Genomic DNA, 55,413 nt, shown 5'->3' with positions numbered 1-55,413 from the left:
TGTTGTTTGTATGCTTTTATTGATCTCCTGCGTCTGCGCGCGGCGTTAATAGACCTTCTTTAAATCCATCTCTTCCTGGATCCGCTCGCTCCATGCCAGATGGGTGCGGATGGCCTCTTCGATACCGGCGTTGTAAAACAGCGGCCCCAGCTCCTGGGCGATAAAGTCGACAAAAAATTCAGCGTCAAACTGCTCCAGTTCGAGGTTAAACGTCTCTTCGCAGTACTTGCTGAGCCTGTCGCGCAGCAGGTCGCGCTGCGCCGGGCTGAGTTCAATCTCACTCATGATAGGGCTTTCTCCGTAAAAGGGGTCACGACTGCCGGGCTTCAATGACCGCTTGCGCACACTGGCGCTGGTGGCGTAACAGTCCGGCGAGGCAGCAGGCGGCGGCGAGCCCCGCGACCACCGCCAACAGGTGGAAGGGCAGTCTCCCGCCATGGAACCACAGCCAGCGCGCGCCTTCAATCGATAAGGCGCTGACGCTGAGGATCACGATATTCAGCGAGGCGGAGACCGTGCCTTTCGGCAGGTCGTTGGAAAAGAGGGTAAAGCGGAACAGCGTCGGGAAAATCAGCCCGATGCCGAAGGCGTAGAAGCAAGTGCCGAGCACCGACCACAGCCAGACGTGCGGCCAGGCCAGATTTCCCACGATCAGGATGGCCAGGCCGAGCATCTGTACCGGCACCGCGCTCAGCACAAAGCGCGGACGGGTGGGATCTTTTACCCAGCGCGCCACCGACAGGTTGGCAATGATGACGGCGCTGAAGACCGGCACCTGGCTCCAGGCGAACTCGCTGGTGGTCAGCCCGCCGGCGTCCATTAAAATCACCGGCGATACCGCCACCCAGCTCATCAGCGGAATATAGCTCAGCGACAGCGTGGCGGCGCCGAGCAAAAAGATGCGGTTGCGAAAGACGTTGCGAAAATCGCGCAGCACGCCCAGGGGGCTGAACGGCACATCGCCGCGGCGCACCGTCTCCGGCATGGTCAACAGCAGCCCCAGCCAGGCCACCAGCCCCATGGCGGCGATAATGCCGAACAGCGCTTTCCAGTGGATAAAATGCATCAGCGCCGCGCCGGAGAGCGGGCCGACGATCGGCGCCACCAGCACGACGGAGGTGATCACCGCCATCAGCCTGATCGACCTTTTTTCCTCAAAGGCTTCCTGTACGGTGACGTAGCCGACGGTGGCGATAAAGCAGATGCTGGTGCCCTGCACGAAGCGGGCGATCAGGAACTGGGTCATGGAGGTGGTGAACAGCGTCGCCAGGCAGGCAAGGGTGAAAATCAGCGCGCCGGTGAGCAGTACCGGACGCCGTCCGATCCGGTCAGAGAGCGGCCCCAGCAGCCACTGCAGCGCCATGCCGCCGGCCATATACAGGCTCACCGAGGCTGGAGCCAGCGCCAGATCGGCGTTGAAATCCCGCACCACGTGCAGGATCCCCGGCTGGATCAGGTCGGTGGTGAGATAGGCGGAAAAATCATACAGAATGAGCGCCGCCGGGAAGAACAGCGCGGCGGCGTGCCGGGTTAGCCAGCGGGTCATCCGGTGCATCATCTCGCCCTCCCTGTGGAATATTTTTCAGCGCGATTGTTCAGATAGTATCATTGCTAACCAATATGCAGATGCAGCAGCGACGGGATCTGCGAGAGCAGCCACAACAACAGGCCGATGGTTCCCCCCACCAGGGTGCCGTTGATGCGGATGAACTGCAGATCTTTACCGATATTAAGCTCGATCTGCCGCGACATATCGCGGGCGTCCCAGCTCTTCACCGTGTCGCTGATATGCCGAGTGAGGAAGGCGGCGAACTCCGGCGCCACCCGGTGCGCCGCCTGCTCCAGGTGTTCGTTAAGCGATTCGCGCAGCGCGTCGTCGCGGAGTAAGGTTTCACCGAACCACTGGCCAGCCTCGGCGATGCGCTGCTTGATACGCGAGTCGTCGCTGCTGATATCGTTTTTTACCCAACCGCGCAGGTCGCCCCACACTTCGCCAAGATAGCGGTTGAAGGTCTCATCATTTTTCAGCCAGGCTTTAATGTTATCGGCCTTCTGCGCCAGTTCCGGGTCGGATTTCAGGTTATCGATTAGCTTTTGCGTCGCGCGGTCAAAGGTCTGGCGGATCTGGTGGGTGCGATCGTGAGTGACCTCGTCCAGCAGGGTATTCACGGCGTCGGTGACCATCTCGGCGCTGTGCTCGCCGAGCCACTCGGTGGGTAATAGCCTGGCCTTCAGCGGGTGTTCGGTCTCCAGCCAGCGCACGATGCCGCGGGCGATAAAGGCGCGGGAGCTGTCGCGCTGCAGCAGGGCGATCAGCTGATTTATCAGCGAATCCAGCAGCTTTTGATGGCGGTTGTCGCGGGTCAGCCCCTCCAGCATCATGGCGCTGGTCTGCGTCAGGTCGACCTTATCGATCGCCTTATGCACCGCGCGCCGCAGCAGGCGCTGAATGCGGGCGTCATCGGTCAGTTCGAGAAAACCGCTCATCACCTGCAGCAGGTGCTGGCCGACCCGCCGGGCGTTCTCCGGCTGGCTGAACCAGTTGCCGAGCATCAGAGCTGGTTGATAGCGGCGGATCAGCGCCACCAGCGACGGGGTATCGAGGAACTTCTCTTCCACAAAGCGGCCGAGGTTGTCGGCGATGCGATCTTTGTTGCGCGGGATAATCGCGGTATGGCGGGCGACAAAGGGCAGCGGAATACGACGAAACAGGGCCACCACCGCAAACCAGTCGGCCAGCGCCCCGACCATCGCCGCTTCGGAAATGGCCTTCAGCGCGCTGACCCATGGCGTCGGCGGCAGCAGCAGGGTGGTGATAAATAGCGCGGCGGCGATCAGCAGCAGCGACAGCGCCAGCAGTTTGGCGCGTTTCAGTTCAGCGAGTTTTTCCATAAACTTAAGCATATAACCTGACGGCGAGGTCGTGCAAAAATCGCCAGATAATCCACAGACCGAACATCATCAGGATCGCCCCCGCCGCCCGCTCGACCCGCCAGACGATGGCGCTCAGGCGGTGCTGTACCTGCGGCAGCGCAATCGCGCTCACCAGCAGTAAATCCCAGAAGAACACCACGCTGACCATCCACAGGCCACTTACCGTTTGCTGCAGCAAGGTAACCGCCGGCCCCAGCAGGGAGGTCATCAGCGCCAGATAAAACAGCGCGTTCTTCGGGTTGAGCAGCGATGACCCCAGCCCCAGCAGCAGCTGCTTGCCGAACCCCGGACATGATGCGCGAACGTTCTCCACCGCCAGCGCCGCGGGACGGCTGCGAATCAGCAGGCTGCCAATCCACAGTAAATAGCCTGCGCCCAACAGCTCGATGAGCAAAAACAGCAGCGGCGCCTGGCGCAGAAGCCCCCAGCCAACGATGGCCAGGACTATATACAACGCATTCCCGGCGGCGATGCCGAGACACAGTCCGAGGCTGCCGCGGATCCGGTAGCGTACAGCGTAACCGACCAGCAGAAAAAAATCGGGGCCCGGGCTGAGCAGAGCGACAAAGTGGGACAGGGCTAACGCCGGAAAGGCGGCGGGGAAGAGAGTCGATAAGGTATTCATAGTGGCCTCGATAATGGTGCTGAGGCCACCCTACGCCAGGTGGAAAATTACTTATTGTCGGAAATTGATCGGCTTTGCGCATACTGCCGCGGCGTGGCGGCGGTATAGCTGACGAAGGTTTTATGGAAATGGCTCTGATCGGCAAAGCCGGCCTGATAGCCGACGTCGGCAATAGGGTCCCCGGCACGTAAGCGCGTTTTCGCATATTCAATGCGCGCCATATTGATCAAACTGGCGGGCGTCAGGCCGGTATCCTGTTTCACGGCGCGGATAACGGTCTCTTTACGTAGCGCGCTGTCGTGGGCCAGCTTATCCAGCGATGGCGGCGCCGGCAGATCTGTCGCCAGGCGCTGAAACAGCAGGGCGCTGGCGTGATGTGGCGCCTGCGGCGCGGCGGCGCACAGCGGCAGCGCGTGCAGGAGCTGCGCCAGCCGGGCGGGCAGTTGCTCAATGCGGCCGCGGCTCATCAGGGCGACAATCTGCTGGAAGCAGGCAAAGAGAGGGCTGTCGCGCAGCAGCGGCTGCGGCGAGGTGATACTGGCGCCAGGGGGAATATCTGGACGCTGCGCATGGCACCATGCCGCCTCCAGGTACAGCATATGATAGCTGCGCGGCCGGTCACGCAGCGGATTACAGCTATGCGGCGCGTGCGGCGGGATCACGATCAGATCCCCGGGCTGCAGGAGATATTCCTGACCATTGCACAGGCAGCGCGTTTCACCGTCGATAATCGCCCCCACCGAGAGCTGCGGGTGGCTGTGGCGCTTATAGGCCTGACGGCTGCGCCAGGTGCTGCGCAGCTCCAGCCACGGCAGGCGATCGTCTCGCCAGAAGGTTTGGGGAATATCTCGGGTATGGTTCACCGCATCGACCTTTGCTGAGGGGATAAATCGTTTATAGCATGCTGCGCCGAGGCTGTCGCCCGCCGGGATTTGCGTACCGCGTCGAAAAAGTATGTCACGCTTGCAGTCCGGGGAAATATGTTTTCGTCGCGGAATGTAAAATCCCGGTTTCCGGGGTGTCAGCGACATTCATGGGAGGTAGAGTCCCTGCAGGATAAGCAGGCAGGGATGAGTCGATGGCAAAGGGCACCACCTCGACGCCGCATGATGCGGTGTTTAAACAGTTTCTCACTCAGGCCGACATCGCGCGTGATTTCCTGGCGATCCATCTACCGCCTGCGCTGCGTCAGCGCTGCGACCTCGATACCTTACAGCTGGAGTCGGCAAGCTTTATCGAGGAGAGCCTGCGGGCCTGGTACTCCGATGTGCTGTGGTCACTCAAAACCGCGTCTGGCAAGGGATACATTTATGTGGTTATCGAACATCAGAGCTCACCGGACGTGCAAATGGCTTTTCGCCTGATGCGCTACGCCATCGCCGCGATGCAGCGCCATCTGGATAACGGTCATACCAGACTGCCGCTGGTGGTGCCGATGCTGTTCTATCACGGAGCGACCACGCCATACCCGTGGTCGCTCAGCTGGCTGGACTGCTTTGCCGATCCACAGCTGGCGAGGGAGCTTTATGCCTCGCCCTTTCCGCTGGTGGATATCACGGTGATCCCCGACGATGAGATCGTTCGTCACCGGCGGGTGGCATTACTCGAGCTGATACAGAAGCATATTCGCCAGCGCGATTTAATGGCGATTGTTGAGCAGCTGACGACGATTTTACTTAGCGGTGACGCTAATGACAGGCAGATAAAAACGCTGTTTAATTATCTACTGCAGACTGGCAACGCGCGTCGCTTTGGCCGGTTTATCCAGGAAGTGGCGCAACGGGTTCCTCAGCACAGGGAGAGATTGATGACCATCGCCGAACGATTACAGGAAGTGTGGCGCAGAAAAGGCAAGCGTGAAGGACAGCATGCCGAGGCGCTGCGCATTGCCCAGAGGATGCTGGCCGACGGCATTGCCCGCGAGACGGTGGTGAAAATCACCGGCCTGACCGCCGACGAGATCGCCGCGCTGGCGCATTGATAACGCCGGGACGGCCTGACGGTCGCCCCGGTTAGCCACCGTTATGGAATATTCCGGATATACCTAACTTTACCCGCATCGCCAGCCATCTCGACTACCCTTAATATCCTTAACGGCATTTTTGACTGCCTTAATAGCGATAACAAGGAGACATGCGATATGGCCTATCAGACGGTGAATCCTGCGAACAATCAGCTTATTAAAACGTACCCGGCGCACAGCGATGCGGACGTGGAGGCGGCGCTGCGGCAGGCGGATGCGCTCTATCATTCTGCCTGGGCGAAAGGCGATATTGAACCGCGTCTGGCGGTGCTGCATAAGCTGGCGGATCTGATCGACAGCCGGGCGGAAGATCTGGCGAAAATCGCCAGCGAGGAGATGGGGAAACTCATTAAGCAGAGCCGCGGCGAAGTAAAACTGTGCGCGCAAATCGCCCGCTATTACGCCGATAACGCCAAATCGATGCTGGCGCCGGTGAAATACCCCACCGAACTCGGCGACGCCTGGGTTGAACACCATCCCATCGGCGTATTAGTGGCGGTGGAACCGTGGAACTTCCCCTATTACCAGCTGATGCGCGTCCTGGCGCCAAACCTGGCGGCCGGGAACCCGGTTATCGCCAAACACGCCAGCATTGTGCCGCACTGCGCGGAGACCTTTGCTCATCTGGTGCGCGAGGCCGGCGCACCAGATGGGGCGTGGACCAATCTGTTTATCTCCCAGGAGCAGGTGGCGAAGATTATCGCCGACGATCGTGTGCAGGGCGCGGCGCTGACCGGGTCGGAAAAAGCTGGCAGCGTGGTGGCGGCGCAGGCGGCGAAGCATATTAAAAAATCGACCCTGGAACTCGGCGGCAACGATGTGTTTGTGGTGCTCGACGATGCCGACCTCGATCGCGCGGTGAAAATCGGCGTCCAGGCGCGGCTGAACAACGCCGGCCAGGTGTGTACTGCCGCCAAGCGGTTTATCCTGCATGAGAACATCGCTGAGTCGTTTCTGACGAAATTTAGCGAGGCGTTTCGCCAGGTAAAAATAGGCGATCCGCTGGATGAAAGCACCACGCTGGGGCCGCTCTCCTCTAAAGATGCGCTGGAAACCTTAAGCAAGCAGGTTGACGAGGCGGTCAAAAACGGCGCCACGCTGCATCTGGGCGGCAAACCCGTGGCGCGAGACGGCAACTTCTTTGAACCCACTATCCTGACCGGTATCACCCGCGACAACCCGGCGTACTTCGAAGAGTTCTTTGGCCCGGTGGCGCAGATCTACGTGGTGAAAAACGATGAGGAGGCGATTGCGCTTGCCAACGATTCTCACTATGGCCTGGGCGGCGCGGTGTTCAGTCAGGATATCGAACGCGCTAAACGGATGGCATCCGCCATTGAAACCGGGATGGTCTATATCAACTGGCTGACCGATACCGCGCCTGAACTGCCGTTTGGCGGCGTGAAGCGTTCCGGTTATGGCCGGGAGCTCTCCGATCTCGGCATCAAAGAGTTTGTGAACCAAAAGCTGGTGGTGGTTCGCCGCTAAGCCCGACCATAAAAAAACCTGCCATCCGGCAGGTTTTTTTATAATAGATTTATTGCACTTCGACTTTATCCCAGCCGCTTTTGAACATACAGCTGTCGACTAAGGTCTCCCGCTGATATTCATTCGCGTCTTCTACCGTATAACTTGTTTCAACATCCTGTTTCTTATGCTTTTTGTCGGTTTTTTCTGAACTGGACCCGGTCACCACGTTATCCGGAGGGAGATCGACCAGGGCCTGCGCTTCACATTCGGTGAGCTTTTTATGCATGTCGGCATCGCTTAAACCCGGCTTCACCCAGGTATACTGAGTGCAGCCGGTGAGCAGCAACGCCAGGCTCAGCGCAGAGAGCGCGGCGAGACGTGATTTCATCAGAAGGTAATCCCGCCGCCCACGTAGGCGCCATCAATCAGGGTGTGGTTTGGGCGGCCCTCTTTGCCGTCAACGCTCACGTGACGGTAACCGACCTTCAGGGTCAGTGGACCAACCGGGGACCAGCTCACGCCGCCGTTCGCCTCAACATAGTTTTTCACGCTGTTGTTCAGGCCGTCGGGGGCGACATACCCTTCGCCAAACACGTGGATGCTGTCGGTCAGGGCCACGTTCACTCCGCCGCCGACCGGAAACGCGACGCCGTTATCGCCTTTTTTCGGCCCGAGGTAGATAGCTTTCGCGCCAGCGTTGAGCATCACCGGGCCAACTTCCAGATTGTAACCCGCGCCAACGCCGCCGGTCTGGCTACCATCATCGGTATTCTTCAGCCAGTGGCTTTCGGCATACAGGCCGGAAGAGGATTTACCCATTTCCATATTCAGGTTGGTAAAATTCTTACCTTGTTCAACGGTAAACCCCATTGCCATGGCGGAACCAGAGACCGCGGTCAGGGCAGCAACAATCAGGATGTTAAGCTTTTTCATGGTTTGCTCCTCGTCATTAAATTTGTCTGAGGGCACCTTAACAATCGATGTTTACCTCTGCAAATGTGACTTACGTCGATTTTTTATGCTGTGTTTGTCAGGGAAGTGTTTTGAAAATGTTGTAATGACGTTGGGTTATGGCGAGGTCAATCATCAAATTTGGTCTGTTTAGCCACAGTTTAATGGGGGGGCTAAACAGAAACTGAACAGGGCGGGCATTAATTATTAAGCGTCCTATTCATTGAATTTATTATTATTTCCAAAAGTGTTTCTGCTGTTACTTATAAAAACGTTGATTTACATTTTTCGACGCGATGACGACGTTTTAACCCTGTCTTTGACGATGTACGGGGAGAGAAGGGGGCCTGCGCCTTAGCGCGCAGGCGGGCAGATTAGCGTCGTAGCCCGGCAAATGCCGCGCGAATCTCCTCTTCCGGCAACTGAATGCCGATAAACACCAGCGTGCTGTGCGGCGTTTCATCGCCCCACGGGCGATCCCAGTCGGCGCTGTAGAGGCGCTGCACGCCCTGGAACAGCAGGCGATTTGGCTCGCCGTCGATCCACAGCATCCCTTTATAGCGCATCAATTGCTCGGCGAAGGAGAGCAGCAGATTTTCCATTACACGCGACACTTCGCTGATATCCACCGGGTAATCCATCTCAACCACGATTGATGACACGTCGTTTTGCTTCTCTGCCATAAAGTGGAAACGCGGTTTGCTGTTTACGACGTTCTCTTCCAGCATAAAGCCGCTGGTGTTAAACAACTGGCTAAGATCGATATCGCCGTGAATGACGGTATAAATCGGCGCCCGGGCATTAATGCGCGCCAGCCGTTCGCGCAATTTTTCGGTGTCGCCGGCAACATCAGTTTTGGTCAGCAAAATGCGGTCTGCGTAGCCTACCTGCGACTGGGCGATGGTGAACTGATCCATCTGCTGGTCGGCATGGACCGCATCCACCAGGGCGATCACGCCATCCAGCAGATAGCGCTCGCAAAGCACCTCGTGGGAGAAAAAGGTCTGGATAATCGGCCCCGGGTCGGCCATGCCGGTGCATTCAATCACCAGCCGGTCGAACTCGATTTCACCGCGGTCGCGGCTGTCGAGCAGATCGAGCAGGGCGTCTTCCAGTTCGTTGGAGCGCGTACAGCAGATGCAGCCGTTGGTCAGGGTTTTAATCTGCGTGGCGCGGTCGCCGATCAGCTGATCGTCAACGGCGACTTCGCCAAATTCATTTTCAATCACGGCGATTTTAAAGCCGTGCTGTTCGTTGAGAATATGGCGCAACAGGGTGGTTTTACCTGCGCCGAGAAAACCGGTGAGTAGGGTGACTGCAATCGGTGCCATTATTGCCTCCATTAACAGCAGCGGACGCCGCCTTTGCCGTCGCCGCCGTAGCGGGCCTGCTGGCGTTCGCGGAAGAATTCTTCATAAGTCATGTACGGCTGATCCGGATGGTTGGTTTGCATATGGGTGACGTAGTTGTCGTAATCCGGAATGCCAATCAGCATTTTCGCCGCCTGACCGAGATATTTTTTTGCCTGACCTAAGTTACCAAACATTGTAAGTTCCAGATAACGAATAAAGCCGGATGGCGGCTAGCGCCTTCTCCGGCCTACGTTGATGCGCTTTTTTGTAGGCCGGATAAGCGTAGCGCCATCCGGCATCGGGGTTAATGATGTGACGAGGTCTTCACGCCGCCTTCCGGTACCGGCACGTACGGGGTCTCTTTGTCGGTACGCACTTTATTGTTGCGGACAGTGAGCCAGGTTTTGATGCCGTAGAAGATGATGCTGTACACCACCACCAGGAACAGGATGCTCAGGCCGGCGTTGGTGTAGTTGTTGACCACGATATGGTTCATGTTGGCCACCTGCTGGGCGGTCAGCTCGCCACCGGCGGCGATCTTCTCTTTATACTGCTGAGCCATAAAGAAGAAGCCTTCCATCTGCGGGTTGGTGCTGAACAGCTTCAGGCCCAGCGCCCAGGTGGTGCACAGTAGCAGCCACGCAGCCGGGATCACGGTGACCCAGATATATTTGGTGCGCTGCATTTTGACCAGCACCACGGTGCCAAGCACCAGCGCCACCGCGGCCAGCATCTGGTTAGAGATACCGAACAGCGGCCACAGGCTCTTCACGCCGCCCAGCGGGTCGACCACGCCCTGATACAGCAGGTAGCCCCACAGCCCGACGCAGCCGGCGGTACCGATAATCCCGGCGACCAGCGAGTCGGTTTTTTTCAGGAACGGCACGAAGTTACCCAGCAGATCCTGCAGCATAAAGCGGCCTGCGCGGGTCCCCGCATCCAGCGCGGTGAGGATAAACAGCGCTTCAAACAGGATACCGAAGTGGTACCAGAAGCCCATATCCGCCATCGGGATGATTTTGTGGAACACATGAGCGATACCCACGGCCAGCGTCGGCGCGCCGCCTGCGCGGTTCAGAACGGAAGGTTCGCCGATATCTTTCGCGGTTTGCAGGATTTGCTCAGGTGAGATCACGAAGCCCCAGGAGCTGACGGTCGCTGCCGCGTGAGCGGTGACATCCCTCAGCTGGGCGGCAATCAGCGCCGCGTTTTCACCGCCCATTTCGTGCAGGTTCGGCATGGTGATGCCCAGACCCGCCGGCGGGGTGTTCATCGCGAAGTAGAGGCCCGGTTCGATAATCGATGCCGCTACCAGCGCCATCACCGCCACGAAGGACTCCATCAGCATTGCGCCGTAGCCGATAAAGCGGGCGTCGGTTTCGTTGGCCAGCAGCTTCGGCGTGGTGCCGGAGGCGATCAGGGCGTGGAAGCCGGAGACCGCGCCGCAGGCAATAGTGATAAACAGGAACGGGAACAGGGCGCCTTTCCACAGCGGACCGGTACCGTCAATGTACTGGGTCACCGCCGGCATTTTCAGGTCCGGGTTAAGGATCACGATACCCAGCGCCAGGCCAACGATGACGCCGATTTTCAGGAAGGTCGCCAGGTAGTCGCGCGGCGCCAGAATCAGCCATACCGGCAGCAGAGCCGAGATAAACGCGTAGCCAATCAGGGTAAAGGTGATGGTGGTGTCTTTAAAGGTCAGCGCCGGGCCCCAGTACGGGTCGTGGGCAATCACGCCGCCGAAGTAAATAGACGCCACCAGCAGGACGATACCGATGACCGATACTTCGCCTACGCGGCCCGGGCGCAGGAAGCGCATGTAGATCCCCATAAACAGGGCAATTGGCACCGTCGAGCAGACGGTGAAGACGCCCCAAGGGCTTTCCGCCAGCGCTTTCACCACGATCAGCGCCAGCACCGCGAGGATGATGATCATTATCAGGAAGCAGCCGAACAGCGCGATGGAGCCCGGTACGGGACCCATCTCCTGTTTGATCATCTCGCCCAGCGAGGCGCCGTTACGCCGTGAGGAGATAAACAGCACCATAAAGTCCTGTACCGCGCCTGCCAGCACGACGCCCGCCAACAGCCACAGGGTACCCGGCAGGTAGCCCATCTGCGCGGCGAGCACCGGGCCCACCAGCGGACCGGCGCCGGCAATCGCGGCAAAGTGGTGGCCAAACAGCACGTAGCGGTTGGTCGGCACATAGTTCAGGCCATCGTTATTAATGACCGCTGGCGTGGAGCGCGTCGGGTCAAGCTTCATCACCTTCTGCGCGATATACAGGCTGTAATACCGGTAGGCGACGAGGTACACGGAAACCGACGCCACCACGATCCACAGGGCACTGACGTGCTCACCGCGGCGCAGGGCGACGACTGAGAGGCAAAATGCCCCGATGATCCCGAGAATCACCCAGGGTATGTGCTTGAATAGTTTTTTGGTATCCATAGTAAAACCTGGCGTTAATGAGATGAATAATTGGCCGAAGCCGTCTGGTTTTAAGTAAGAGTTGATGGAGGTATTGATTAGCTAGGCTGCCTCCGATCTTGCCAGACCGGCGCGCGCGTAAAGATGAGTAAATGGGTGAGTGGTTGTATAGGAGGTTAAGCGGTTACTGGAAGGGGTAAGCGGTTGGCTACGAAGTGAACAGGGCGGGATTATGTGATTGTGATCACAGGAGATTGTGGCCTGCGACGCTGTGGGTTAACGCTCCTCCCCAACCGGGGAGGAGCAGACAAGGCGATTACACTGCGACTTCCATTTCCATCATTACCGGGTGGAAGCGGCGCTTAAAGTAGATCAGCCCGTGGCCCTGCTGGCTCAGGGTTATATTCCTGATTTCTACCAGATAGACCAGGTGGGTGCCGATGGTTTGTACCTGGCTAATCTCCCCTTCGAGACTGGCCAGCGACCCCTTCAGCACCGGCTGCCCGAGCGCGCCCTGCTGCCAGCCGCTAAGGGCAAAACGCTCTTCCATCGTCACCCCGGTCATCCCGGCGAAATGACGGGCCATGATTTCCTGTTCATGGTTCAGCACGTTGATGCACAACTTGCCGTTGCCCTGAAACACCGGGTTCATCGCGCTGTTGGCGTTGATACACACCATCACCGAGGGCGGCGTATCCGTCACCGAGCACACCGCCGTGGCGGTAATCCCGCAGCGGCCGGCTTCGCCTGCGGTGGTGACCACGTTAACCGCCGCCGACAGGCTGGCCATGGCATCGCGAAAACGCAGGCGTTGTTCATCTAATTGCATTATGACCTCCCGCTGCGAATTACTTCAGCAGCTTATCCAACATGTTGATATCAGCGTTATTGTGCAGATGCGGCACCGTCCAGCCGTTCTGGTCGTACTCGGACAGGCAGCGGTCGACCATCGCCATCATCTTGTCCATATTGCCGGAGCTCTGCGCCTGGCGCAGACACTGCAGGCGAATCTCATCCTGGCTACCGGAGTAGTTGATTTCATACAGCTCGTGGCGGCCGCCGAATTCGCTGCCGATGGCGTCCCACATCAGTTTGAGGATCTTGATACGTTCAACGTGATCCATACCGTTGGAGCCGCGCACGTACTTCGCCAGATACTGGTCAATCTGCGGATTATTCAGATCGCGGGCGCTGGACGGCAGATAAATCAGGCCGCTGGTGACGTTGCGCTCGATGATGTTCTTGATCTTGGCGTAGGCCATCGGGGCCATCACGCGATAGGTCTGCAGCGCGGCGTGATCCGGCAGCCATGCGCCGTTGACCCACGGCGTCGCTTCCGAGCACATGGAATCGCTCAGCGCCCAGAACATGTTGCGCCATGCCACCACTTCGCCGAGGTCGGCCTGCACGCCGCGGAACTCGAGGGTGCCGGTACATTCCAGCGAGCGCTTCAGCAGGGCGGTGATAAAGTCCAGTTTTACCGCCAGACGTACGCAGGCCTGCAGCGGGTACATGCGGGCGAACCCCCCTTCCATGGTCCAGCGGCGGCAGCGGTCGAAGTCGCGATAAATCAGCACGTTCTCCCATGGGATCAGCACCTTATCCATTACCAGAATCGCGTCGTTCTCGTCGAAACGGCTGGAGAGCGGATAGTCGTACGGGGAGCCGGTCGCGCCGGCGACCATCTCATAGGAGGCGCGGGAGATCAGCTTGACGCCTTCGGCGTCCATCGGCGCGACGAACATCAGCGCGAAGTCCGGGTTTTCGCCCATCACCTGCGCGGAGCCGAAGCCGATCATGTTGTAGTGGGTCAGCGCCGAGTTGGTGGCCACCACTTTCGCGCCGCTGACGATGATCCCGGCATCGGTCTCTTTTTCCAGCTTGATGTAGACGTCCTTCACTTCATCGGCCGGCTTGTGGCGGTCGATCGGCGGGTTGACGATCGCATGGTTAAAGTACAGGCCGGTTTCCTGAATGCGGGTGTACCAGTTGCGGGCGTTCTGCTCGAACTGGCCGTAAAACGCCGGGTTGGCGCCCAGCGCGCAGCCGAAGGCGGCTTTATAGTCCGGGGTGCGGCCCATCCAGCCGTAGCTTAAGCGCGACCACTCGGCGATGGCGTCGCGCTGCTGGCGCAGATCGTCGGCGCTTTTCGCCACGCGGAAGAATTTGTGGGTGTAGCCGCCGCTGCCGGTATCGGTGCCCCAGCACAGGGAATCCTGCATCTCCGGTTTGTGCAGCGCATCGTACAGTTGAGCGACGGAGGCCGCGGCGTTACGGAAGGCCGGGTGGGTGGTGACATCCTTCACGCGCTCGCCATAGATATAAATTTCGCGGCCATCCTGCAGGCTTTTTAAATACTCTTCGCCAGTTAACGGGCGTTTCGCGTCGGCGCGGAAATCTTCAGGTTTCATAGGGGCCTCTTCAGTATTTATCGGAAAATGATGTTAAATATATGTTTTGTTTTTGTTGTTCAATTGAAGCGGTTATTGCGCTTGTCGTGAAGGGACGTTTGCGACAACGACGGGTACTTTTCAGGCGGGAGTGAATTTTGTGATCTCGGCAGCGTTTGCCGGCTGGCGCGGCGCTGAACCGACCTGTGGACCATCGCCCGGCAGGCGCAGCGCCAGCGGGGAATTACGATACCGGTACTTTTTGCGCCCGGTAGCTGCTGGGCGAGCAGCCGACCTGGCGGCTAAAAAAACGCGCAAAATAAGCGGGGTCTTTAAACCCCAGTTGCCAGGCTATCTCATTGACGGCGCTATCGGAGAACAACAGCAGGCGCTTCGCCTCGCGCAGCTGGCGGTCGAATATCAGCCGTTTGGGCGAACGGTTGGCAAAGCGGCGACAGATATCGGTCAGCCGCGATTCGGTCAGGTGCAGCTCCCTGGCGTAATCCGGTACCGTCCAGTGCTGATGGTAGTGGCTGTCGATCATCTGGTTAAAGCGCTGGAAAAGCTTCAGCTCGCCGCGCATGCCGCTGGCGGCGTGATCGTCGAGCTTTGCGTTACGCAATAGCAGGGTAAAGACCGCCTGCGCCAGCAGCGCCAGGGTGTGCTCGCGCCCCGGCAACTGGGCAGTGGATTCCCGGCGGATCAGCTGCCAGTAGTGGGCCAGCGCGGCCAGCTCGTCGGGTTTATCCGCCAGCGACAGGCAGATCCCCGGCAGGCCGAAGGTCTCCCGCGTGCCGGGATAGAGCACCTCCAGCAGCGGCCAGATGAGTTCTTCGTGCACCGTCAGCACATGGCCATCGCTATCGGACTCGGTAATAAAGGCGTGCGGCACCGAGGGCGGCGTTAACACAAACAATGGCGCCTGCACCGAATAGCGATGGTCATCAAGCTGCAGCTCAATCTGCCCGGTATCAAGATAGTGCATCTGGAAATAGCGGTCGTGGCGATGCGCCTGCATGTCGCGGCCAAAAAAGGCCGCCATGCGGGAAAACGACTGATAGTGCACCTCCTCGGTGCCCAGGCTCTCGTCGTAATCTTTATTGATATCGATATTGGCGATGGAATGCTGGCACATACCCGCTCCTTAGTGGCCTTTCTGCGCCGCTAAGCCCGGCGCGGCGGCGGCGTCCTCACGCTGGCTCATTGGAATGCGGGTGAGCACCAGCGCGCCGACAATCAGTAGCCCGGCGACAAACCACAGCCCGGAGCTAAAGCTGCCGGTGGTATCGCGCAAAATGCCGATCAACAGCGGGCTGACGGCAGAGCCGACGTTGCCGATGGCGTTGATCACCGCCAGCGCCACCGCGCGCGACTGCAGGCTGATCACCCGATCCGGGGTGGTCCAGAAAATGGCCATCGCGGTAAAGGATCCCACCGAAGCCATAATAATGCCGATCAGCTGGATCAGGCTGTGGTGAGTTGCCGAAGCCAGCAGCCAACCCGCCGCGGCGAACAGGTAGGGCAGGATGGTATGCATCTTGCGCTCTTTGCGCCGGTCGGAGCGGCGGCTCCACCAGATCATGCCGAAAATGGTGCAGAACTGCGGGATCGCCGCCAGCAGGCCAATCATGATGTTGCTACTGCCGGTGTTGAAGCTCTGCAGGATCTGCGGCGTCCAGATATTAATGGCGCTCAGGGTATTGGTCAGGCAGAAGTAGGCCAGGGTATACATCAGCACCGCTGGCGTCAGGACTTCGCGCAGCGTGGAACGCGGCGAAGCCGGAACGACCGCCGCATTTTCCCGTTCACGATCGATCATCGCCTTCAGCGCCTGTTTTTCTTCGCTATCGAGCCAGTTGGCTTTATCCGGCGTGTCGTTGAGGAAGAACCAGGTGACGACGCCGAGCACCACCGACGGCAGGCCTTCCAGCAGAAACAGCCACTGCCAGCCCTTCAGGTTCCACAGGCCGTCGAGCGCCAGAATATAGCCGGAAAGTATCGAGCCGAGCATCATGGTCACCGGCATGGCGATCATAAACAGGGCGTTGGCGCGGGCGCGATGGTAGGCCGGGAACCACCAGGTCAGATAGACGAGGATGCCCGGTAGAAAACCAGCCTCGGCGATGCCGACCAGCATGCGCAGGATGTACAGCGTATGCGGGCTGGTGGCGAACATGGTGCAGGTCGAGGCGATCCCCCAGACCACCATAATTCCGGCGATCCAACGGCGCGCGCCGACTTTCGCCAGCATGATATTGCTGGGGATCCCGCACAGCACGTAGGTGACGTAGAACAACGTCGCCGCCAGGCCGAACATGGTGGAGGTCAGGCCAAGGTCTTTGCCCATCGTCAGGCCGGCGAAGCCGATATTAATGCGGTCCAAAAATGAGAAAACAAAGAGAACAAACAGGAAGGTAATCAGGCGGCGGAACAGCTTTTTGATCACCCGGTTTTCTACTTCAACGGCTTTATTATCATTGTGTTGCAGGGTAGAGGTAGTCATGTTGCGCTCCACATTATCCGTTCAATAGACGGATTTATTGTTATCGGTTGTGGTCGTTGCGGTGTGGGTAAAACGGGCCGCCAGCGCTTCTGCGCCACGCGCCAGCAGGGTGGTATCGACGCCGACGGCGACGAACAGCGCGCCCAGTTCGAGATAGCGCTTCGCCAGCGCTTCATTGGCCATCAGGATCCCCGGCGCCTTACCGGCCTGACGGATTTGCTGGATGGCCTGTTCAATGGCGGCCTGCACTTCCGGGTGCTGCGGATTACCGCCATGGCCCATATCGGCGCTGAGGTCCGCCGGGCCGATAAACACGCCATCCACCCCGTCGACATCGAGGATCTGCGGCAGATTTTTCAGCGCTTCGCGGGTTTCAATCTGTACCAGGACGCACATGGCGTCGTTGGCCTGGTGAAGATAATCCGGCACCCGGTTCCAGCGCGAGGCGCGGGCCAGCGCGCTGCCGACGCCGCGAATGCCGGCGGGCGGGTAGCGGGTGGCTCTGACCGCCAGCCGCGCTTCGTCGGCGTTCTGCACCATGGGCACCAGCAGGGTTTGCGCGCCGATATCCAGCAGCTGTTTGATCTGTACCGGGTCGTTCCACGACGGGCGGACCACCGGCTGGCTGGGGTAGGGGGCGATGGCCTGAAGCTGGGTCAGCACCGTTTGCACATTGTTGGGCGCGTGTTCGCCGTCGATCAGCAGCCAGTCGAAGCCGGCGCCGGCCAGCAGTTCGGCGCTGTAGCTACTGCACAGCCCCAGCCACAGGCCGATTTGCGGGCGCCCGGCCTTAAGCGCCGCTTTAAAAGCGTTGTTCATGTTGCTCTCCTCAGACAAAGCGGCAGCTGATGGCGCCCATGTTGCCGTAGTCGACGTGGAAGGTATCGCCCTTGCGCGCCGGGACCGGACGGGTGAAGGAGCCGCCGAGGATGATTTGCCCGGCTTCGAGCTGGACATCGTACGGCGCCAGTTTGTTGGCCAGCCAGGCCACGCCGTTGGCCGGGTGATTGAGCACCCCCGCGGCGACGCCGGTCTCCTCAATCACGCCGTTGCGATACAGCAGGGCGGAGATCCAGCGCAGATCCAGCTCGTCGGGCTTGATCGGGCGGCCGCCGAGGATCACCCCGGCGTTGGCGGCGTTATCGGAAATGGTGTCGAACACTTTACGCGGGCGCTGGGTTTCCGGGTCGATGTTGTGGCAGCGGGCGTCAATCAGCTCCAGCGCCGGGATCACGTAGTCGGTGGCGTTGTAGACATCAAACAGGGTGCAGTTCGGGCCGCGCAGCGGTTTGGCCAGCACGAACGCCAGCTCGACTTCGATACGCGGAACGATAAAGCGGTCGGTGGGGATATCGCTGCCGTCGTGGAAGAACATATCGTCAAGCAGCGCGCCGTAGTCCGGCTCGCTGATCTGCGAGCTGGCCTGCATGGCTTTTGAGGTCAGGCCGATCTTGTGGCCTTTGAGTACGCGGCCTTCGGCGATCTTCATCTCGACCCACTCGCGCTGTACGGCGTAGGCGTCCTCAATGGTGATCGACGGATAATCCAGCGAGATCGCGCGGATCTGTTCACGCTGTTTTTCGGCCTGATTCAGCCGCTGGGCAATCAGGGTTCGGGTCTGTTTATCGAGCATAGTGATTCCTGTGGCATTGTATTGCCGGATGGCGCTTCGCTTATCCGGCCTACAAATTCATGGCCGCTGTAGGCCCGGTAAGCGCAGCGCCGCCGGGCAATTTGCACGTTATTTAAATAAGGCGTGCACGTTGTTCTGTTTGTAGTTCAGCGTCGGATCGAGCTCTTCCATGGCGAACGACAGCGCCAGGTAGCGGCTCTCCATCAGCGCCGCGAAGTGGGATTTGATCAGCGCGAACAGCATATCTCCCACGTCCTGACGGCTCTCCAGGCTGCGCCCGGAGCCGATCTTCAGCGTCATATGGACAAAGGCGTAATCCTGCCTGCCGTCGGCCATCTGCCAGGTATCCAGCCAGTGGGCACGGCTGCGGATCCCGCCGATCGGAAAGATGCCGGTAGCGGCCAGCGCCTCGTTGACTTTGGCGAACAGCCCAGGCAGATCGGCCTGCTCGCGGATGTTGTCGGTACATTCGGCGATAAAATGTGGCATGGGGCCTCCTTACGCCTGCGCCGGCAGCGGGAACACGGCGTTAACCTGGCCGGTGCCGGAGCTGGCGAACAGCTCGGTGATAAACTCCACCTTGCCGTCGTATTTATCCCAGCCCAGCAGGCCAAGCAGCATCACCGTGTCGTGCATGTTGCCTTCGCCGTAGCAGTAGTCGGCGTACTCCGGCAGCATGGTGCAGAACTCTTTAAATTTGCCCTCGCGCCACAGCTTCACCACCCGCTCATCCATCTGATGATCGAACTCGCGGGTGTAGCTATTCATCCCCTCTTCGGCGCGCTGATCGTCGATAAAGCGGTGCGACAGCGAGCCGCTGGCCAGCACCGCCACGGTGCCGTCATATTTCTCAATGGCTTTGAGGATCGCTTCGCCCAGCCTGCGGCTGTCGGCAAAGTCGTGAACGGTACAGAAGGCGGAAATGGACACCACCTTGAAGTGCTTATCGCTGTTCATGTAGCGCATCGGCACCAGGGTGCCGTACTCCAGCTTCAGGCTCGGAATATTGTGCGCTTTGGCGCGTACCCCGAGCTTCACCGCCTCGTCGGCGATGAGCTGACCCAGCTCCGGGTTGCCGTCATAGTCGTAGGTCATGTCGCGAATAAAGTGCGGCAGTTCGTTACTGGTGTAGACGCCCTGGAAATGGTCGGCGCAGTTGATGTGGTAGGCGCTGTTGACCAGCCAGTGGGTATCGAACACGATGATGGTATCGACGCCCATTTCCCGGCAGCGCTTGCCAATTTCTTTATGCCCGTCGATAGCGCCCTGGCGGCAGCCGTGGTTTTTCCCCGGCAGCTCAGACAGGTACATCGACGGCACGTGAGTGATTTTTGCTGCTAACGCTAACTTACCCATATCAGACTCCCCATTTCGGGATCGGATGGTCGCCCATCGAGATGCAGACGTTTTTCATTTCGGCGAACACTTCAAAGCTGTACTCGCCGCCTTCGCGGCCGGTGCCGGAGGCCTTCACGCCGCCGAACGGCTGACGCAGGTCGCGGACGTTCTGGGTGTTGACGAACACCATCCCGGCTTCAATACCGCGCGCCAGACGCAGCACTTTGCTGACGTCCTGGGTCCAGATATACGACGCCAGGCCGTATTCCACATCGTTCGCCAGGCGCAGCCCTTCCGCCTCGTCTTTGAACGGCAGCAGGCAGGCGACCGGGCCAAAAATCTCTTCCTGCGCGACGCGCATGCGGTTGTCGACATCCGCCAGCACCGTCGGGCGCAGGAAATTGCCGGCTTTCAGATGCGCCGGCAGGTCGGACGGTTTATCCGCGCCGCCGGCCAGCAGGGTCGCCCCTTCTTCAATGCCGAGGCGGATATAGCCGGAGACTTTCTCCCAATGTTGCTGGCTAATCAGCGCGCCGACCTGGGTGTTCGGGTCGGTTGGATCGCCGACGCGCAGGCGGTTAGCGCGCTCGGCGAAGCGTTTAACGAACTCGGGGTAGATGCTCTGCTGAATGAAAATGCGCGAGCCGGCGGTGCAGCGTTCGCCGTTGATCGAGAAGATGGTGAACAGCGCGGCGTCGAGGGCGCGCTCAATATCGGCGTCTTCGAAAATCAGCACCGGCGATTTGCCGCCCAGCTCCATGGAGTACTTTTTCAGCCCGGCATTTTTCATGATGTTGCGCCCGGTGGCGGTACCGCCGGTAAACGATACCGCGCGCACGTCATGGTGGCGTACCAGCGCATCGCCCGCCGTCGCGCCGTAGCCCTGCACCACGTTCAGTACCCCCGCCGGAATACCCGCTTCCAGCGCCAGTTCGCCCAGACGGTCGGCGGTCAGCGGCGACAGCTCGGACATCTTCAGCACCGCGGTATTCCCCAAGGCCAGGCACGGCGCCACCTTCCAGGTGGCGGTCATAAACGGCACGTTCCACGGCGACACCAGCGCGCAGACGCCCACCGGCTGCACCAGGGTGTAGTTCAGCATCTTGTCGTCGACCGGATAGGTCTTACCGTTCATCTGCTGGCACACTTCGGCGAAAAACTCGAAATTGTGGGAGGCGCGCGGGATCAGCACGTTTTTGGTCTGGTGGATAGGCAGACCGGTATCGGCGGTTTCCATCGCCGCGATCTCCGGGACGTTCTGGTCGATCAGATCCCCGAGGCGGCGCATCAGACGCGCGCGCTCTTTCATCGGCAGGTTAGCCCACTTCGGGAAGGCCTCTTTCGCCGCCGCTACCGCCTGATGGACTTCGGCTTCACCGCCGGCGGCGACTTCCGCCAGCACTTCGCCGGTGGCCGGGTTGGTGGTATGAAAATAGTCTGCGCCGGCAACGTTTTTACCGTTGATCCAATGGTTAATCTTTTTCATGACAGTGTCTCCTCATACGCTTGCTGGCTGATGATATGGTTGGCCAGGCGGCCCACGCCCTCGACTTCAACGATCACCTCGTCGCCTGGCACCACGTCGGACAGCCCTTTCGGCGTGCCGGTGGCGATCATGTCGCCCGGTTGCAGGGTCATAAATTCGCTTAAGTAAGCGATGAGAAACGGGATGCTGAAGATCAGATCGGCGGTGGTGCCCTGCTGGCGCAGCTCGCCGTTGACCCAGGTGCGCAGGGCCAGATTATGCGGATCCGGGATCGCCTCTTTGCCGACGATCCACGGGCCGATCGGCGTCAGGGTGTCGCGGCTTTTCACCCGCAGGTTTGGCCGGTAGTAGTTTTCCAGATAGTCGCGGATCGCGTAGTCGTTGCAGACGGTATAGCCGGCGACATAGTCCATGGCCTCGGCTTCGCTGACGCGGCGGGCGGTTTTACCGATCACCACCACCAGCTCGGCTTCGTAGTGCATGTATTCCACGTTATCCGGGCGTACCGACTGCTGCTGGTGGCCAGTAAAGGTGTTTGGCGCTTTGATAAACACCAGCGGCTCGGTTGGCGGCTTAAACGCCAGCTCGCTGGCGTGGTCGGCGTAGTTCAGCCCCAGCGCGAACAGCGTGCCGTCGGCGGGCGGCAGCCAGCGGAATTCACCTTCTTTCAATACCGTGCCATCGTCCAGGCGCACCTGGTCGCGTTCATCGACCACCGCATCGCGTACCTGTCCCTGCCATTCAATACGTGCCTGTTTCATGCCAGCTCTCCTTCTGCGACAACCGGGTTTTCCAGCGCCGGGAAGCCCTCGGCGAGAATGCGTACGCGATCGCCGGGACGCAGCGTAACGCGGGAGTGGGGCGTACCGATGAGGATCGCGTCGCCGGGATTGAGGGTGGCGAACTCGCTCAAGGCGCTCAGCAGCTGCGCGGCGTTACGCTGCAGATCGCCGGTATGCCAGCTGTCCGCTTCGCGGCCGTTGATTTCGGTGATGATGGTCAGGTTATCGACGTTGCGCGCCGGCGACAGCGCGCCGACGGGGCAGAAACCATCGCGGCACTTGGCCTTGATCGCCGGGCGATAAAAACTCTCTTCCGGCAGGCTGACATCGTTCGCCAGCGCGTAGCCGGCGATATAGTTCGCCGCCTCTTCCGCCGCCACCTTGCGCGCGGTTTTGCCGACAATCAGCGCCACGGTGGCGCCGCTTTGCACGGTTTCGCCCTGCGGATAGGGGATCGCCTCGCCATCGCCAATCACGGTATTGCGCGGCTTGATAAACCAGACCGCGGTTTTCGGCGGCGTTTTGTAGGGGGCCTGTTGAAACACCTCGCGCCAGGCGTCGAGCTGGCTGCGATGATTGAGCGCAACGGCGAAGATGGTACCTTTCATTCACCACTCCTCTGGGACTGATTTCGGTTCAAAGGGATTTCGTTAATATATTAATGATCATCTTTTATGCTTTGCGATGAGGTTTAGCAACTGGAAGTGAATGTTTTGTGATCTGATTAACACAATATTTACACATCAATAACTTATTCGTTATTAATCAAATAGTTGAATATTTTTCGTGGAAAGGCTGGTACTTTTCAGGTGCAGAAACCGGTTGTACATGGCAGGATTAAAGCTAATTATTAAGTTGTTAATAAGTTTTAGATGAGGCCGTTGAGGGGATACTATGCATGATTCATTAACCATCGCCTTGTTGCAGGCGCGTGAAGCGGCGATGGCCTACTTTCGACCGATCGTCAAACGACACAATCTCACCGAACAGCAGTGGCGGATCGTGCGTATCCTCGCCGAACGTCCGTCGATGGACTTTCACGATCTGGCTTTTCGCGCCTGTATTCTGCGCCCCAGTCTGACCGGGATTTTGACGCGCATGGAGCGGGATGGACTGGTGCTGCGGCTGAAGCCGGTTAACGATCAGCGCAAGCTGTACGTCTCGCTGACGCCTGCCGGAACCGCGCTGTACGAAAGCGCCCAGGCGGAGGTGGAAGAAACCTATCGCCTGCTGGAGGCTCAGTTCACTACGGAAAAGCTGCAGCAACTGACCTCGCTGCTGGAGGAGTTTATTGCGCTTGGCGTCCCTGCCGGGCGCGGTGATGAAGAAGAGTAGCGGTTACGGCTCGGCGCTCAGCCTGGCGAGGGCAATAAGCGTCTCCGCACGGGCGGGAGACAGCGGCTCTCTCGGCTGCGGCAGCGGCCAGCCATACAGCCAGCGGGCGCTGGCGGCGCAGGTGCGCCCCTGACAGGCGCCCATTCCGCAGCGCTGGGTAAGCTTGGCCTGTAGCCAGTCGTCGGCGGCTGCCACATCGCCGCAGCGCACATCTTCGCAACGGCACAGCAGGCTCTCCGGCGTCGCCGCGTTTTTCAACGACTCCGCCAGCCGGAAGGTGCGGTTGATGGCCGTGGCGAAGCGCTGCCAGCGGGCGCGACGGGCAAATAACGCCTGGGCCTGCTGGCTGGCCCCGGCGGCGGCATACCCGGCGATTTCGCCCTCCGCCAGCGCCAGCTCGCTCCCGCCGAAACCGGTGCACTCCCCGGCGGCGTAAATATCCGCGAGGCTGGTCTGCTGCCAGCGGTTAACCTGGATCGCCTCCTGCGCCGTGGCGCAACCGAACAGCAGCCCCGTCTCGATATTGGGCACCAGCCCGTAGCCGATAGCCAGCCGATCGCAGGCGACAGTCCGCTCGACGCCGCGCTGGCGCAGCGTCACGGCTTCCAGCCGCGTTGCGCCGTGGGCGCGGATCGCCTGGGCGCCGCTAAGATAGCCTTTCGGAGCCAGCGTCGCTAACTGGCGCAGCTTCTGCGGCCAGCGCCACAGCCCGCTGGCGAAGCGCAGCAGCGCCGGGAGCGGCGCTTGCTCAACGATATTCGTTACCTGGCCTCCGGCCTTGTTCACCGTATCCGCCACCGCCAGCAGCAGCGGGCCGCTGCCGGCAATCACCACTTTTTCGCCTTTCAGCGACAGGCCATGTTTGATCTGTGCCTGCAGGCCGCCCGCGCTGGTCACGCCGGGTAAGGTCCAGCCGGGAAAGGGCAGCGACAGCTCGCGCGCGCCGCAGCAGAGGATCAGTTTCTGCCAGTAAACCACGCCACCGCCGTCGGCGGTTTCAAACAGCACGCTGCGCGCGGAGGGGCGGGCAATCAGCCGCGCGCCGTTCACCACCCGGATGGCGGCAGACGCGGCGATGGCGTCGCGGTAGCGCCGGGCCAGGGCGGGCAGCGTCGCCTGCGGGCCGGCGCGCCAGATTTGCCCTCCGGGGGCGGGGTTATCGTCGAGAATAATGACCTGTTTATCGCAGGCGGTGGCAGCGAGGGCTGCCGCCATGCCGGTGGGGCCGGCGCCGAGGATTAAAATGTCACAGCGCAGCGTGTACATAGCGGCTCCTTTCTATTTGCATACCGGCCCGGCACAGGGTCTGGCAGGCCAGCACCCGCCGGCCGTCGACGGTGATCCGGCACTCCTGGCAGACCCCCATGCCGCAAAACGGCGCGCGGGGGTCGCCGTTAACCGCCTGGCGGGTGGTGGGATCGCCGGTCAACGCCAGCGCTGCCGCCACGCTGATACCTTCCGGCACCGTCAGCGCTTCGCCATCGACAGTGATATTGAGCGTGCTATTCATGCGATCGCCTCCTGATGGTACAGACGGGCCGGGAGCCAGGCCTCAGGCGCCAGCGGGCAGCGTTCGCCGAGGATCTGCGCCGCCAGCAGCTCAGCCGTCGCCGGGGCGGTGGTGACCCCCAGTCCTTCATGGCCCAGCGCCAGCCATACACCGCGGCGCGTGGGGTGCGGGCCGATCAGCGGATTGCCATCCTGCGAGGCGGCGCGCAGGCCGCTCCAGCAGCGGATGATATTCAGCGTCGCCAGCGCCGGCACAAAATGGCGGGCGCGGTCGAGCATCTGCCCCAGCAAGGGGAGATCCAGCTGGCGCTCGCGATTATCGAACTGGCGCGAAGAGCCAATCAGCAGCTGGCCAGTGGGCCGCGGCTGCAGGTTAAACGCTACCGAGGTACCGCCGCCGTGGGCGCTGGCGCCGTAGCCCAGCTCAACCAGCTGGTGATGCACCCGCGGCCCGTAGCGATCGGTAATTGCCAGCTGACCCTTCCTGGGCCGCAGCCAGTTTTCCGCCAACAGCGTATTGGCCTCCAGGCCGCAGGCCACCACGATGGCCCGCGCCTGTAGCCGTTTGCCGCTGGCGAGCAGCACCTCCGGTTCGGTAATCGCCTGCGCGCTGTCGTGCAGGCAGGTGAGATGGTCTCCGGCATCGGCCATCAGCCAGCGGGCGACGTTTGGCGCGTAGACGATGCTGTCGCCTGGTACCCATAGCCCGCCGGCCAGCCCGCTGCGCAGCAGCGGCTCGCGCCCGGCGATCTGCTGTGGGGTCTGCAGTTCGCTGTGGACCTGATAGCCAGCCAGCCGCCGCTGTTTTTCACCCGCGACGGCCATCTCTTCTTCGCTTTCCGCCAGCCACAGCGTGCCGCAGCCGCGCCAGGCGCAAGTGGCGGGCATCCGCGGGGTGATGGCGCGCCAGCGCGCCAGCGACCACGCCGACAGCGCCAGTTCGGCGGGGTCGTCATCCATGCACACCAAATGGCCCATACCCGCCGCCGTGGCGCCGGGTTGACCGTCATCGATAAGCGTCACTTTCTGCCCCCGCTTCGCCAGCTGCCACGCGCAGGCGGCGCCGATGATCCCGGCGCCGATCACGATGACATCGCACGGCTTCACGGCGCGATCCCCCAGCAGAAGGGATCGTCCGGGTTGAGGATCAACTGGTTATCGCCGCACACCCAGGCTTCGCCGCGGATCGTTGGAATGATGCCTGCGGCGGCGCGCTGGTAGCTGGCGGTAAACTGGCTGCCGATGATGCTGGCCTGGCGCCAGATCGCTCCCGGCTGGAGTTTGCCATCCTGCGCCAGGCAGGCCAGCTTGGCGCTGGTGCCGGTGCCGCACGGCGAACGATCCCAGGCCTTTCCCGGACAGAGTACAAAGCTGCGGCTGTCGGCGGCATCGTCATCGGCGAACAGCTCGATATGGTCGATAACGCCGCCGTCGTCGCCGCGGATCCCCGCGACCTCCAGCCCCTCGCGCACCGCCCAGGCGTAGTCGGTGAGCTGTGGAATGTGCGCCGGGGTAATGGCGAACGGGTGATCGTTAATCAGGAAAAACCAGTTGCCGCCCCAGGCAATATCGCCGATGACGGGACCCCGCGCGGTCTCCACGCGGACCTGCTTTTTCCAGCGGCGGGCCGGGACGTTTTGCACCGATACGCTGCCATCGTCGTGCAACGTGGCGCTTACGTCGCCGACCGGGGTTTCAATCAGATGAACGCCTGGCTGGATACGGCCAAGCCACGCCAGCGAGGCGATAAGCCCGATGGTGCCGTGGCCGCACATATTCAGAAAACCGGCGTTGTTGAAGAAAATGACGCCAGCGGTGGCCGCCGCCGAAACCGGTTTGCAAAGCAGCGCGCCGACCAGCACATCGCTGCCACGCGGTTCGAGAATCACCGCCTGACGCCAGCGATCGAAGTCACGGGCGAAACGGTCGCGACGCTCCGCCATGCTGCCGCCGCCGAGGTCGGGGAAGCCGTCAACGATCAGGCGGGTGGGTTCGCCGCCGGTGTGTGAATCAATGGCTCTCAGCGTAATAGGGGGGCGTGGCGCGGTCATTCTGCTCTCCGGAAGTTAACAATATGTTTCATCATGCTGGCGCAACCCGTGACGGGCGGCTTGAACGCTTTCGGCAGAGATAATGACGAAATCGGCATAATAGCACCGGGGCGATGTTCATGTGGCGCATAATTATTTCTTATTTATCATTCTTTTAATGGCGTGGTAAACCGAAAGTGGCGATTGCGCCAGTGGATAAACCAGGGGAAGGCGTAAAGCGGATCCAGGATCGCAAAACCGGCGGTTGCCGCTTGAGGTGTTAACAGGAAGTGAATAAATATCCTTCGGTCACTTACCATGAGGAAGCCCTATGATCGGTGTTTCTGAAGCGGCGCCGCCGCGCGCTGTTAATCAACCGGAGCTGGCGGTCGATGAGCTGAGCCAGATCTGCGAAGGGCTGGCGCGCCAGCGGCCGGAGAATATGGCGGCGCTGCTCAATGCCCTGGCGCTGATCGCCCCCCTGCTCAATGCCATCCCCAACGTGGTCTTTTTTATCAAAGACAGCGAAGCGCGTTATCTGCTGGCGAATCTGACGCTGGCCCGCCGCTGCGGTTTCAAAACCGTCTCCTCGCTGCTGGGGAAAACCTCCGCCGACGTCTTTCCTTCCGCGCTGGGTCAGGGTTACACCGAACAGGATCTTCGGGTATTGCGGGAGGGCGTGACCCTGCGCGACCAGCTGGAAATGCATCTCTACAATGGCCGGGAACGCGGCTGGTGCCTGACGCAGAAGCTGGCGCTGCGCGATGTCCGCGGACAGGTGATCGGCATGGCCGGGATCTCTCACGATCTGCAGGAGGCCCACGCCCGCCATCCGGCGTGGCAGCGGCTGGCGATCGTCGACGATCATATCCGCCGCCACTATCACCGGCCGATCGCCATGGAAGAGCTGACCGCCTTGAGCGGGATGTCGATTGCGCAGATCGAGCGCTACTGCAAACGGATCTTTCATCTCACGCCGCGGCAGATGATCCACAAAGTGCGTCTGGAAAAAGCCACCGAATTGCTGGCCGGCGACACGCCGATTACCGATATCGCCTTGCAGTGCGGCTATACCGATCACAGCGCCTTCAGCCGCCAGTTCAAAGCGATGACCGGTTCGACGCCGCGCGATTTTCGCCTGACGCTGCAGGGATAACGGCTGGCTCACACTTTTGTCGACTGTGCTAATTTCGTCATCGGATTAAGGGAAAACCGACAAGCCGCCGGTTCCGCGACGCGTCAATCTGTCAGTGAATATTCACCAATCATTCACATCGACTTAACAAAATGACGACAAGGAACCGAGCATGAGCAATAAAGCGATTCACTGGAGCGGCGTATTCCCGGCGGTGAGCACGCAGTTTCGTAGCGATTACTCCCTCGATTTAGACGCCACCCACGCGGTGATGAAAAACCTGGTCAAAGATGGCGTTTCCGGGCTGGTGGTGTGCGGCAGCGTAGGGGAGAACACCTCCCTGAGCACTGATGAAAAATTGCAGATTATCGAGGTGGCGAAAGATGCCGCCGGCGGCAAAATTCCGGTGATCGCCGGGGTGGCCGAGTTCACCACCGCCTTTGCCCAGAAGATGGCGAAAGAGGCGGAGCGCGTCGGCGTCGACGGGATCATGGTGATGCCGGCGCTGGTCTACTCCTCAAAACCGCATGAAACCGCCGCTCACTTCCGCAGCGTGGCCACTGCCACCGACCTGCCGATCATGGTCTACAACAACCCGCCGATTTACAAAAACGACGTGACGCCGGACATTCTCGCCACCCTGACCGATTGCGACAACATCGTCTGCTTTAAAGACTCCTCCGGCGATACCCGCCGCTTTATCGACCTGCGTAACACCGTTGGCGACCGCTTCGTGCTGTTTGCCGGGCTGGATGACGTGGTGGTGGAAAGCATCGCCGTCGGCGCGGAAGGGTGGATCTCCGGAATGTCCAACGCCTTCCCGCGCGAAGGGGAAACGTTATTCCGTCTCGCCCGCCAACAGCGTTACGAAGAAGCGATGGCGCTGTACCGCTGGTTCATGCCGCTGCTGCATCTCGATGCACGTCCGGATTTGGTGCAGTGCATCAAACTGTGCGAAGAGCTACTCGGACGCGGCAGCGCTGTGACCCGTCCGCCGCGTCTGGCGCTGGAAGGCGAAACGCGCCAGCAGGTGGTGGCGATCGTGGAACAGGCGCTGGCGACTCGTCCTGCCCTGCCGGACGTTGGCCTCTGAGCACAGGAGTCAGTATGAATGCATCTCAAACCACGGCGGGACGGCAGTTTATCGCCGGACGCCGCGTTGCCAGCGGCGAAGCGACGCTATTGAGCCTGCGGGCGGTGGATGGCGAGTCCACCGGCCATCGCTTTTATCCGGCTTCCCGCGCGGAGGCTGCCCAGGCCGCGGAGGCGGCGCAGCAGGCGTTTGCCGTTTATTCACAGACCGCGCCGCAGCAGCGGGCGCACTTTCTCTGCGCCATTGCCGATGAACTGGACGCGCTGGGGGAGGCGTTTTTTGCTATCGCCGAACAGGAGACCGCGCTGCCGCTGGCGCGGCTGCAGGGCGAGCGGGCGCGAACCAGCGGCCAGCTGCGGATGTTTGCTGGCGTGATCCTGCGCGGGGATACCTTCGCCGCCCGTATTGATACCGCCTTAGCCGACCGTCAGCCGCTGCCGCGCCCGGACCTGCGTCAATATCAGCAGGCGTTAGGGCCGGTGGCGGTGTTTGGCGCCAGCAACTTTCCGTTGGCCTTTTCCACCGCTGGCGGCGATACCGCCTCGGCGCTGGCGGCTGGCTGCCCGGTGGTGGTGAAAGCCCATGCGGGCCATATGGCCACCGCCGAGCTGACCGCTGACGCGATCGTCCGGGCGGTCGCGCGGTGTGGGTTACCCGGCGGCGTATTCAATATGATTTTCGGGACGGATATCGGCGCCGAATTAGTTCGCCATCCAGCGATTCAGGCCGTTGGCTTTACCGGCTCGCTGGCCGGCGGTAAGGCGTTATATCAGCTGGCGCAGCAGCGCCCGCAGCCAATCCCGTTGTTTGCTGAAATGTCGGCGATTAACCCGCTGATTATTCTGCCGCAGGCGCTGCAGACGCGGGCCGAGGCGCTGGCGAACGCGCTGGTGGCGTCATTTACCCTCGGCGGCGGCCAGTTCTGTACCCGTCCGGGACTGATTCTGGCGCTGCGCGGCGCCGGACTGGAACGCTTTAAGTCGGCGCTGTGCGCGGCGGTAGCGGGCTGCGCGCCGCAGGTGTTGCTCAATGCGCCGACCCTTCAGCACTACCGCCAGGGCGTGGCGGCGCTGGCGGCGCATCCGCGTATCGAGAGGCTGGCGAGCGGCCTCGCCGCCGGCGCCGGGCAGGCGCAAACCCAGCTGTGGCAGGCTCAGGTCGAGGATCTGCTGGCGCAGGATACGCTGCTCCAGACCGAAGTTTTCGGCCCGCTATCGTTGCTGGTGGAAGTGGACGACGCGGCCCAACTGCAGGCGGTGGTGAAAGCGCTGCAAGGACAGCTCACCGCGACGCTGCACGCGGAAGCGGACGACGGCCCGCTGGCGGCGAGTCTGCTACCGCTGCTGTGCGAGAAGGCCGGACGGGTGCTGTTTAACGGTTATCCCACCGGCGTGGAAGTGTGCGATGCGATGGTCCACGGCGGCCCATGGCCGGCGACGACCGATGCGCGCGGGACGTCGGTCGGCAGCCGGGCGATTGAGCGTTTTCTGCGCCCGGTCTGCCTGCAGAATGCGCCGGCCGCCCTGTTACCGCCGGCGCTGCAGGATGCGAACCCTTTAAACCTGCTGCGCCTGGTCAACGGCCAGTGGACCCGGGAAGCGATTTCCTCCTCTCATTGACGCAAGGGCATCACCATGACCATTCACACTACGCATAACAGTCAAACCCGCGTTGCGGAGTCGGGTAAGTTTAAAAAACAGCTGACCCTGACCGACCTCACCTTTATCGGCCTGGGGGCGATCTTCGGCTCCGGATGGTTATTCGCCGCCAGCCATGTGGCATCCATTGCCGGTCCGGCCGGTATCGCGTCGTGGGTGATCGGCGGCTTTGCGGTGCTACTGCTGGGGATTGTCTACTGCGAGCTGGGGGCGGCGCTGCCGCGCGCCGGCGGCATTATTCGTTACCCGGTCTTTTCCCACGGCGAGCTGATGGGTTATCTGCTGGGGTTCATCACCCTGATCGCCTTCTCCAGCCTGATCTCGATAGAAATTGTCGCCGCCCGGCAATATGCCGCGGCCTGGTTTCCGGCGCTGACCCAGCCGGGCTCCAGCTCGCCGACGCTGCTGGGGTGGGGGGTGCAGTTCCTGCTGCTCTGTTTCTTCTTCGCGCTGAACTACTACAGCGTCAAGACCTTCGCCCGCTCGAACAACTTCATCAGCGTGCTCAAGTTTCTGGTGCCGCTGCTGGTGGTGGTCACGCTGTTCGCCTTCTTTAAACCTGAGAACCTGCATGCTCAGGGCATTGCGCCGTTTGGTATGTCCGGGGTGGAAGCGGCGATCAGCGCCGGGGGAATTATCTTCGCCTATCTGGGACTGACGCCGATTATCTCGGTGGCCAGCGAAGTACAAAAGCCACAGCGGACTATCCCTATCGCGTTGATTTTATCAGTGGTGCTGTCGACGATTATCTACGTGCTGCTGCAGCTGGCGTTCCTTGGCAGTATCCCCACCGAGATGCTGAACGGCGGTTGGGCCGAAGTGAGCAAACAGTTCTCGCTGCCGTATCGCGATATCGCCATTACCCTCGGCATGGGCTGGCTGGCCTTTATGGTGATAAGCGATGCGATCATCTCCCCGAGCGGCACCGGCAATATCTATATGAACGCGACGCCGCGGGTGATCTACGGCTGGGCGAAGGCGGGTACTTTCTTTAAAGCCTTTACCCATATTGATAAAGCGTCCGGTATTCCGCGCCCGGCGCTGTGGCTGACCTTTGGGCTGTCGATTTTCTGGACGCTGCCGTTCCCCTCCTGGGAACAGCTGATAAGCGTGGTGTCGGCGGCCCTGGTGCTGAGCTACGCCATCGCCCCGGTGACCGCCGCCGGGCTGCGCCGCAACGCCCCGGATCTGCCGCGGCCGTTCCGCGTGCGCGCCTTCGGCATCATCGGCCCGGTGTCGTTTATGGTCTCGGCGCTGATCGTCTACTGGTCCGGCTGGAATACGCTCTCGTGGCTGCTGGGGCTGCAGATCGTGATGTTTGTGGTGTATGTGATGTGCAAAGGCAAGGTGCCGGAACATACCGTGAGCCTGGCGCAGCAGGTGAAGTCTTCGCTGTGGCTGATCGCTTTTTATGCGTTGATTATCCTCTTTTCCTGGCTGGGCAGCTTCGGCGGGCTTAATGTTATTGGTCACCCCTGGGATACGGTGCTGGTGGCGGCGATGTCGCTGGGGATTTATTACTGGGGCGCGCGCAGCTGTCTGCCGCAGGCTAATTTTAGCGGAGACGAAGAAGAGTAAAGGAGAACAGTATGGGGTCGGTAACTCTATCGTTACCAGAAGCTTATGACCTGGCGCTGGCGGTGCTCAGCGCCAATGGATTCAGCGCCGACCACGCGGCGGCCATCGCCCGTAACGTGGCTGCCGGGGAGCGCGACGGCTGCGCTTCCCACGGCCTGTGGCGGCTGTTGGGCATTGTCGATACCTTGCGTAAAGGTAAGGTTTCGCCTGATGCCGAGCCGCAGATCCACGACCAGGCGCCGGCGATTGTGCGGGCGGATGCCGGGGGCGCCTTTTCGCTGCTAGCCTACGAACGCGCGCTGCCGCTGCTGCTGGAGAAAGCGCGGCACAGCGGTATTGCGGCGCTGGCGATTAACCGCTGCGTCCATTTTTCCGCGTTGTTTGCCGATATTGAGCCGTTGACTGAGGCAGGGCTGGTGGGGCTGGCCTGTACGCCAAGCCATGCCTGGGTCGCCCCGGCGGGCGGCACCCGTCCGCTGTTCGGCACCAACCCTATCGCCTTTGGCTGGCCGCGGCGGGAGGAGCCGCCGTTTATTGTTGATATGGCGACCAGCGCCGCGGCGCGCGGCGAAATCCAGCTGCATCAGCGCGCCGGCAAAGCGCTACCGGAAGGGTGGGGAATCGACAGCCAGGGGCAGCCGACTACCGATGCCACAGAGGTACTGAACGGCGCGATGTTAACCTTCGGCGGCCATAAGGGCTCGGCGCTGGCGGCAATGGTTGAGCTGCTGGCCGGGCCGCTTATCGGCGATATGACCAGCGCCGAATCGCTGGCGTGGGATAACGGCGCGGGCGGTTTACCCTACGGCGGAGAACTGATTCTGGCGCTGGATCCGCAGCGTTTTCTCGGCGCGCAGGCACAGGAGCAGCTGGCGCGCGCCGAAACCCTGTTCAGAGGGATGCAGGAGCAAGGGGCACGGTTACCGGGAGAGCGGCGGTTCGCCTGTCGCCAGCAGAGTGAGCAGCAGGGGGTCGTCATCAGCCGTTCATTGCATGATGAGATTTGCGCCTTGCGCCAGGGCGGGTAAGGCGCGAATCGCCGTCCCCCGGGACATCCCCCGGCTTGCGCTACGCTTAGCCGGGCTACCGAACGTCGCGGGTTGTGTAGCCCGGGCAAGGCGCGAAGCGCCGCCACCGGGGCATCCCCCGGCTTGCGCTACGCTTAGACGGGCTACCGAACGTCGCGGGTTGTGTAGCCCGGGCAAGGCGCGGAGCGCCGCCACACGGGACATCCTCCGGCTTGCGCTATGTTTAGCCGGGCTACTGAACGTCGCGGGTTGTGTAGCCCGGGTAAGGCGCGGAGCGCCGTCACCCGGGATGCCTGTCAAAACAGCGTCTCGAGCTCGTCCAGCACGTTGTAGTCGTCATCGACCAGCAGCAACGTCTTCCACTTATCAAAGGTCAGACACGGATGCGAGGTGCCGAACAGCAGAATATCGCCGACCTGCACATCGCTGCCCGGCGCCAGGCGCAGCATGCAGTGCTGATCCATGATGCCGATACTGACGATCGACTCCGCGCGCAGCGCTAACTGCTGGCCGTGACGATAATGGGCGATCGGCTGCGGCAGCCCGGCGTCGAAGGCGCAGTCGCGCTTGCCGAAATTCACCACCGCGCGATCTGCCTCCGGCACCGATTGCACCATTGCCATCAGCTCCAGCGCTGAAGTGAGATCGCCGGCGAGATCGCAGGCAATCGGATCGCGGGCGATCAGCGCTTGTTGGGCGAGATCGTAGATCCCGCGATCGTGGGTGATATAACAGCCAGGGCGAATGACGATACGGCAGCGGCGCGGTTTTGCCGCCGCCAGCCAGATGTTGCACACCACGTCATACCAGACGGTGCCCGCGCCGGTGAGAATAAATTCGCCGTCAACCAGCGGCTCCATGCGGCAGGCTAGCGCTGCAGCCTGTTGTAATAGCGCTTCCACCTGCGGTTGCGGATCGTCGCCGTGCAGGACCCCTTCATACAATTCCAGACCGCGTAGCCGTAGCCCCGCCAGGTCGCTGACCCGCTGCGCCAATGCCAGCGCGTCATCCACGCTACGACAGCCGCAGCGCCCGCCCGGCACGCCAAGTTCAATCAGCACATCCAGCGTTTGCCCCTGGGCGGCGAAGAACGCGGAGAGGGCGCGCACGTTGGCCTCGCTATCGACGCAGCAGATAAAATCCACTGCCCGGTAGTGGGCTTTTAGCTGCACGACCACCTGCATATTGGCCTTACCGACCAGCTGATTGACCATCAGGACGCGCTGGATGCCGCTGGCCATCGCCGCGCTGGCCTGCCAGGCGCTGCCCACGCCAATCCCCCACGCTCCCGCTCGCTGCTGCGCCTGAAATATCCATGGCGTCATTGTCGTTTTACCATGCGGCGCCAGCGATACGCCGCGGGCATCGGCGTAGCGCTGCATCCATGAAATATTATTTTCCAGCGCCGACTTTTTTAGCAGCGCGGCAGGCAGACAGCCCTCTTCCGCCAGGAGATTAGCCGGCGCGGACATGAGGGCGGATTTGTGCGGAATGAGCGGTGCTGAATGGTATTTCATAACACTTTCCTTTCAGGGTTTATAATCGGTGAGTTGCTGGGTATCAGTTATAAATATTTTATAATAATGATTTTAATTAATAATTGTTGTTTCTTTTGAATAAAAGTATCACAAAATGATCTGGGTTTTGCGTAGTTTTCCACTGTTTTTTGCACTTGTAAATGGTTAACTTGTCGGTATGTCGAAAGGGAGTAATTGCTATGAAAGTTGACTGGCTTTTCAAAAACGTCACGGTGATCGACGGGAGCGGCGGGCCGCAATACCGTGCCGATGTGGCGGTGAAGGGCGACCGAATAATGGCTATCGCTCCGGCGCTTGACGTCGCGGCGGAGCAGGAGATAGATGGTCAAGGGCGGGTACTGGCGCCTGGCTTTATCGATGTTCACACCCATGACGATATCAACGTCATCCGCATGCCGGAGTATCTGCCTAAGCTCAGCCAGGGGGTGACAACCGTGATCGTCGGCAACTGTGGGATCAGCGCGGCAACCGCCACCATGCGCGGCGAGGTGCCGGACCCGATGAATCTTCTCGGCGAACGACAGCACTTTATCTATCCCACCGTCGAAGCCTATGCCCATGCGGTAGAGGCCGCGCGACCCTCGCTTAACGTCGGGACGCTGATTGGGCACACCGCGCTGCGTAATAACCATATGGATGACCTGTTCCGCCCGGCGAGCGAGACGGAAATCGCCGGCATGCGCATACAGTTGCGCGATGCGCTGCGGCAGGGCGCTTTAGGACTGAGCACGGGACTTGCCTACGCCAGCGCCTTCCAGTCGACCACCGAAGAAGTGATGGCGCTCGCTGAGGAGTTGACGGCAGAGGGGGGAATTTACACCACCCACCTGCGTTCGGAGTTCGAGCCGATTCTGGAGGCGCTCGACGAGGCGTTCCGTATTGGTCGCCACGGCAACGTGCCGGTGGTGGTCTCGCACCATAAGTGCGCCGGCGCGAAAAACTGGGGTCGCACGAAGGAGACGCTGGCTTTCTTCGATGAGATGCGCCAGCGCCAGGAGATCGCCTGCGACTGTTACCCCTATTCCGCCAGCTCGTCGACGCTGGATATGAAGCAGGTCACCGATGAGTTCGATATCGTCATCACCTGGTCGGAAGCACAGCCCGAGCAGGCCGGAAAAACGCTGCAGCAGATCGCCGATGAATGGCAGGTGAGCCTGCACGACGCCGCGGCGCGGCTGATGCCGGCAGGCGCTATTTATTACAACATGGACGAGCAGGACGTACGGCGGGTGCTGGGTTATCCGGTGACCATGATTGGCTCCGACGGGCTGCCGAACGACCCGATGCCGCATCCGCGGCTGTGGGGCGCGTTTCCGCGGGTCCTGGGCCACTACTGCCGCGATGAACGCCTGTTTCCGCTGACTACCGCGATCCACAAAATGACCGGGCTGTCGTCGGCGCGCTTCCAGCTGGCGGATCGTGGGCTGGTAAAAGTGGGCTACTACGCCGACCTGGTGCTGTTTGACCCGCTGACGGTGCGCGATGTCGCCAGTTTCTCCGACCCGAAACGTCCGGCGGACGGTATTGAGGCGGTGATGGTTAACGGCGTGATGAGCTACGGCAGCGACAAAAAGATTATCGGGCGCGCGGGGCGTTTCCTGCGCCGCCGAATGAACTGAGGAGTGAAAAATGAGTATTAAACGTTATGGCGTAGAGGGCGGTACCGGTACCGGCGGGCAGCACCTGCCGTTCGCGCGGGCGGTGGAAGCGGGAGGCTGGCTGTACGTCTCCGGCCAGACGCCGATGAAGGACGGGGAAGTGGTGGAAGGCGGGATTGTCGACCAGTCGCGTCTGGCGATTCAGAACTGCGTAGATATCATGACCGAAGCGGGCTACACCCTGGCCGACGTGGTGCATGTTAAAGTGATCCTCACCGATGCGCGCTATTTTCAGTCTTTCAATAAAGTCTTCCGCGAGTTCTTTGGCGACAACCCGCCTGCCCGCATCTGCTGCGTAGCGGACCTGGTGGTGGATTGTAAAGTCGAAGTGGATGTGACCTGTTATAACGCTTCTCGCGCATAAAAAGTTAGTAACCAGAAATATAAACAGTCATTTTGAGCGCTGAAATAATTCAGCGCTTCGTAGCCTTTTACCTTTACAAAATTAACTGGCAGGATGTGAATTATGAATAGTCATGTCTTTTTAGTCGGCTTTATTATTTACGCGTTGGCCATGATTTGGCTTGGCTGGTACGTGTCCCGTCATCAAAAAAGCGGTGAGGATTTTTTACTCGGCGGCCGTTCTTTGCCGCTGTTCCTGACGCTGGGGTCCACCGTGGCGACCATGGTGGGAACCGGTTCAAGCATGGGCGCTGTCGGCTTCGGCTACAGCAATGGATGGGCCGGGATGCTCTACGGCGTGGGCGGCGCCATTGGTATTTTACTGGTGGCCTGGCTGTTTGCGCCAGTGCGCAAGCTGCGCTTTATGACCATGAGCGAAGAGCTTTCTTATTACACAGGGGGCAGCCATTTAATTAAAAACCTCGTCGGGATAATGATATTTATTGCCTCAATTGGCTGGCTGGGGGCGCATATTCTTGGCGGGAGTATGTATTTAGCCTGGGCGACAGGAATTAATCTGACGGTGGCAAAAATTATTATTGCCATGGCGTTCGCGATTTACGTCATTATCGGCGGTTATTCTGCTGTGGTGTGGACAGACACCATTCAGGCATTAATTCTGTTTTTCGGTTTTATCCTGATGGCGATTCTGGCGGTGGTTCACGTCGGGGGCTGGGATGCCATCGTTCAGGCGATGGATCCCAAGGCGATGAGCCTGTTTGCGGTCGATAAGTTGGGGGCCATTCCGGCGCTATCGCTGGCGATGGTCATCGGCGTCGGCGTGCTGGCGACCCCTTCCTATCGCCAGCGTATTTACTCGGGAAAAGACGTCTCTTCGGTGCGGCGCTCGTTTGTCTATACCGGCGTGCTGTATCTGTTTTTCTCGGTGCTGCCGGCGATCATCGGCATGGCGGCCTGGACGATGAACCCCAATCTTGAGAACAGTAACTACGCCTTCCTGTTCGCCACCAGCTTCTTACCGGCGATCCTCGGGCTGGTGGTCCTGATTGCCGGACTTTCCGCCACCATGTCTTCGGCCAGCTCCGATGCGATAGCCGCCGTGCGGGATGTCTATACCCTCGTTACCGGAAAAATGCCGCCGGCGCATAAGGCGATAACGCTCTCTCGCTGGATGCTGGCGTTCGTCATCGGCCTGGCGATGATCTTCGCCCTGACCTCGAACGATATCATCAGCTATATCACCAAAATGATCTCCATGCTGATGTCCGGGCTCTTCGTCTGTTCCATTCTCGGCCGCTTCTGGCTGCGCTTTAACTGGCAGGGGGCGCTCACCGCGCTGCTGAGCGGCATGCTGGTGTCTATTGTGGTTCTGGTTAAGGCCGACTGGCTGGCTTACTGGGGCAATCCGTGCATTCCGTCGGTCGTTGGCAGCTTTGTTTCCGCTATTTTTGTCACCGTCATGACGCCAGCCAGCAAAATCAGCCGTCAGCAGGCGCTGGAAATGATTACCCAGGAGCGGGAAGGGGAGGCGATCCCGGCGAAGACGGCGGTGCAGGTCTCAGGAGAAGCACAATGAAGGATTATATTGCCGTCGACTGGGGCTCTACCCAGCTGCGCGGCTGGCTGATTCGCAACGGCCAGTGCGTCGAAACGAAGCAGCTGCCGCTGGGTATTACCCGCCTGAACGGACGATCGCCTGCCGATGTATTCGCGGAGCATTTGGCCCCCTGGCGCGGCGCACAGGCGCTGCCGGTGCTGATGGCCGGGATGATCGGCAGCGACGCGGGCTGGCAGGCGGTGCCGTATCTGGACTGTCCGGCGGCGATCGACGCGCCTGGGCGGCAGCTATGCGCCGTTGCTGAAGGCGTGTGGATTATTCCCGGCCTCAAGATTGAACAGGATGGGGATTTCAACGTGATGCGCGGCGAAGAGACGCAGCTGCTGGGGGCCTGCCAGCTGGCGCCGGCGGAGTGTTACGTGCTGCCGGGCACCCACTGCAAATGGGTCCAGGTGGCGGGCGGCGCGGTGCGTCATTTTGCCACGGCGATGACCGGCGAACTGCATCATCTGCTGATGACGCAATCGCTGATCGGCAAAGGGCTGCCTGCCCAGCAGCCGGACGAGGCGGCGTTTGAACGGGGGCTGGAAAAAGGGCTGGCGCAGCCGTCGCTGATTAGCGAACTGTTTGTCGCCAGGGCCGCCCGGGTGCTGGGCGGTCTGGCGGCGAGCTCGGTCAGCGATTACCTCTCCGGGCTGCTGATTGGCGCGGAGGTAGCGACCCTGGGGCAGCGTTTCCGTGCTTCTGCCGTCACGCTGGTTGGCGACCCGGCGCTGAATGCCCGCTACGGTCGGGCGATGAAGGCGCGCGGAATGACGGTTAACAGCTGCAGTGGCGATGAGGCATTGCTGGCTGGCATGGCGAGGATAATGCATGAACAAGATTAAGCTGGTGGCGATTTTACGCGGTATTCAACCCGCTGAGGCGGCAGATCATATTGAGACGCTAATCAATGCAGGCTTTCGCTATATCGAAATCCCGCTCAATTCGCCAGACTGGCAGCAGAGTATTCCGCAGATGGTTGCGCGGTTTGGCGAGCAGGCGATGATAGGCGCGGGAACGGTACTGCGCGTGGAACAGGTCGATTTTCTCGCTGAGGCCGGGGCGAAGCTTATTGTGACGCCGAATACCCAGCCTGCGGTGATCCGTCAGGCAGTGGCGCACGGAATGCAGGTTTGTGCCGGATGCGCCACCGCGACTGAGGCGTTTAACGCGCTGGATGCCGGGGCGCAGTGGCTGAAGATATTTCCGTCTTCTGCTTTCGGTCCGGACTATATTCGGGCGCTGAAAGCGGTGCTGCCGTCGGAGGTGCCGGTGCTGGCGGTGGGCGGCGTGACGCCGGAAAATCTGGCAACCTGGATGCGGGCTGGGTGCGCCGGAGCCGGTCTGGGCAGCGATCTTTATCGCGCCGGACAGGCCGTGGAACGTACCCGCCTGCAGGCGGAGAGGTTTATCGCCGCTGCCGGTGGCTAGTCGCCAAGAGGCTGGCGATCGACGCCGCCGCGGTGGCTGTCGAGGGCCAGCTTAATACGACGTAATTTGCCTTTTGCCTGAGTTTTGTTGGCCATCGCCAGTTCGGTGGCCAGCACATCGACCATCGCCAGCATCGCATAACGCGAAGTGCTGGGCTTGAAGATATAGTCGTTTTCCCGCACCAGCAGCGGCAGCACCAGATCCGCCTGCTCAGCCAGCGGCGTCCCGGCGGGGGTAATCGCAATGACCTTCGCGCCGTACTGGCTGGCAATCGCCGCGCTCTCGATGATCTCCGGGGTATAGCCGCCCAGAGACAGCACAATCACCACATCCTGCGGCGTCACCGCCGAGCTCATCATGCGTACCAGCAGACCGTCGCTCTGACTGACGACCGGAAGACCAAGACGAAACAGGCGATATTGAATCTCCTGAGCGCAGATGGTTGACCCGCCGCCCATTCCAAGGGCGAGGATCTGCCGCGCTGCACTCAACCAGCTCACCGCACGCTTCAATGCCTCGATATCCAGCGCCCGGCGATTGGTCTCCAGCACGCTGATGATTGACTCATAGATCCCCTGTACGCCTTCGAGGTCCGGAACATCGAGGATAAACCGCTGGCCGACCGCAAGGGATTGCGCAAGCTTCATCTTCAGCTCACGGACGTCTTTACAGCCGAGCGCCCGGGCAAAACGGGTGACCGACGCCTGGCTGGTCTGAGTCAGACGCGCTATCTCGGCGATGGGTAGCTCCGCCGCCGCCGCGACATCATCGAGAATAAACTGCGCGATGCGTTTTTCGGTCGCCGTGAGCTCCACAAAGCGATCGGTAATACAGGAAATAATATCGATTGACCAGGACATACGGGTAGCAACAGGTAAGTTTTGATTGGTACTTTGTACCATATATCGCCGCTAAATTCAGCGCTGGCGTCTACAACGCCAGGCGCATGGCGCAGCGCGTCTCCGGCGGCAGGCCGTGCCGGGTCTCCTGTTCTCTTTTCGCCGCCAGCCCGGCGGGCAGGGTCAGCTCATCGAGTATGGCGAATCCCAGGCGGGTATAAAACGGCGCATTCCACGGCACTTCGCGGAAGGTGGTGAGGGTCACCGCCGGGTAAGCCATTTGCCGGGCGCGCTCGATAACCTGCTCCAGCAGCATCCGCCCGATGCCCTGATGCTGCCAGGCCTGGTGGACGGCGATTTCGGCGATAAATAAGGCATCGTCGAGCGGTTCGGTAAGAATAAAACCAACCGGCTGCCCGGCGGCTACCGCCAGCAGACTATGTTCCGTTTCCAGATAATCATGATGGCGCGCAACGCTAATCACCTCGCTGTCCGCCAGCCAGGCGAGAGCGGGGATCTGACGAAATGCCTGAGCGGCGGAACGTTCAATGGCCGGCAGAAGGGCGATATCACTCTCCTCGGTCAGGCGTAATCCGGCGCCGGCAGTTATAGTGTTAGTTTTCATCACCTGAGCATAGCAGCCTTCGGGAGAAAAATATGGAGCTGACCGCCGTTCCCGCCACGCAGTTCAGCAGCGTGCAGTTAACGGATATTCTTAACGCCTGTTTTGAAGCCTATCTGGTACCGGTGACCCAGTCGGTGGAGGGATTTGTTCAGCGCTTTAGCGCCGAGGGGATGAGCCTGATCGATTCCCGCGTCTGGCTGGCCGGAGATGAACCGGCGGCGATCGCGATCGTCGCGCGTCGGGGGAATATGGCTCGCCTGGCGGCCTTTGCCCTGCGCCCGGCCTGGCGCGGCAAAGGTCTTGGGCGGAAATTGATGCAGGAGCTGCTGACGTTTCTGCAGCAGCAGGAGATCGAAACGGTTTCCCTGGAGGTGATCCGCGATAACCACGCGGCCGTCGCGCTGTATCAGTCGTTAGGCTTTACGCGGCGCTATGGGCTTTGCGGCTACCTGAGCGCAGAGCCTCTGGCTGCGGCGCCTGGCGTGTTACAGCCTTATCCGATCCTGGCACTGCTTCGACGCGCCGTTGAGGAGAGTAACAGTCAGCTCCCCTGGCTGATGGATCCGCTTACCTTCGCCACCCTGCCATGCCGCGTCGTGACCCTGGAACAGCGCGCCTTCGCGGTAATGAGCACCTCGGGCTCACGGCCTGTACTGCAGTTTTTATGGGTGGAACCCGCCGCCCGTCGCCAGGGGCTGGCGCAAGCGCTGCTGATGGCGCTGGCGCAGCAGTTCCCGGGGATCGGCACGTCGGTGACGGTCCCGGAAACCTTTACGCCGCTGTTTGCCGCGGCGGGGTATGCGCCGCTATCGCTGCAGCAGTATGAAATGACGATGGAGTGTGCGGCAGCGAAGTCCGCTTAGGCGGGAGTGTGCGCTGGGCCGCAAAAAACAGCACGGGGCGTCGATAAGCCTCTCTTTTGCCGCATCATATCTCTTCGTAATGGCGACGAGGGGGATGTAATGCGTAAAACGGAACTGTTGGCTTTTTTGCAAAATCAGACCGATTTTTTCGATCCGGATAACCTGAGCGACGTTTTTACCGCCAGCTGGCTGGCTCAGCGTTTCGCGATGCAAAGAAATACCGCCAGCCACTATCTCAATCAGCTGGTCGCCCAGGACGTGCTGGTGAAGATCAACACCCGGCCGGTCTATTTTCTGCATAAAAAAGCCTTCTGCCAGCAGTTCTTCCCCCTTTCCCGCAGCGAGTACGCCAGCATGGCGGAGCTGCTCGCGGAGAGTGACCGCCAGCCGGAACAGGCGGACCATTTTTCGTTGCTGACCGGGCATGACGGCAGCCTGCGTAAACCGATCGAGCAGATGAAAACCGCGCTGTTTTATCCCAACGGCGGCCTGCCGCTACTGATCGTCGGCGACAGCGGAACCGGCAAAAGCTATATGGCGGAGCTGATGCACGAGTTCGCGATCGCCCAGGGCCTGCTGGCGCCCGATGCGCCCTTTGTCAGCTTCAACTGCGCGCAATATGCCAGTAACCCGGAGCTGCTGGCCGCCAACCTGTTTGGCTATGTCAAAGGCGCGTTTACCGGCGCGCAGAGCGATAAAGCCGGGGCGTTCGAGGCGGCAAACGGCGGGATGCTGTTTCTCGACGAGGTCCATCGACTGGATGCTCAGGGGCAGGAGAAGCTCTTCACCTGGCTGGACCGCAAGGAGATCTACCGGGTGGGAGAGACCGCCCATGGCCTGCCGATTTCCCTGCGGCTGGTGTTTGCCACCACCGAAGATATTCACAGCACGTTTCTGACCACCTTTCTTCGTCGTATTCCGATCCTGGTCAGCTTGCCCGATCTTCAACACCGCAGCCGCGAGGAGAAGGAGGCGCTAACGCTGCAGTTTTTCTGGCAGGAGGCGCGGACGCTTGCCGCCAGGCTGCAGCTCACGCCGCGGCTTTTGCAGGTTCTGACGCAGTACGTTTATCGAGGCAACGTCGGCGAGCTGAAGAATGTGGTGAAGTACGCCGTTGCATCGGCCTGGGCCAGGTCTCCGGGCAGCGAGATGCTGACCGTGACGCTGCACGATCTGCCGGAAAATATCATGGCGGCGACGCCGGCGCTCAGTGAAGCCATGGGCCAGAAGGAGCCGCTGCTTATCGAGCCGCAGACCAGTCTGGTCTGGCTGCTGCGGGCGCGCGATCCGGTTCAGGGGCTGATCCATGACGTTCAGTGTCGGATTCTGGCGCTGTATGAAGCAGTGCTAAATAAAAAAACGGTCTGGGAAGAGGCGCAAAGAAGCATGGGGGAGGAGATTGAAACCCTCTTCGATCGGCTGATCTTTGATAACCAGGATGCCAGTAGCTCGCAGATGTTGCTGCTGATCGCCCATCAGGTGCGGGAGGAGTATTATCGCCTGGAAAAACGCTTCAATATCCAGTTTAACGGCAACTGTCTCTACGCCCTGAGCCACTACCTGATCCATCGCTCCCGTCAGGCGGCGTCCACGATGAGCAATGAGAAAATCCGTCTGCTGGCGGATTTTCTGGCAAACAAATTCCCGCTGCTGTATCGCTTTTGTGAAGCGATCCTCGACGCGCTGGCGCTGAAGCTGGATATTGAGCCCCGGCGTATTGACCTGCTGTTGCTGGTGCTGTGGTTCCAGAAAAACGGCGCTATCAGCCAGCAGCAAGTGACCCGCGCGATTATTCTCGCTCACGGTTACGCCACCGCCAGCAGCATCGCCAGCGTGGCGAACCGCTTGCTGAAAAGCCCGCTGTTTGAGTCATTCGACATGCCGCTCGACGTGACGCCGGAGGCTATCGCTAATCAGGTGATGGCGTATATTGAGCGCCACGCGCTGGCGTCAGGGCTGATCATTCTGGTCGATATGGGATCGCTGAACGCTATTCACAGCCATTTTAATCGTCGCCTGAATACGCCGGTGGCGATTATTAACAATGTCTCCACCGGCATGGCGATGTACGTCGGGGAGCGGATTTTGCACGGCGATATGCTGGAAGATATCGTCCGCGAGATCGGCGACGATCTGGCGGTTGAGCACCAGCTCTATTACCCGCAGACCGATAAACCGCGGGCGATTTTGACCACCTGCGCCACCGGTCTGGGCGCTGCGGCGAACCTGTCGGCACTGTTAAAAGCCAGCATCCCTGAAGCGCTCGGCGTTGATATTGTGGCCTGCGATGTGGAGACCCTGGCCGACCCCGCGCGGCGGGAGCCGATGCTCAGCCGCTACGACGTGCTGGCGATCGTCGGCACCCTCGATCCGCATCTTGCCGATCTCCCATGGATCTCGCTGGATTCGCTGATCTCGGGGGAGGGAAGTCGCCCGCTAATGCGTATCTTCGGCGAACTGGCGACAGCGGAGCAGGTCAGCGAGATCAATAACCTGATCCTGAAAAACTTCTCGCTGCGGCGGGTGATCGAGTCGGTGACGATCCTCGATACCGCGAAGGTGATCAACCAGGTTGAGCAGTTTTTGCTGCGCTATGAGCATTTGGCCGGGTACGAGGTGCCCAACGAACGTAAGGTGGCGCTGTATGTGCATATCAGCTGTCTGATAGAGCGGTTAATTCGCCACGCTTCCCCAACCCATTATGCGGGAAGGCAGTGTCCGGAGCGCGAGCTGGCGACGCTGCGCGAGGCCTTTAGTGTCATAGAGAGCGGATATAGTGTCAAAATCCCCGCCGTAGAACTGTACTACATTCACGATATTCTGACGCGGGAAACGGAATTTATTCAGGAAGATCAAGAGTTTTAACGCTTCTCTCCCTTTTGTCCTTACGTTAGCCGACGCGCCACTGTTTCTGGCACGTCGGTTGCAATTAAGAAAGCAGTGGAATGCGCTTTCGAGGTAAGGATGAAACGACACTATATTTTTGCCAGCCACGGCACCTTTGCTAACGGTTTGTTGAACTCTGTGGAGCTGATCCTCGGTAAACAGCCGGATATTCATACTCTGTGCGCCTATGTGGAAGAGGAGGTCGATCTGACGCAGCAGGTGGAGGCGCTGCTGGCGCGTTTCCCGGCGCAGGATGAGCTGATAGTGATTACGGATATTTTCGCCGGTAGCGTGAATAATGAGTTTGTGCGTTTTTTATCGCGCCCGCACTTCCATTTATTGTCCGGGTTAAATCTACCATTAATTATTGATCTGCTTATTTCTGCAGCGGAAGAGAATACCGAAAAATTAATTTCTGAAGCATTAATCAACGCCAAAGAGAGCATTCAGTACTGCAATCAGACTATTGCCGGGGCGATGACTATGGATAAAGACTTCTGAAATGAGGATGCATGATGATTACGTTATTAAGGGTTGACCATCGATTACTTCACGGCCAGGTAGCCTTTTCCTGGACCCAATATGTCGGCGCCGATTGTATTTTAATCGCCAACGACAGTGTCCCTGAGGATGAACTGCGGAAAACCACCATTAAGCTAGCTAAACCACCCTCGGTGAAGCTGGTGATTAAAAATATAAATGATTCTATTGAGGCGATAAAAAGCGGGGTTACCGATAAATATAATTTATTTATTGTTGTGGAGTCGGTCAATGACGCCTGGCGTATTGCCAGCGCCGTTGGGGACATAAAAAGTATTAATCTCGGCGGAATTAAAGCCAAAGAGGGCAGTAAAAATATCTCTAAGGCGATTAATTTATTACCGGGGGAAATAGAGCAGTTGCAACAACTGGTGGGCAAAGGCGTCGAGGTGGAGATTCGCCAGGTCCCGAACGATCGCAAACAGCTTTTTACGGAATGCGTGTGATTCCGGAGGACAGATTATGGTAGAGGCTCTCTTACTGGGTCTGGTGGCGTTTATCGCGCAATCGGAATATGCCTTAGGAACGTCGCTGATTTCCCGGCCTATCGTCACCGGGCTACTGACCGGTCTGGTGCTGGGGGATGTGCAGACCGGCGTCATTATGGGCGCGACGCTGGAGCTGGCGTTTATCGGTTCGTTCTCCGTTGGCGCCTCGATCCCGCCCGACGTGGTGACCGGCGGTATTCTCGGCGTGGCGTTCGCCATCACCTCCGGCGCGGGCACGGAAACGGCGCTGTTGCTCGGCCTGCCTATCGCCACCCTGACCCTGATCCTGAAAAACGTTTATCTGGGGATGTTTATTCCGCTGCTCAGCCAGAAAGCGGACGGCTATGCGGAACGGGCGGATACGCGCGGCATTGAGCGGATGCATCTGATTGCCGGATTCGGCCTGTCGCTGATGCTTGCCACGGTGGTGACCGTCTCATTCCTGGTGGGCAGCAACGCGGTGAAATCCCTGCTCGATACGATCCCGGAATTTATTAAACACGGACTCAGCGTGGCCACCGGGATCATTCCGGCTCTCGGCTTCGCGATGCTCGCCAGGTTGCTGATTAACAAGAAGGTGGCGCCGTACTTTTTCCTCGGCTTTGTACTGATGGCCTATTTGAAAATCCCGGTGACTGGTATCGCCATTCTCGGCGCCATCGTGGCGGTGGTGATGGTTAACGTCACCGCATTGAGCGCACCTCGTACCACGACAGAACAAGGAGTCAGCGATGACGACGAAGATGATTTCTGAAGAGACCCTGCAGCCGCAGGAGCAGGAAGAAGCGCGAATTACGCCGCGAGATTTACGCCGGGTGTTCTGGCGCTCCTTCCAGATGGAGTTCTCGTGGAACTATGAGCGACAGATGAATCTCGCCTTTGTTTACGCGCTGATCCCGGTGCTGAAGAAGCTCTATCCGCGCAAAGAGGAGCTGGCCGGGGCACTGAAACGCCATCTGGTGTTCTTCAATACCACGCCGCATATCGTCACCCTGCTGTTGGGGATCACGACGGCGATGGAGGAGAAAAACAGCCAGCAGAAAAATATGGATGCCAACGCGATTGATAACGTCAAAGCCTCGCTGATGGGTCCGCTGGCCGGGCTGGGAGACTCCTTCTTCTGGGGAACGCTGCGCCTGATCGCCACCGGCATCGGCACCAGCCTGGCGCTAAAGGGCAATATTCTCGGGCCGATCCTGTTTCTGCTGGTGTTTAACGTGCCGCACATTCTGGTGCGCTGGTGCTTTACCCGCTGGGGCTACGTGCTGGGCACCGGGGTGCTGCAGCGGATCCAGAAGAGCGGAATGATGGAGAGCCTGACCTACGGGGCGTCGATTATCGGCCTGATGGTGGTCGGGGCGATGACCGCCTCAATGATCGATATCACCATCCCTGTCTCCTTCGGGGCCGGGGAGGCCAAAACTCAGGTGCAGGACATCATCAACGACATTCTGCCCTGCATGCTGCCGCTGGTGAGTTTCGGCATCGTCTACTGGCTGCTGGGGCGGAAGGTTAAACCGCTCTCTATTATCGGCGGAATGGCGCTGGTGGGCATTCTGGGTTCGTGGATCGGATTGTTTTAACGGGAGTGAGCTATGCGACCAACAATGATGACCTATATCAGCGAAGAGCCGGCCTGTCTGGCGCAGATCCTGCGCGACTACCGGCACAAGCTGGCGGCGATTGAGACCTTCGCCCGCCAGCAGCCGGTGCGGCGTATTTTGCTGCTGGCGACCGGATCGTCGCTGAATGCCGCGCTTTGCGCGCGCTATTTCTTTGAACAACGCTTTGGCGTGCTGGTGGACATAAAAGAGCCGTACAACTTTACCCATTACGAAACTATAGACCCGCATACCGATCTGGTGGTGGCGATTTCACAGAGCGGAAAAAGCGCGTCGACGCTGGAGGCGATGCGTAAGGTACAGGCCTCAGGACTGCCGGTATTTGCCCTGACCTCCGACCCGCAAAGCCCGACCGGGCGGGCCTGCGATGGCGTTCTGGATATCAATACCGGGATCGAGAGCGTAGGGTTTGTCACCCGCGGCTTTAGCGCGACAGTGCTCAATCTGCTGCTGATAGCGCTGATGATTGCTCGCAGCCAGGGGAAGGCCAGTGAAGCCGAGGAGCAGCACTATCTTGCCGAATTCCAGCGACTGGCGGCGGCGATCCCGGAGGTCATCGCCCGCACTTCGCGCTTTATCGACCGGCATAGCGAAACGCTGCGGAGCGGCGAGCGCTTTGTCGCCACCGGCTATGGCGCGCTGGTTGGCGTGGCGAAAGAGTTCGAAACCAAATTTACCGAGACGGTGCGGGTACCTTCCAGCGGCTTTGAGCTGGAAGCCTATATGCACGGCCCCTATCTGGAAGCCAATGCCCGCCATGTGATGCTGTTTATGGAAGACTCGCCGGACGCGCGAACCCGGGCGCTGCGCGACTATATGGCGCCGTCCATTGCCCGCGCCTTTACCCTGACGCTGGGGGACGAAGAGGATGAACAAACGCTGGCGCTTAACTGCCCGTGCGAGCATCACCTGGCGCCGCTGCTGCTGATTGTCCCAGTGCAGATGCTCGCCTGGCATACCGCCGGGCTAAAAGGCATCGATCTGGCGATACGTATTTTCGACGATTTTGACCGCGTATTAAAAAGTAAAATCTGATTATTCAGGAGAAAACTATGTTGGGTTTTAATCAGGACGAGTACCTGACCAGTGCTCGCGAGATCATCGCTGCGCGTAAACAGGCTGAAACCGTGGCCGACGCTATTTATGACAGCGGCTGCAGCGCGTTATTTTTTGCCTCGGTAGGCGGTTCTTTAGCTCCGATGATGGCAATTAATGAGTTTGCCAAAGAATTCACCAGCGTGCCGGTTTATCTTGAGCAGGCGGCGGAATTAATTCATCGCGGGCATAAAAAATTAAATAAAGATGCAGTGGTGGTGACGTTATCCAAATCCGGCGATACCAAAGAGTCGGTGGCCATTGCCGAATGGTGCAAGGCGCAGGGGATACGCGTGGTAGCCATTACCCGTCATGCCGATTCGCCATTGGCTGCCGCCGCCAGCTGGCATATTCCGATGTGCCACAAAAATGGCGTGGAATATGAATATATGCTGCTGTACTGGTTATTCTTCCGCGTCATTTATCGTCACGGCGAGTTTGCGGATTATGCGCGTTTTGCCAGCCAGCTCGAGTTGCTGCCGGAAAATCTTCTGCAGGCCAAACGCCAGTTCGATCCCCAGGCGGACAGCATTGCCGCGCAATACCATGACAGCGACTATATGATGTGGATTGGCGGCGCGGAAATGTGGGGTGAGGTCTACCTGTTCTCGATGTGTATTCTCGAAGAGATGCAGTGGAAGCGGACCAAGTCGGTAAGCTCGGCTGAATTTTTCCACGGCACTCTGGAGCTGCTGGAAAAAGAGGTCCCGCTGTTTCTGGTGAAGGGCGAGGGGAAATGCCGGGCGCTGGACGAGCGCGTCGAACGCTTTGCCGAAAAGATAACTGACCATCTGGTGGTGATCGACCCGCGCGACTATCCGCTGAACGGCATTGATGATGCGTTCCGCTGGATTATGGCGCCGTGCGTGGTGTCCACTCTGCTGGTGGACCGGCTGGCGGCCCACTTTGAGCACCATACCGGCCACGACTTGAATATCCGCCGTTATTACCGGCAGTTTGATTACTAAATCTTGCCTATGGCGGCCAGTCAGACTGGCCGCTCCGCTATTCTCCGAGGCGCTTCCCAGAAAATCATCGTTAAAACCAACCGGTTAAAAACCGGTGGTAGAGTCCGGCTTTCCTTCTCTTTCAGGCAAGCGGATGGCCATGAAAAAACGAATAACCGCCACGCCGCATGATGCGGTGTTTAAACGATTTATTCGCCACCCGGAGACGGCGAATGATTTTCTCATGCTCTATCTTCCCGAAGCGATCCGCCAGCGGTGCGATTTCGCTACTCTGAGGCTGCAATCGGCGAGCTTTATCGATGAGGATCTACGCGCCTGGTATTCGGACGTGCTGTGGTCGGTGCAAACCACCTGCGGGGCGGGATATATTTACGTGGTGATAGAGCATCAGAGCTCGCCGGATAATCATATGGCTTTTCGTCTAATGCGCTATGCGATTGCCGCGATGCAGCGACACCTCGACGCCGGGCACAAAACGCTGCCGCTGGTGGTGCCGATGCTTTTTTATCATGGCGCAACCAGTCCGTATCCTTTTTCCCTCAACTGGCTGGATGAATTTGCCGACCCGCAGCTGGCGAAGAGGCTGTACGGCAGTCAGTTTCCATTGATCGACGTCACGGTCATGCCGGACGATGAAATCGTGCAGCATCGGCGGGTCGCCCTGCTGGAGCTGATGCAAAAGCATATTCGCCAGCGCGATCTCAGCGGCATAACGGAGTCGTTGGCGGCCGTGGTGATGCTGGGATACACTAACCCCCGGCAGTTGAGAATGCTGTTTCACTATATGCTGCAGTACGGTAACACGGCCGAGCCGGGCGTGTTTCTCCGCCGGCTGGCCCGCCGTCTGCCACAGTATGAGGAGACATTGATGTCTATCGCGCAAAAGCTTAAGCAGGAAGGTCGGCATGAGGGCCGACAGGAGGGGCGCCTGGAAGGGCGCCTTGAGGGCTTACAGGAAGGGAGCCGGCGTGAGGCGCTGCGCATTGCCGGCAGCATGTTACAGAATGGCCTCGACAAAGAGACGGTACAGAAAATTACCGGACTGTCGGCTGACGACCTCAAGCCGCTGTTTTGTTAACACCCTGCCACGGAAACCGTTGCCCGGCGCCAATATCCGCCGGGCAAGGTGGCTTTAACCTTCGCTTTTCACCACTTTGATCTCCACCATACCGATCCCCAGCTGACGCGGGGAGTGGCCGAGGATATTGCCCTCGTTGGTGGACTGCGGGTCCGGCGGAGTGATGGTCAGCGTATTGCTGCGCGTTGGGTTGTCGAAATGCAGCGTCGTGGTGGTCACATCATTGACCAGTGTAAGCACTTGCTCACTTTGCCCAACCCGCACCGGGATCGGCTTATTGGCATTGGGACCGTAGGCTTTGGCGGTGATCACCAGATCAAATTTCTCCGGCAGCGGCTCTTTATATTCAATCTTCACGTCGCTGCCCAACTGGGCATTGGACCACCGACCCCAGGACTCGGGGCGCGAAATGCCGCTAAACTGTTTCACCTCTTCCGGCGCGCCGGCAACGTTAAACACGAAGCTGTCGGCCTTATAGCGAATATCGTTGTCGACAACTTTCAGCGTATCGACGTTGCCCTTATAGCGCTCCATATCGATAAGGGTGTCCCTGAAGGCGGTCTTACCTTGCCACTGTGGCTTATCAACGTGCTGGACCTTCTGCTCACCCCCCAGCTGTCCCTGCGAGACGCACCAGTCGGTGGAGAGCGCCAGCTCAGGAGACCACAGCTGGCCCATTTTATAGCAGCGATCGACCCACACGAAATTATCCCGCGGCGCGAAATCGGCCAGCTGGAAGCGCAGCGGCGCCGAGTATTCGCTTTCCGGCAGCGGTTCAACGCGCTGGTTCGACACCCGGAGCAGCAGCGGCAGACGGAAATGGCTGCCGGAGAAGGCGATCATGTTCTTCTGCGAGTCGATGGTGAAGTTTTTCATCTCTTTCGGGAAGTTCCACAGGCGGATCACGTCGGGTTTCCAGGCCAGGACCTTCTCTTTCATATTCATGAAAATACCGGAGAGCGACTGGCCAGAGAGACTGCTTCGCCCGAGGCCGATATAGTTATCGCCACCGAGAATATCCAGCACCGTCGCGCCGTTATCCATGGTGTTGCGTTTCACCGCCAGGGTCTCCTGTTGCGGCCGATCGCCGCGCAGGACAAAGAACAAATTGCTGCGATCGTGCTTGTTGAGGTAATCCCAGGCGCTGTTCTTCATGGCCAGGTGATCGGAAGAGACCACGATGACCGTGTTTTTGAAATAGGGAGAGGCTTTGATCTTCTCGATCAGCGCGGCGATATGTTCCTGGCTGCAGCTAACGGCGCTGAAGGAGAGGTTTTTCTTACCGTCCACGTCATAGCGTTTACGCTCGCAGGTACGCGAGATAAAGCCGTCGGGATGGTGAGTGTCCACCGTCAGGGCGAACAGTGAAAAGCGTTTTCCGGACTGCGACAGTTCTTCGAATTTTTTCCACGTCTCGTCGAGTACCGTGTCGTCATAGAAGCCCCAGTCGTTGCGGTAGGTTGGATCGGCTACCGTGGTTTTGAGCTCTTCCGCCCCGAACAGGTGATCGAAGCCGTGGGATTTGAGAAACACGTCTTTGCCGGCAAAGCGCAGGTTAGCTCCCTGCACAAAATAGTTTTCGTAACCGGAGTTTTTCAGGATATCGCCAAGGCAGATATTCTGCGGAAAGAAGCTGGAGACCGAGGCCGAAGCGTTGCCTTCAAACGGGGCAAACAGCGGAATGCCACACTGTGATGCGACCATGCCGGCGATGGTGTAATCGGTCCCCGGCAGCTGCATAGTATTGCTGAAATCAATGCCCTCATCTTTTATTCTGCCAAGCTCAGGGGTGAGGTTGGGGAAAGCATCGTTATCAAAATAGGTGCGCTCAAGGCTTTCGCCATAGATATAGACCAGATTCAGCTGCGGATTGTCGATACGCTTCGACGGTTCTTTGTAGTACGCGGCAAAGTCCGGATCTCCTTCCCGCGACTGCGATTTCACCAGCTCGCTGATTTGATGGAAGGCCGGGCTGGCGTCGACCGAGGCCAGCGCCAGCAGCAGCGCCGCCAGGCTGTAGCCGACGTGATGAGGATGATGTCGACGGCGGCGCAGCACCCACCCCAGGGCGCCAAAGACGGCAACCAGCGCGACGGCCACGCCGACGCCCGGCAGAATGTATTTGCCGATCCCGGCGCCGGTCAGGCTGTTGGTCAGAGTGTAGAGTACCGCGTCGTTGATGCCGTCGCCGGTAAAGTAGTCGCTGGCGTAGAGGGTGATATTCAGCACCACGAACAGACCTAACACCGTGAGCGTGGCGGCAAACCACCAGGTGTTACGACCCGCTTTCCAGGCATAAAGCACCACCGAAGCTAAAAATAAGGCGATGGATAACAACTCTGACACAGCTCATCCTCATTAACGCCAGTTATCGGCTGGCAGAACAGATTACTTTTCAAGCCACACTGTAATTGCAGCGCCATCTTGCTGCAATTCTAGCGTCATGAAAGTGTGCAGTTATTCAGAATTGGTTTAGAAGTTGCCTTTTTTGATCGGCGTCGCAACGGGCGGGGCGGGGAAGCGCAAGGAGAAAAAGGCGAAAAAAGCCGTTTCAGGCCGCGCTGCCGTCGCGAAGGCGACAAACGCGGCATTGGCCTTCTGCGTCAGGAGAGAAAGTTAACGCCCTGTTTTAAGACCAGATCGCAGGCTTTGGTTTTCACCTGTTTCGCCAGCGAACTGTTGCCGAGGGTATTCAGGTCAAGCTGCTGGCCATTATTGCTATTGAGCAGCCCCTGCAGGCCATCAAGATAGCTGGTGTCCTGTTTTTGTTTTTCCGGCGTGCTGAGCCCCAGCTTATCCAGCACCTGGTTTTTGACGTTATCAGCGCTGGTCGCCGAGGCGAGCTTCTGTTTGGCGCAATATGACATGATCCCGGCGGCGTTATTCATGCTGCTAGCGGTCAGCGACTGGCTGCTGCCGTTGAGCAGGCTGGTCAGAGAGGAGATGGACATTCCGCCGCCGCTGGCCTGGGTGCTGCTGCCGCTGAGCTGGCTGGCGGCGCTGTTGAGAGAATCCTGCCAGGAGGCGGCGTGGGCGCCGGAGAGGGTAAATGCGCTGAGGGTAAGCGCGGCAAGCAAGCCATTTTTTAACGATTTCATAGACGGACTCATAAGCGTGACTGAAGAATCGCTTTAGTATAACGCCGTCGTCGTCCGGAAATCTCTTAATACTCCTTGCCGGTGACGCGGTGCCGGTAACTTTCCCAGTTGAAGATAACCCACAGGCTGTTGCCCAGGCGCATACGGTCCATCACCCGTTCGCCGAGCAGCTTATTCATCTCTTCCATATTACTGTTGGTCAGCATACCGGTGGGCCGTTTGGATGAAGATCGGCGGTCAACGATCTGATTGATAATGACCTTTTCATAGCGAGACTCTGTCTGCATACCAATTTCATCAATGACCAGAAGATCGACCTTGCTGAGGTCGCTCAGTAACTGCTCTTCGCTCGTCTCCCGGTTGCCGAAGGTATCTTTCATCGCCGACATAATATCGGCCACGGTGATGATTAAGACCGACTTCCCGCGCAGCAGCAGTTCGTTGCAGATAGCCGCCGCGAGGTGGTTTTTGCCGGTGCCCGGTTTGCCGGAGAAGATAAAGCTGGCGATATTGCCATCGAACTCCTCCACGTACTGACGCGCGCGGGCGAGGGCGTTCATCTGCCCCTCGCACTCGACGCGATAGTTATCAAAGGAGCAGTTCTGATGAAGGGGGCGGATCCCCGAGCGGTTAAAGGTGCGCTGCATTTTCATCGCGCGGTTCTCCCGCTCCAGCGCTTCGGAACGCAGCTTGCCTTGCTCTTTTTGCCAGGCCAGCAGCTCTTCGCCGGTTTTAAACGCCGGTTCGATATGAGCCGGCATCATTTTCTGCAGGCGCTTCATCAGATCGCCAACGTTTTTCATGCTCATCCTCGGAAACCTCGCGGAATATGACTGTCGGGTTCGCTAACGCTGTTCACATCGCGCTTCGGCTGCCCGCCGTTGCTGGCGCGGCTGATTTGCACGCTGCGAGCCAGTTTCTGCTGCCACTGCACGTGGTGAAACACTTTACCTTCCGCCTGCCAGTAAGCGACGAAAGCGGCCAGCTCTTCCGGGGTGACCGGCTGGCTCAGCGCGATGCCCCACAGCGCGGCCAGACGCTGAAAGTCGGCGTCCGGCTGCCAGGCCGCATACATGGCAAATTTGCCCATCGGCACCGCAACCGGCGCCGCGGCGGGCTCGTCGAAAAACTGCGGGTCAAGCGCGATGTCGCTGCCGGGGCGCGCCAGCCTGGCTTCCAGCTCGAGCAGCTGCGCCAGCCGGGCTGGGGTCAGCGCATAGAACGCCGGGGCGTTGTTGGCAAAAACGGCGACGGTGCCGTCAGTCGATTTCGCCAGCAGCGCCGCGTGCTGCTGGAGGAACTCTTCCAGGCCGCTAAAATGGGAGGTTAAAATTCGCGAAGACATAACTCTATCTCAACTCTGAACTGCAAAGAGTGGGGTGATCTGCACATAGTAGCACAGAGCCCGTCGCGGAAGGAGCGGGGGGGGGGGGG

At 59.7% G+C, this 55,413-nt stretch carries 55 protein-coding genes and 1 pseudogene; 22 read left to right on the top strand and 34 right to left on the bottom strand.

Going from position 1 to position 55,413, the window contains the following annotated elements:
* Positions 1–45 precede the first annotated feature (45 nt).
* From ABLV52_RS13145 to ABLV52_RS13125, 5 genes are read right to left on the bottom strand one after another with little or no spacing between them, the layout of a single operon-like run.
* The gene (locus tag ABLV52_RS13145) at positions 46–285 is read right to left on the bottom strand and encodes a DUF2164 domain-containing protein (RefSeq protein ID WP_004204157.1); all 240 of its coding nucleotides are present in this window, start codon (positions 283–285) and stop codon (positions 46–48) included.
* Between the two features lie 25 nt (positions 286–310).
* Positions 311–1,558 (bottom strand): multidrug efflux MFS transporter MdtM, encoded by a 1,248-nt coding sequence (gene mdtM, locus ABLV52_RS13140; protein ID WP_348890477.1) that lies wholly within the window; start codon positions 1,556–1,558, stop codon positions 311–313.
* A gap of 53 nt (positions 1,559–1,611) precedes the next feature.
* Positions 1,612–2,904, bottom strand: coding sequence for a DUF445 domain-containing protein (locus ABLV52_RS13135; RefSeq protein ID WP_023291837.1), 1,293 nt, complete (start codon positions 2,902–2,904; stop codon positions 1,612–1,614).
* Positions 2,897–3,559 carry a LysE family translocator gene (locus ABLV52_RS13130; RefSeq protein ID WP_348890476.1) on the bottom strand — a complete coding sequence of 221 codons (663 nt, stop codon included), beginning with the start codon at positions 3,557–3,559 and terminating at the stop codon, positions 2,897–2,899. The genes ABLV52_RS13135 and ABLV52_RS13130 overlap by 8 nt, the downstream gene beginning before the upstream one ends.
* 47 nt (positions 3,560–3,606) lie before the next feature.
* The gene (locus ABLV52_RS13125; RefSeq protein ID WP_065883234.1) at positions 3,607–4,422 is read right to left on the bottom strand and encodes an AraC family transcriptional regulator; all 816 of its coding nucleotides are present in this window, start codon (positions 4,420–4,422) and stop codon (positions 3,607–3,609) included.
* Positions 4,423–4,637: 215 nt separating this feature from the next.
* Between ABLV52_RS13125 and ABLV52_RS13120 the strand changes: the two genes are divergently transcribed.
* Positions 4,638–5,540, top strand: coding sequence for an Rpn family recombination-promoting nuclease/putative transposase (locus ABLV52_RS13120; protein WP_044525279.1), 903 nt, complete (start codon positions 4,638–4,640; stop codon positions 5,538–5,540).
* Between the two features lie 159 nt (positions 5,541–5,699).
* Positions 5,700–7,070: an NAD-dependent succinate-semialdehyde dehydrogenase gene (locus tag ABLV52_RS13115; RefSeq protein ID WP_348890475.1), complete on the top strand. Its 1,371-nt coding sequence runs from the start codon at positions 5,700–5,702 to the stop codon at positions 7,068–7,070.
* Between the two features lie 49 nt (positions 7,071–7,119).
* On the opposite strand, the gene ABLV52_RS13110 is transcribed toward ABLV52_RS13115, so the two are convergent.
* The 17 genes and pseudogenes from ABLV52_RS13110 to ABLV52_RS13030 all read right to left on the bottom strand — a co-directional run bounded on the left by ABLV52_RS13110 (position 7,120) and on the right by ABLV52_RS13030 (position 22,751).
* Positions 7,120–7,440 (bottom strand): hypothetical protein, encoded by a 321-nt coding sequence (locus ABLV52_RS13110; RefSeq protein WP_023291842.1) that lies wholly within the window; start codon positions 7,438–7,440, stop codon positions 7,120–7,122.
* The gene (locus ABLV52_RS13105; RefSeq protein ID WP_023291843.1) at positions 7,440–7,985 is read right to left on the bottom strand and encodes a YfaZ family outer membrane protein; all 546 of its coding nucleotides are present in this window, start codon (positions 7,983–7,985) and stop codon (positions 7,440–7,442) included. The genes ABLV52_RS13110 and ABLV52_RS13105 overlap by 1 nt, the downstream gene beginning before the upstream one ends.
* Positions 7,986–8,377: 392 nt before the next feature.
* The gene (gene yjiA / locus ABLV52_RS13100) at positions 8,378–9,334 is read right to left on the bottom strand and encodes a GTPase (protein ID WP_023291844.1); all 957 of its coding nucleotides are present in this window, start codon (positions 9,332–9,334) and stop codon (positions 8,378–8,380) included.
* Between the two features lie 11 nt (positions 9,335–9,345).
* Positions 9,346–9,549: a YbdD/YjiX family protein gene (locus ABLV52_RS13095; protein WP_002887451.1), complete on the bottom strand. Its 204-nt coding sequence runs from the start codon at positions 9,547–9,549 to the stop codon at positions 9,346–9,348.
* 110 nt (positions 9,550–9,659) lie between these two features.
* The gene (gene btsT, locus ABLV52_RS13090) at positions 9,660–11,810 is read right to left on the bottom strand and encodes a pyruvate/proton symporter BtsT (protein ID WP_064155471.1); all 2,151 of its coding nucleotides are present in this window, start codon (positions 11,808–11,810) and stop codon (positions 9,660–9,662) included.
* 295 nt (positions 11,811–12,105) lie between these two features.
* Positions 12,106–12,618, bottom strand: coding sequence for a 4-hydroxyphenylacetate 3-monooxygenase reductase subunit (locus ABLV52_RS13085; RefSeq protein ID WP_023291846.1), 513 nt, complete (start codon positions 12,616–12,618; stop codon positions 12,106–12,108).
* A 19-nt stretch (positions 12,619–12,637) separates the two neighbouring features.
* On the bottom strand, positions 12,638–14,200 hold the full coding sequence (gene hpaB / locus ABLV52_RS13080) for a 4-hydroxyphenylacetate 3-monooxygenase, oxygenase component (protein WP_002887473.1): 1,563 nt from the start codon (positions 14,198–14,200) through the stop codon (positions 12,638–12,640).
* A 223-nt stretch (positions 14,201–14,423) separates the two neighbouring features.
* A complete protein-coding gene (gene hpaA / locus ABLV52_RS13075) occupies positions 14,424–15,314 on the bottom strand; it encodes a 4-hydroxyphenylacetate catabolism regulatory protein HpaA (RefSeq protein ID WP_023291847.1) in 891 nt (296 codons plus the stop codon).
* Between the two features lie 9 nt (positions 15,315–15,323).
* A complete protein-coding gene (gene hpaX / locus ABLV52_RS13070) occupies positions 15,324–16,682 on the bottom strand; it encodes a 4-hydroxyphenylacetate permease (RefSeq protein WP_023291848.1) in 1,359 nt (452 codons plus the stop codon).
* A gap of 21 nt (positions 16,683–16,703) precedes the next feature.
* Positions 16,704–17,501, bottom strand: a complete 798-nt coding sequence (gene hpaI / locus ABLV52_RS13065; RefSeq protein WP_044525283.1) for a 4-hydroxy-2-oxoheptanedioate aldolase — start codon at positions 17,499–17,501, stop codon at positions 16,704–16,706.
* 10 nt (positions 17,502–17,511) lie between these two features.
* Positions 17,512–18,315, bottom strand: a complete 804-nt coding sequence (gene hpaH, locus ABLV52_RS13060) for a 2-oxo-hept-4-ene-1,7-dioate hydratase (RefSeq protein WP_002887487.1) — start codon at positions 18,313–18,315, stop codon at positions 17,512–17,514.
* A 108-nt stretch (positions 18,316–18,423) separates the two neighbouring features.
* Complete coding sequence (locus ABLV52_RS13055; protein WP_064158449.1) at positions 18,424–18,804, bottom strand: 5-carboxymethyl-2-hydroxymuconate Delta-isomerase; 381 nt, start codon at positions 18,802–18,804, stop codon at positions 18,424–18,426.
* A gap of 9 nt (positions 18,805–18,813) precedes the next feature.
* The gene (gene hpaD / locus ABLV52_RS13050; protein WP_002887492.1) at positions 18,814–19,671 is read right to left on the bottom strand and encodes a 3,4-dihydroxyphenylacetate 2,3-dioxygenase; all 858 of its coding nucleotides are present in this window, start codon (positions 19,669–19,671) and stop codon (positions 18,814–18,816) included.
* A 1-nt stretch (position 19,672) separates the two neighbouring features.
* Positions 19,673–21,139 (bottom strand): 5-carboxymethyl-2-hydroxymuconate semialdehyde dehydrogenase, encoded by a 1,467-nt coding sequence (hpaE, locus tag ABLV52_RS13045; protein ID WP_023291851.1) that lies wholly within the window; start codon positions 21,137–21,139, stop codon positions 19,673–19,675.
* A complete protein-coding gene (locus tag ABLV52_RS13040) occupies positions 21,136–21,900 on the bottom strand; it encodes a fumarylacetoacetate hydrolase family protein (RefSeq protein WP_023291852.1) in 765 nt (254 codons plus the stop codon). Before ABLV52_RS13040 ends, hpaE begins: the two co-directional genes overlap by 4 nt.
* Positions 21,897–22,529, bottom strand: a complete 633-nt coding sequence (locus tag ABLV52_RS13035; RefSeq protein WP_348890474.1) for a fumarylacetoacetate hydrolase family protein — start codon at positions 22,527–22,529, stop codon at positions 21,897–21,899. Before ABLV52_RS13035 ends, ABLV52_RS13040 begins: the two co-directional genes overlap by 4 nt.
* 57 nt (positions 22,530–22,586) lie before the next feature.
* Positions 22,587–22,751: pseudogene (locus tag ABLV52_RS13030) on the bottom strand (hypothetical protein).
* 64 nt (positions 22,752–22,815) lie between these two features.
* On the opposite strand from ABLV52_RS13030, the gene hpaR reads away from it, so the two are divergent.
* Entirely contained in the window at positions 22,816–23,256 is a 441-nt protein-coding gene (gene hpaR, locus ABLV52_RS13025; protein WP_002887503.1) for a homoprotocatechuate degradation operon regulator HpaR, read from the top strand.
* 3 nt (positions 23,257–23,259) lie between these two features.
* Here hpaR and ABLV52_RS13020 read toward each other — a convergent pair whose 3' ends face one another.
* From ABLV52_RS13020 to ABLV52_RS13005, 4 genes are read right to left on the bottom strand one after another with little or no spacing between them, the layout of a single operon-like run.
* Positions 23,260–24,522 carry an FAD-dependent oxidoreductase gene (locus ABLV52_RS13020; protein ID WP_348890473.1) on the bottom strand — a complete coding sequence of 421 codons (1,263 nt, stop codon included), beginning with the start codon at positions 24,520–24,522 and terminating at the stop codon, positions 23,260–23,262.
* Positions 24,503–24,766 carry a (2Fe-2S)-binding protein gene (locus ABLV52_RS13015; RefSeq protein ID WP_032455020.1) on the bottom strand — a complete coding sequence of 88 codons (264 nt, stop codon included), beginning with the start codon at positions 24,764–24,766 and terminating at the stop codon, positions 24,503–24,505. Before ABLV52_RS13015 ends, ABLV52_RS13020 begins: the two co-directional genes overlap by 20 nt.
* Complete coding sequence (locus ABLV52_RS13010; RefSeq protein ID WP_072414072.1) at positions 24,763–25,872, bottom strand: FAD-dependent oxidoreductase; 1,110 nt, start codon at positions 25,870–25,872, stop codon at positions 24,763–24,765. Before ABLV52_RS13010 ends, ABLV52_RS13015 begins: the two co-directional genes overlap by 4 nt.
* Positions 25,869–26,816, bottom strand: a complete 948-nt coding sequence (locus ABLV52_RS13005) for a 4-hydroxyproline epimerase (protein WP_348890472.1) — start codon at positions 26,814–26,816, stop codon at positions 25,869–25,871. Before ABLV52_RS13005 ends, ABLV52_RS13010 begins: the two co-directional genes overlap by 4 nt.
* Before the next feature lie 310 nt (positions 26,817–27,126).
* Between ABLV52_RS13005 and ABLV52_RS13000 the strand changes: the two genes are divergently transcribed.
* The 5 genes from ABLV52_RS13000 to ABLV52_RS12980 all read left to right on the top strand — a co-directional run bounded on the left by ABLV52_RS13000 (position 27,127) and on the right by ABLV52_RS12980 (position 33,287).
* Positions 27,127–27,951 carry an AraC family transcriptional regulator gene (locus tag ABLV52_RS13000; protein WP_032455015.1) on the top strand — a complete coding sequence of 275 codons (825 nt, stop codon included), beginning with the start codon at positions 27,127–27,129 and terminating at the stop codon, positions 27,949–27,951.
* Positions 27,952–28,102: 151 nt separating this feature from the next.
* Positions 28,103–29,023 (top strand): dihydrodipicolinate synthase family protein, encoded by a 921-nt coding sequence (locus ABLV52_RS12995; protein WP_004204197.1) that lies wholly within the window; start codon positions 28,103–28,105, stop codon positions 29,021–29,023.
* A 14-nt stretch (positions 29,024–29,037) separates the two neighbouring features.
* Positions 29,038–30,642, top strand: a complete 1,605-nt coding sequence (locus ABLV52_RS12990; RefSeq protein WP_255989595.1) for an aldehyde dehydrogenase (NADP(+)) — start codon at positions 29,038–29,040, stop codon at positions 30,640–30,642.
* Between the two features lie 15 nt (positions 30,643–30,657).
* Entirely contained in the window at positions 30,658–32,259 is a 1,602-nt protein-coding gene (locus ABLV52_RS12985) for an APC family permease (RefSeq protein ID WP_044525289.1), read from the top strand.
* A gap of 11 nt (positions 32,260–32,270) precedes the next feature.
* Positions 32,271–33,287, top strand: coding sequence for an Ldh family oxidoreductase (locus ABLV52_RS12980; protein ID WP_085551426.1), 1,017 nt, complete (start codon positions 32,271–32,273; stop codon positions 33,285–33,287).
* A gap of 296 nt (positions 33,288–33,583) precedes the next feature.
* Here the strand turns inward: ABLV52_RS12980 and ABLV52_RS12975 are convergent, their stop codons facing one another.
* Together ABLV52_RS12975 and ABLV52_RS12970 are read right to left on the bottom strand one after the other, a co-directional pair.
* Positions 33,584–34,804 carry an amino acid deaminase gene (locus ABLV52_RS12975; protein ID WP_348890471.1) on the bottom strand — a complete coding sequence of 407 codons (1,221 nt, stop codon included), beginning with the start codon at positions 34,802–34,804 and terminating at the stop codon, positions 33,584–33,586.
* Positions 34,805–34,880: 76 nt separating this feature from the next.
* Positions 34,881–35,027 carry a hypothetical protein gene (locus ABLV52_RS12970; protein WP_348890470.1) on the bottom strand — a complete coding sequence of 49 codons (147 nt, stop codon included), beginning with the start codon at positions 35,025–35,027 and terminating at the stop codon, positions 34,881–34,883.
* Here ABLV52_RS12970 and ABLV52_RS12965 point away from each other — a divergent pair.
* From ABLV52_RS12965 to ABLV52_RS12945, 5 genes are all read left to right on the top strand, one after another.
* Positions 35,005–36,444, top strand: a complete 1,440-nt coding sequence (locus ABLV52_RS12965; RefSeq protein WP_023291858.1) for a D-aminoacylase — start codon at positions 35,005–35,007, stop codon at positions 36,442–36,444. The two genes, ABLV52_RS12970 and ABLV52_RS12965, sit on opposite strands and share 23 nt — an antisense overlap.
* Positions 36,445–36,454: 10 nt before the next feature.
* Positions 36,455–36,847: a RidA family protein gene (locus tag ABLV52_RS12960; protein ID WP_004204205.1), complete on the top strand. Its 393-nt coding sequence runs from the start codon at positions 36,455–36,457 to the stop codon at positions 36,845–36,847.
* A gap of 102 nt (positions 36,848–36,949) precedes the next feature.
* The gene (locus ABLV52_RS12955) at positions 36,950–38,422 is read left to right on the top strand and encodes a sodium:solute symporter family protein (protein ID WP_348890469.1); all 1,473 of its coding nucleotides are present in this window, start codon (positions 36,950–36,952) and stop codon (positions 38,420–38,422) included.
* Positions 38,419–39,291 carry a 2-dehydro-3-deoxygalactonokinase gene (locus tag ABLV52_RS12950; RefSeq protein ID WP_087827562.1) on the top strand — a complete coding sequence of 291 codons (873 nt, stop codon included), beginning with the start codon at positions 38,419–38,421 and terminating at the stop codon, positions 39,289–39,291. Before ABLV52_RS12955 ends, ABLV52_RS12950 begins: the two co-directional genes overlap by 4 nt.
* Entirely contained in the window at positions 39,278–39,877 is a 600-nt protein-coding gene (locus ABLV52_RS12945) for a 2-dehydro-3-deoxy-6-phosphogalactonate aldolase (protein ID WP_023291861.1), read from the top strand. Before ABLV52_RS12950 ends, ABLV52_RS12945 begins: the two co-directional genes overlap by 14 nt.
* Here the strand turns inward: ABLV52_RS12945 and ABLV52_RS12940 are convergent.
* Both ABLV52_RS12940 and ABLV52_RS12935 read right to left on the bottom strand, forming a co-directional pair.
* Positions 39,874–40,737, bottom strand: a complete 864-nt coding sequence (locus tag ABLV52_RS12940; RefSeq protein ID WP_032429092.1) for a MurR/RpiR family transcriptional regulator — start codon at positions 40,735–40,737, stop codon at positions 39,874–39,876. The two genes, ABLV52_RS12945 and ABLV52_RS12940, sit on opposite strands and share 4 nt — an antisense overlap.
* A 70-nt stretch (positions 40,738–40,807) precedes the next feature.
* A complete protein-coding gene (locus ABLV52_RS12935) occupies positions 40,808–41,341 on the bottom strand; it encodes a GNAT family N-acetyltransferase (RefSeq protein WP_032454780.1) in 534 nt (177 codons plus the stop codon).
* A 32-nt stretch (positions 41,342–41,373) separates the two neighbouring features.
* Between ABLV52_RS12935 and ABLV52_RS12930 the strand changes: the two genes are divergently transcribed.
* From ABLV52_RS12930 to ABLV52_RS12890, 9 genes are all read left to right on the top strand, one after another.
* Positions 41,374–42,204, top strand: a complete 831-nt coding sequence (locus ABLV52_RS12930; protein ID WP_348890468.1) for a GNAT family N-acetyltransferase — start codon at positions 41,374–41,376, stop codon at positions 42,202–42,204.
* A 99-nt stretch (positions 42,205–42,303) separates the two neighbouring features.
* Positions 42,304–45,069 carry a sigma-54-dependent transcriptional regulator gene (locus tag ABLV52_RS12925; protein ID WP_023291865.1) on the top strand — a complete coding sequence of 922 codons (2,766 nt, stop codon included), beginning with the start codon at positions 42,304–42,306 and terminating at the stop codon, positions 45,067–45,069.
* Between the two features lie 99 nt (positions 45,070–45,168).
* Positions 45,169–45,591: a PTS sugar transporter subunit IIA gene (locus ABLV52_RS12920; RefSeq protein WP_044525295.1), complete on the top strand. Its 423-nt coding sequence runs from the start codon at positions 45,169–45,171 to the stop codon at positions 45,589–45,591.
* A 14-nt stretch (positions 45,592–45,605) separates the two neighbouring features.
* Positions 45,606–46,076, top strand: a complete 471-nt coding sequence (locus tag ABLV52_RS12915; RefSeq protein WP_110238208.1) for a PTS sugar transporter subunit IIB — start codon at positions 45,606–45,608, stop codon at positions 46,074–46,076.
* Positions 46,077–46,092: 16 nt separating this feature from the next.
* Positions 46,093–46,872: a PTS mannose/fructose/sorbose/N-acetylgalactosamine transporter subunit IIC gene (locus ABLV52_RS12910; protein WP_023291868.1), complete on the top strand. Its 780-nt coding sequence runs from the start codon at positions 46,093–46,095 to the stop codon at positions 46,870–46,872.
* On the top strand, positions 46,850–47,701 hold the full coding sequence (locus tag ABLV52_RS12905; RefSeq protein WP_023291869.1) for a PTS system mannose/fructose/sorbose family transporter subunit IID: 852 nt from the start codon (positions 46,850–46,852) through the stop codon (positions 47,699–47,701). Before ABLV52_RS12910 ends, ABLV52_RS12905 begins: the two co-directional genes overlap by 23 nt.
* Positions 47,702–47,713: 12 nt before the next feature.
* Positions 47,714–48,775, top strand: coding sequence for an SIS domain-containing protein (locus ABLV52_RS12900; RefSeq protein ID WP_102006023.1), 1,062 nt, complete (start codon positions 47,714–47,716; stop codon positions 48,773–48,775).
* A 17-nt stretch (positions 48,776–48,792) separates the two neighbouring features.
* A complete protein-coding gene (locus ABLV52_RS12895) occupies positions 48,793–49,803 on the top strand; it encodes an SIS domain-containing protein (protein ID WP_348890467.1) in 1,011 nt (336 codons plus the stop codon).
* Positions 49,804–49,936: 133 nt separating this feature from the next.
* A complete protein-coding gene (locus ABLV52_RS12890; RefSeq protein ID WP_348890466.1) occupies positions 49,937–50,881 on the top strand; it encodes an Rpn family recombination-promoting nuclease/putative transposase in 945 nt (314 codons plus the stop codon).
* Between the two features lie 54 nt (positions 50,882–50,935).
* On the opposite strand, the gene opgB is transcribed toward ABLV52_RS12890, so the two are convergent.
* From opgB to dnaT, 4 genes are all read right to left on the bottom strand, one after another.
* Positions 50,936–53,227, bottom strand: coding sequence for a phosphatidylglycerol--membrane-oligosaccharide glycerophosphotransferase (gene opgB / locus ABLV52_RS12885; protein ID WP_023291873.1), 2,292 nt, complete (start codon positions 53,225–53,227; stop codon positions 50,936–50,938).
* A 257-nt stretch (positions 53,228–53,484) separates the two neighbouring features.
* On the bottom strand, positions 53,485–53,979 hold the full coding sequence (locus tag ABLV52_RS12880) for a DUF2501 domain-containing protein (protein ID WP_023291874.1): 495 nt from the start codon (positions 53,977–53,979) through the stop codon (positions 53,485–53,487).
* 65 nt (positions 53,980–54,044) lie between these two features.
* On the bottom strand, positions 54,045–54,782 hold the full coding sequence (gene dnaC / locus ABLV52_RS12875) for a DNA replication protein DnaC (protein WP_025999144.1): 738 nt from the start codon (positions 54,780–54,782) through the stop codon (positions 54,045–54,047).
* 2 nt (positions 54,783–54,784) lie between these two features.
* The gene (gene dnaT, locus ABLV52_RS12870) at positions 54,785–55,324 is read right to left on the bottom strand and encodes a primosomal protein DnaT (RefSeq protein WP_032454787.1); all 540 of its coding nucleotides are present in this window, start codon (positions 55,322–55,324) and stop codon (positions 54,785–54,787) included.
* Between the last annotated feature and the right edge of the window lie 89 nt (positions 55,325–55,413).

This window comes from Klebsiella sp. GB_Kp056, from assembly GCF_040064755.1.
GTDB lineage: Bacteria > Pseudomonadota > Gammaproteobacteria > Enterobacterales > Enterobacteriaceae > Klebsiella > Klebsiella quasipneumoniae.
The sequence above is the reverse complement of the archived record's forward strand: the minus strand, read 5'-3'. Positions and strand labels throughout refer to the sequence as shown.

What these genes read in the sequence shown, in the direction of transcription:
- ABLV52_RS13145 (WP_004204157.1), bottom strand. Translation starts at nt 285, where the DNA reads ATGAGTGAGATTGAACTCAGCCCGGCGCAGCGCGACCTGCTGCGCGAC.
- mdtM (WP_348890477.1), bottom strand. Translation starts at nt 1,558, where the DNA reads ATGATGCACCGGATGACCCGCTGGCTAACCCGGCACGCCGCCGCGCTG.
- ABLV52_RS13135 (WP_023291837.1), bottom strand. Translation starts at nt 2,904, where the DNA reads ATGCTTAAGTTTATGGAAAAACTCGCTGAACTGAAACGCGCCAAACTG.
- ABLV52_RS13130 (WP_348890476.1), bottom strand. Translation starts at nt 3,559, where the DNA reads ATGAATACCTTATCGACTCTCTTCCCCGCCGCCTTTCCGGCGTTAGCC.
- ABLV52_RS13120 (WP_044525279.1), top strand. Translation starts at nt 4,638, where the DNA reads ATGGCAAAGGGCACCACCTCGACGCCGCATGATGCGGTGTTTAAACAG.
- ABLV52_RS13115 (WP_348890475.1), top strand. Translation starts at nt 5,700, where the DNA reads ATGGCCTATCAGACGGTGAATCCTGCGAACAATCAGCTTATTAAAACG.
- ABLV52_RS13110 (WP_023291842.1), bottom strand. Translation starts at nt 7,440, where the DNA reads ATGAAATCACGTCTCGCCGCGCTCTCTGCGCTGAGCCTGGCGTTGCTG.
- ABLV52_RS13105 (WP_023291843.1), bottom strand. Translation starts at nt 7,985, where the DNA reads ATGAAAAAGCTTAACATCCTGATTGTTGCTGCCCTGACCGCGGTCTCT.
- yjiA (WP_023291844.1), bottom strand. Translation starts at nt 9,334, where the DNA reads ATGGCACCGATTGCAGTCACCCTACTCACCGGTTTTCTCGGCGCAGGT.
- ABLV52_RS13095 (WP_002887451.1), bottom strand. Translation starts at nt 9,549, where the DNA reads ATGTTTGGTAACTTAGGTCAGGCAAAAAAATATCTCGGTCAGGCGGCG.
- btsT (WP_064155471.1), bottom strand. Translation starts at nt 11,810, where the DNA reads ATGGATACCAAAAAACTATTCAAGCACATACCCTGGGTGATTCTCGGG.
- ABLV52_RS13085 (WP_023291846.1), bottom strand. Translation starts at nt 12,618, where the DNA reads ATGCAATTAGATGAACAACGCCTGCGTTTTCGCGATGCCATGGCCAGC.
- hpaB (WP_002887473.1), bottom strand. Translation starts at nt 14,200, where the DNA reads ATGAAACCTGAAGATTTCCGCGCCGACGCGAAACGCCCGTTAACTGGC.
- hpaA (WP_023291847.1), bottom strand. Translation starts at nt 15,314, where the DNA reads ATGTGCCAGCATTCCATCGCCAATATCGATATCAATAAAGATTACGAC.
- hpaX (WP_023291848.1), bottom strand. Translation starts at nt 16,682, where the DNA reads ATGACTACCTCTACCCTGCAACACAATGATAATAAAGCCGTTGAAGTA.
- hpaI (WP_044525283.1), bottom strand. Translation starts at nt 17,501, where the DNA reads ATGAACAACGCTTTTAAAGCGGCGCTTAAGGCCGGGCGCCCGCAAATC.
- hpaH (WP_002887487.1), bottom strand. Translation starts at nt 18,315, where the DNA reads ATGCTCGATAAACAGACCCGAACCCTGATTGCCCAGCGGCTGAATCAG.
- ABLV52_RS13055 (WP_064158449.1), bottom strand. Translation starts at nt 18,804, where the DNA reads ATGCCACATTTTATCGCCGAATGTACCGACAACATCCGCGAGCAGGCC.
- hpaD (WP_002887492.1), bottom strand. Translation starts at nt 19,671, where the DNA reads ATGGGTAAGTTAGCGTTAGCAGCAAAAATCACTCACGTGCCGTCGATG.
- hpaE (WP_023291851.1), bottom strand. Translation starts at nt 21,139, where the DNA reads ATGAAAAAGATTAACCATTGGATCAACGGTAAAAACGTTGCCGGCGCA.
- ABLV52_RS13040 (WP_023291852.1), bottom strand. Translation starts at nt 21,900, where the DNA reads ATGAAACAGGCACGTATTGAATGGCAGGGACAGGTACGCGATGCGGTG.
- ABLV52_RS13035 (WP_348890474.1), bottom strand. Translation starts at nt 22,529, where the DNA reads ATGAAAGGTACCATCTTCGCCGTTGCGCTCAATCATCGCAGCCAGCTC.
- hpaR (WP_002887503.1), top strand. Translation starts at nt 22,816, where the DNA reads ATGCATGATTCATTAACCATCGCCTTGTTGCAGGCGCGTGAAGCGGCG.
- ABLV52_RS13020 (WP_348890473.1), bottom strand. Translation starts at nt 24,522, where the DNA reads ATGTACACGCTGCGCTGTGACATTTTAATCCTCGGCGCCGGCCCCACC.
- ABLV52_RS13015 (WP_032455020.1), bottom strand. Translation starts at nt 24,766, where the DNA reads ATGAATAGCACGCTCAATATCACTGTCGATGGCGAAGCGCTGACGGTG.
- ABLV52_RS13005 (WP_348890472.1), bottom strand. Translation starts at nt 26,816, where the DNA reads ATGACCGCGCCACGCCCCCCTATTACGCTGAGAGCCATTGATTCACAC.
- ABLV52_RS13000 (WP_032455015.1), top strand. Translation starts at nt 27,127, where the DNA reads ATGATCGGTGTTTCTGAAGCGGCGCCGCCGCGCGCTGTTAATCAACCG.
- ABLV52_RS12995 (WP_004204197.1), top strand. Translation starts at nt 28,103, where the DNA reads ATGAGCAATAAAGCGATTCACTGGAGCGGCGTATTCCCGGCGGTGAGC.
- ABLV52_RS12990 (WP_255989595.1), top strand. Translation starts at nt 29,038, where the DNA reads ATGAATGCATCTCAAACCACGGCGGGACGGCAGTTTATCGCCGGACGC.
- ABLV52_RS12985 (WP_044525289.1), top strand. Translation starts at nt 30,658, where the DNA reads ATGACCATTCACACTACGCATAACAGTCAAACCCGCGTTGCGGAGTCG.
- ABLV52_RS12980 (WP_085551426.1), top strand. Translation starts at nt 32,271, where the DNA reads ATGGGGTCGGTAACTCTATCGTTACCAGAAGCTTATGACCTGGCGCTG.
- ABLV52_RS12975 (WP_348890471.1), bottom strand. Translation starts at nt 34,804, where the DNA reads ATGAAATACCATTCAGCACCGCTCATTCCGCACAAATCCGCCCTCATG.
- ABLV52_RS12965 (WP_023291858.1), top strand. Translation starts at nt 35,005, where the DNA reads ATGAAAGTTGACTGGCTTTTCAAAAACGTCACGGTGATCGACGGGAGC.
- ABLV52_RS12960 (WP_004204205.1), top strand. Translation starts at nt 36,455, where the DNA reads ATGAGTATTAAACGTTATGGCGTAGAGGGCGGTACCGGTACCGGCGGG.
- ABLV52_RS12955 (WP_348890469.1), top strand. Translation starts at nt 36,950, where the DNA reads ATGAATAGTCATGTCTTTTTAGTCGGCTTTATTATTTACGCGTTGGCC.
- ABLV52_RS12950 (WP_087827562.1), top strand. Translation starts at nt 38,419, where the DNA reads ATGAAGGATTATATTGCCGTCGACTGGGGCTCTACCCAGCTGCGCGGC.
- ABLV52_RS12945 (WP_023291861.1), top strand. Translation starts at nt 39,278, where the DNA reads ATGAACAAGATTAAGCTGGTGGCGATTTTACGCGGTATTCAACCCGCT.
- ABLV52_RS12940 (WP_032429092.1), bottom strand. Translation starts at nt 40,737, where the DNA reads ATGTCCTGGTCAATCGATATTATTTCCTGTATTACCGATCGCTTTGTG.
- ABLV52_RS12935 (WP_032454780.1), bottom strand. Translation starts at nt 41,341, where the DNA reads ATGAAAACTAACACTATAACTGCCGGCGCCGGATTACGCCTGACCGAG.
- ABLV52_RS12930 (WP_348890468.1), top strand. Translation starts at nt 41,374, where the DNA reads ATGGAGCTGACCGCCGTTCCCGCCACGCAGTTCAGCAGCGTGCAGTTA.
- ABLV52_RS12925 (WP_023291865.1), top strand. Translation starts at nt 42,304, where the DNA reads ATGCGTAAAACGGAACTGTTGGCTTTTTTGCAAAATCAGACCGATTTT.
- ABLV52_RS12920 (WP_044525295.1), top strand. Translation starts at nt 45,169, where the DNA reads ATGAAACGACACTATATTTTTGCCAGCCACGGCACCTTTGCTAACGGT.
- ABLV52_RS12915 (WP_110238208.1), top strand. Translation starts at nt 45,606, where the DNA reads ATGATTACGTTATTAAGGGTTGACCATCGATTACTTCACGGCCAGGTA.
- ABLV52_RS12910 (WP_023291868.1), top strand. Translation starts at nt 46,093, where the DNA reads ATGGTAGAGGCTCTCTTACTGGGTCTGGTGGCGTTTATCGCGCAATCG.
- ABLV52_RS12905 (WP_023291869.1), top strand. Translation starts at nt 46,850, where the DNA reads ATGACGACGAAGATGATTTCTGAAGAGACCCTGCAGCCGCAGGAGCAG.
- ABLV52_RS12900 (WP_102006023.1), top strand. Translation starts at nt 47,714, where the DNA reads ATGCGACCAACAATGATGACCTATATCAGCGAAGAGCCGGCCTGTCTG.
- ABLV52_RS12895 (WP_348890467.1), top strand. Translation starts at nt 48,793, where the DNA reads ATGTTGGGTTTTAATCAGGACGAGTACCTGACCAGTGCTCGCGAGATC.
- ABLV52_RS12890 (WP_348890466.1), top strand. Translation starts at nt 49,937, where the DNA reads ATGGCCATGAAAAAACGAATAACCGCCACGCCGCATGATGCGGTGTTT.
- ABLV52_RS12880 (WP_023291874.1), bottom strand. Translation starts at nt 53,979, where the DNA reads ATGAAATCGTTAAAAAATGGCTTGCTTGCCGCGCTTACCCTCAGCGCA.
- dnaC (WP_025999144.1), bottom strand. Translation starts at nt 54,782, where the DNA reads ATGAAAAACGTTGGCGATCTGATGAAGCGCCTGCAGAAAATGATGCCG.
- dnaT (WP_032454787.1), bottom strand. Translation starts at nt 55,324, where the DNA reads ATGTCTTCGCGAATTTTAACCTCCCATTTTAGCGGCCTGGAAGAGTTC.